This is a genomic window from Arthrobacter sp. GW460-12-1-14-TSB2, from assembly GCF_059423525.1.
Genome location: NZ_JBWKYC010000002.1, coordinates 48049 through 105719, shown reverse-complemented (window position 1 = coordinate 105719; position 57671 = coordinate 48049). Strand labels below are relative to the sequence as shown.

At 65.1% G+C, this 57671-nt stretch carries 54 protein-coding genes (1 of these 54 running past the window's edge); 15 read left to right on the top strand and 39 right to left on the bottom strand.

Annotated features, from left to right (window positions below; genetic code table 11):
* Positions 1–21 carry the start of a VOC family protein gene (locus AC07YR_RS03635; protein WP_494733067.1) on the bottom strand. The gene continues 390 nt to the left of window position 1, outside the view, so only the first 21 of its 411 coding nucleotides appear in the window; its start codon is at positions 19–21; its stop codon lies off the left edge, out of view.
* A 111-nt stretch (positions 22–132) separates the two neighbouring features.
* On the opposite strand from AC07YR_RS03635, the gene AC07YR_RS03630 reads away from it, so the two are divergent.
* Entirely contained in the window at positions 133–564 is a 432-nt protein-coding gene (locus tag AC07YR_RS03630; protein ID WP_055802168.1) for an OsmC family protein, read from the top strand.
* 118 nt (positions 565–682) lie between these two features.
* Here AC07YR_RS03630 and AC07YR_RS03625 read toward each other — a convergent pair whose 3' ends face one another.
* Complete coding sequence (locus AC07YR_RS03625) at positions 683–4156, bottom strand: S41 family peptidase (RefSeq protein WP_494733066.1); 3474 nt, start codon at positions 4154–4156, stop codon at positions 683–685.
* 74 nt (positions 4157–4230) lie between these two features.
* On the opposite strand from AC07YR_RS03625, the gene AC07YR_RS03620 reads away from it, so the two are divergent.
* The gene (locus AC07YR_RS03620; protein ID WP_494733065.1) at positions 4231–5124 is read left to right on the top strand and encodes a TIGR01777 family oxidoreductase; all 894 of its coding nucleotides are present in this window, start codon (positions 4231–4233) and stop codon (positions 5122–5124) included.
* A 10-nt stretch (positions 5125–5134) separates the two neighbouring features.
* Here AC07YR_RS03620 and AC07YR_RS03615 read toward each other — a convergent pair whose 3' ends face one another.
* Positions 5135–6751 carry a serine/threonine-protein kinase gene (locus AC07YR_RS03615; protein WP_494733064.1) on the bottom strand — a complete coding sequence of 539 codons (1617 nt, stop codon included), beginning with the start codon at positions 6749–6751 and terminating at the stop codon, positions 5135–5137.
* A gap of 113 nt (positions 6752–6864) precedes the next feature.
* Between AC07YR_RS03615 and lipB the strand changes: the two genes are divergently transcribed.
* The 4 genes from lipB (at position 6865) to AC07YR_RS03595 (ending at position 9889) form a co-directional block, all read left to right on the top strand.
* Positions 6865–7533 (top strand): lipoyl(octanoyl) transferase LipB, encoded by a 669-nt coding sequence (gene lipB, locus AC07YR_RS03610; protein WP_494733063.1) that lies wholly within the window; start codon positions 6865–6867, stop codon positions 7531–7533.
* Positions 7530–8537 carry a lipoyl synthase gene (lipA, locus tag AC07YR_RS03605; RefSeq protein WP_436057295.1) on the top strand — a complete coding sequence of 336 codons (1008 nt, stop codon included), beginning with the start codon at positions 7530–7532 and terminating at the stop codon, positions 8535–8537. Before lipB ends, lipA begins: the two co-directional genes overlap by 4 nt.
* 89 nt (positions 8538–8626) lie before the next feature.
* Entirely contained in the window at positions 8627–9391 is a 765-nt protein-coding gene (locus AC07YR_RS03600; protein WP_028271761.1) for a DUF4191 domain-containing protein, read from the top strand.
* Positions 9392–9526: 135 nt separating this feature from the next.
* Positions 9527–9889: a DUF3817 domain-containing protein gene (locus AC07YR_RS03595; RefSeq protein WP_494733062.1), complete on the top strand. Its 363-nt coding sequence runs from the start codon at positions 9527–9529 to the stop codon at positions 9887–9889.
* Between the two features lie 10 nt (positions 9890–9899).
* Here the strand turns inward: AC07YR_RS03595 and AC07YR_RS03590 are convergent, their stop codons facing one another.
* Positions 9900–10337, bottom strand: coding sequence for an RDD family protein (locus tag AC07YR_RS03590; protein ID WP_494733061.1), 438 nt, complete (start codon positions 10335–10337; stop codon positions 9900–9902).
* A 273-nt stretch (positions 10338–10610) separates the two neighbouring features.
* On the opposite strand from AC07YR_RS03590, the gene glnA (AC07YR_RS03585) reads away from it, so the two are divergent.
* Positions 10611–12035 carry a type I glutamate--ammonia ligase gene (glnA, locus tag AC07YR_RS03585; RefSeq protein ID WP_011691460.1) on the top strand — a complete coding sequence of 475 codons (1425 nt, stop codon included), beginning with the start codon at positions 10611–10613 and terminating at the stop codon, positions 12033–12035.
* A 128-nt stretch (positions 12036–12163) separates the two neighbouring features.
* Here the strand turns inward: glnA (AC07YR_RS03585) and AC07YR_RS03580 are convergent, their stop codons facing one another.
* From AC07YR_RS03580 to glnA (AC07YR_RS03560), 5 genes are all read right to left on the bottom strand, one after another.
* Positions 12164–12364 (bottom strand): AsnC family protein, encoded by a 201-nt coding sequence (locus tag AC07YR_RS03580; RefSeq protein WP_494733060.1) that lies wholly within the window; start codon positions 12362–12364, stop codon positions 12164–12166.
* Between the two features lie 72 nt (positions 12365–12436).
* On the bottom strand, positions 12437–12952 hold the full coding sequence (locus AC07YR_RS03575) for a GNAT family N-acetyltransferase (RefSeq protein ID WP_494733059.1): 516 nt from the start codon (positions 12950–12952) through the stop codon (positions 12437–12439).
* Positions 12953–13059: 107 nt separating this feature from the next.
* Positions 13060–13479: a VOC family protein gene (locus AC07YR_RS03570; RefSeq protein ID WP_436057289.1), complete on the bottom strand. Its 420-nt coding sequence runs from the start codon at positions 13477–13479 to the stop codon at positions 13060–13062.
* 72 nt (positions 13480–13551) lie between these two features.
* Positions 13552–16563: a bifunctional [glutamine synthetase] adenylyltransferase/[glutamine synthetase]-adenylyl-L-tyrosine phosphorylase gene (locus AC07YR_RS03565; RefSeq protein ID WP_494733058.1), complete on the bottom strand. Its 3012-nt coding sequence runs from the start codon at positions 16561–16563 to the stop codon at positions 13552–13554.
* Positions 16564–16572: 9 nt separating this feature from the next.
* Complete coding sequence (gene glnA, locus AC07YR_RS03560) at positions 16573–17913, bottom strand: type I glutamate--ammonia ligase (RefSeq protein WP_011691452.1); 1341 nt, start codon at positions 17911–17913, stop codon at positions 16573–16575.
* 266 nt (positions 17914–18179) lie between these two features.
* Here glnA (AC07YR_RS03560) and panB point away from each other — a divergent pair, with 266 nt between their 5' ends.
* The gene (gene panB, locus AC07YR_RS03555) at positions 18180–19085 is read left to right on the top strand and encodes a 3-methyl-2-oxobutanoate hydroxymethyltransferase (protein ID WP_436057287.1); all 906 of its coding nucleotides are present in this window, start codon (positions 18180–18182) and stop codon (positions 19083–19085) included.
* A 23-nt stretch (positions 19086–19108) separates the two neighbouring features.
* Here the strand turns inward: panB and AC07YR_RS03550 are convergent, their stop codons facing one another.
* Both AC07YR_RS03550 and AC07YR_RS03545 read right to left on the bottom strand, forming a co-directional pair.
* On the bottom strand, positions 19109–19681 hold the full coding sequence (locus tag AC07YR_RS03550) for a YceI family protein (RefSeq protein ID WP_436057286.1): 573 nt from the start codon (positions 19679–19681) through the stop codon (positions 19109–19111).
* Positions 19682–19750: 69 nt separating this feature from the next.
* Positions 19751–19915 carry an SPOR domain-containing protein gene (locus AC07YR_RS03545; RefSeq protein ID WP_156372338.1) on the bottom strand — a complete coding sequence of 55 codons (165 nt, stop codon included), beginning with the start codon at positions 19913–19915 and terminating at the stop codon, positions 19751–19753.
* A 125-nt stretch (positions 19916–20040) separates the two neighbouring features.
* Between AC07YR_RS03545 and map the strand changes: the two genes are divergently transcribed.
* Together map and ppgK are read left to right on the top strand one after the other, a co-directional pair.
* Positions 20041–20919 carry a type I methionyl aminopeptidase gene (map, locus tag AC07YR_RS03540; protein WP_055800060.1) on the top strand — a complete coding sequence of 293 codons (879 nt, stop codon included), beginning with the start codon at positions 20041–20043 and terminating at the stop codon, positions 20917–20919.
* 73 nt (positions 20920–20992) lie between these two features.
* Positions 20993–21796, top strand: coding sequence for a polyphosphate--glucose phosphotransferase (gene ppgK, locus AC07YR_RS03535; RefSeq protein WP_028271751.1), 804 nt, complete (start codon positions 20993–20995; stop codon positions 21794–21796).
* A gap of 106 nt (positions 21797–21902) precedes the next feature.
* Here the strand turns inward: ppgK and nrdR are convergent, their stop codons facing one another.
* The 3 genes from nrdR to AC07YR_RS03520 form a co-directional block, all read right to left on the bottom strand.
* On the bottom strand, positions 21903–22400 hold the full coding sequence (gene nrdR, locus AC07YR_RS03530; protein ID WP_436057285.1) for a transcriptional regulator NrdR: 498 nt from the start codon (positions 22398–22400) through the stop codon (positions 21903–21905).
* A gap of 107 nt (positions 22401–22507) precedes the next feature.
* Entirely contained in the window at positions 22508–23884 is a 1377-nt protein-coding gene (hisD, locus tag AC07YR_RS03525; protein WP_494733057.1) for a histidinol dehydrogenase, read from the bottom strand.
* Entirely contained in the window at positions 23881–24453 is a 573-nt protein-coding gene (locus tag AC07YR_RS03520; RefSeq protein WP_494733056.1) for a hypothetical protein, read from the bottom strand. The genes hisD and AC07YR_RS03520 overlap by 4 nt, the downstream gene beginning before the upstream one ends.
* 179 nt (positions 24454–24632) lie before the next feature.
* On the opposite strand from AC07YR_RS03520, the gene AC07YR_RS03515 reads away from it, so the two are divergent.
* Positions 24633–25091, top strand: a complete 459-nt coding sequence (locus AC07YR_RS03515; protein ID WP_436059294.1) for a flavin reductase family protein — start codon at positions 24633–24635, stop codon at positions 25089–25091.
* A 4-nt stretch (positions 25092–25095) separates the two neighbouring features.
* Here the strand turns inward: AC07YR_RS03515 and AC07YR_RS03510 are convergent, their stop codons facing one another.
* The 24 genes from AC07YR_RS03510 to dinB all read right to left on the bottom strand — a co-directional run bounded on the left by AC07YR_RS03510 (position 25096) and on the right by dinB (position 52923).
* Positions 25096–25806 (bottom strand): SDR family NAD(P)-dependent oxidoreductase, encoded by a 711-nt coding sequence (locus AC07YR_RS03510; RefSeq protein WP_494733055.1) that lies wholly within the window; start codon positions 25804–25806, stop codon positions 25096–25098.
* 32 nt (positions 25807–25838) lie between these two features.
* Positions 25839–29396 carry a DNA polymerase III subunit alpha gene (gene dnaE, locus AC07YR_RS03505; RefSeq protein ID WP_436057281.1) on the bottom strand — a complete coding sequence of 1186 codons (3558 nt, stop codon included), beginning with the start codon at positions 29394–29396 and terminating at the stop codon, positions 25839–25841.
* A 36-nt stretch (positions 29397–29432) separates the two neighbouring features.
* Positions 29433–30359 (bottom strand): RluA family pseudouridine synthase, encoded by a 927-nt coding sequence (locus AC07YR_RS03500; RefSeq protein ID WP_494733054.1) that lies wholly within the window; start codon positions 30357–30359, stop codon positions 29433–29435.
* Entirely contained in the window at positions 30352–30918 is a 567-nt protein-coding gene (gene lspA, locus AC07YR_RS03495) for a signal peptidase II (RefSeq protein WP_436057280.1), read from the bottom strand. The genes AC07YR_RS03500 and lspA overlap by 8 nt, the downstream gene beginning before the upstream one ends.
* A 133-nt stretch (positions 30919–31051) precedes the next feature.
* Positions 31052–31753, bottom strand: a complete 702-nt coding sequence (locus AC07YR_RS03490) for a DivIVA domain-containing protein (RefSeq protein ID WP_055800084.1) — start codon at positions 31751–31753, stop codon at positions 31052–31054.
* A 174-nt stretch (positions 31754–31927) separates the two neighbouring features.
* Positions 31928–32215, bottom strand: coding sequence for a YggT family protein (locus tag AC07YR_RS03485; RefSeq protein WP_028271742.1), 288 nt, complete (start codon positions 32213–32215; stop codon positions 31928–31930).
* Positions 32216–32332: 117 nt separating this feature from the next.
* Positions 32333–32869 (bottom strand): cell division protein SepF, encoded by a 537-nt coding sequence (locus AC07YR_RS03480; RefSeq protein ID WP_055800087.1) that lies wholly within the window; start codon positions 32867–32869, stop codon positions 32333–32335.
* Positions 32870–32957: 88 nt separating this feature from the next.
* Positions 32958–33704: a YggS family pyridoxal phosphate-dependent enzyme gene (locus AC07YR_RS03475; RefSeq protein WP_436057279.1), complete on the bottom strand. Its 747-nt coding sequence runs from the start codon at positions 33702–33704 to the stop codon at positions 32958–32960.
* Positions 33697–34404 (bottom strand): purine nucleoside phosphorylase YfiH/LACC1 family protein, encoded by a 708-nt coding sequence (locus tag AC07YR_RS03470; protein ID WP_494733053.1) that lies wholly within the window; start codon positions 34402–34404, stop codon positions 33697–33699. Before AC07YR_RS03470 ends, AC07YR_RS03475 begins: the two co-directional genes overlap by 8 nt.
* A gap of 62 nt (positions 34405–34466) precedes the next feature.
* A complete protein-coding gene (gene ftsZ, locus AC07YR_RS03465) occupies positions 34467–35690 on the bottom strand; it encodes a cell division protein FtsZ (RefSeq protein ID WP_055800096.1) in 1224 nt (407 codons plus the stop codon).
* A 274-nt stretch (positions 35691–35964) separates the two neighbouring features.
* Positions 35965–36834 carry a cell division protein FtsQ/DivIB gene (locus AC07YR_RS03460; protein ID WP_494733052.1) on the bottom strand — a complete coding sequence of 290 codons (870 nt, stop codon included), beginning with the start codon at positions 36832–36834 and terminating at the stop codon, positions 35965–35967.
* Positions 36827–38230 (bottom strand): UDP-N-acetylmuramate--L-alanine ligase, encoded by a 1404-nt coding sequence (gene murC / locus AC07YR_RS03455; protein ID WP_494733051.1) that lies wholly within the window; start codon positions 38228–38230, stop codon positions 36827–36829. The genes AC07YR_RS03460 and murC overlap by 8 nt, the downstream gene beginning before the upstream one ends.
* The gene (gene murG / locus AC07YR_RS03450) at positions 38227–39327 is read right to left on the bottom strand and encodes an undecaprenyldiphospho-muramoylpentapeptide beta-N-acetylglucosaminyltransferase (protein ID WP_494733050.1); all 1101 of its coding nucleotides are present in this window, start codon (positions 39325–39327) and stop codon (positions 38227–38229) included. Before murG ends, murC begins: the two co-directional genes overlap by 4 nt.
* A gap of 6 nt (positions 39328–39333) precedes the next feature.
* Positions 39334–40716, bottom strand: a complete 1383-nt coding sequence (gene ftsW / locus AC07YR_RS03445) for a putative lipid II flippase FtsW (protein WP_494733049.1) — start codon at positions 40714–40716, stop codon at positions 39334–39336.
* A 2-nt stretch (positions 40717–40718) separates the two neighbouring features.
* Complete coding sequence (gene murD / locus AC07YR_RS03440) at positions 40719–42320, bottom strand: UDP-N-acetylmuramoyl-L-alanine--D-glutamate ligase (protein ID WP_494733048.1); 1602 nt, start codon at positions 42318–42320, stop codon at positions 40719–40721.
* Complete coding sequence (gene mraY, locus AC07YR_RS03435) at positions 42302–43411, bottom strand: phospho-N-acetylmuramoyl-pentapeptide-transferase (protein WP_055800114.1); 1110 nt, start codon at positions 43409–43411, stop codon at positions 42302–42304. The genes murD and mraY overlap by 19 nt, the downstream gene beginning before the upstream one ends.
* The gene (locus tag AC07YR_RS03430; protein WP_436057273.1) at positions 43408–44883 is read right to left on the bottom strand and encodes a UDP-N-acetylmuramoyl-tripeptide--D-alanyl-D-alanine ligase; all 1476 of its coding nucleotides are present in this window, start codon (positions 44881–44883) and stop codon (positions 43408–43410) included. Before AC07YR_RS03430 ends, mraY begins: the two co-directional genes overlap by 4 nt.
* A 6-nt stretch (positions 44884–44889) precedes the next feature.
* Complete coding sequence (locus tag AC07YR_RS03425) at positions 44890–46542, bottom strand: UDP-N-acetylmuramoyl-L-alanyl-D-glutamate--2,6-diaminopimelate ligase (protein WP_436057272.1); 1653 nt, start codon at positions 46540–46542, stop codon at positions 44890–44892.
* 77 nt (positions 46543–46619) lie between these two features.
* Positions 46620–48422, bottom strand: a complete 1803-nt coding sequence (locus AC07YR_RS03420; protein WP_055800124.1) for a peptidoglycan D,D-transpeptidase FtsI family protein — start codon at positions 48420–48422, stop codon at positions 46620–46622.
* Positions 48423–48461: 39 nt separating this feature from the next.
* Complete coding sequence (ftsL, locus tag AC07YR_RS03415) at positions 48462–49157, bottom strand: cell division protein FtsL (protein WP_494733047.1); 696 nt, start codon at positions 49155–49157, stop codon at positions 48462–48464.
* On the bottom strand, positions 49154–50152 hold the full coding sequence (gene rsmH, locus AC07YR_RS03410; protein ID WP_436057270.1) for a 16S rRNA (cytosine(1402)-N(4))-methyltransferase RsmH: 999 nt from the start codon (positions 50150–50152) through the stop codon (positions 49154–49156). Before rsmH ends, ftsL begins: the two co-directional genes overlap by 4 nt.
* Positions 50153–50340: 188 nt before the next feature.
* Positions 50341–50769: a division/cell wall cluster transcriptional repressor MraZ gene (mraZ, locus tag AC07YR_RS03405; protein ID WP_028271726.1), complete on the bottom strand. Its 429-nt coding sequence runs from the start codon at positions 50767–50769 to the stop codon at positions 50341–50343.
* 359 nt (positions 50770–51128) lie between these two features.
* Positions 51129–51503 (bottom strand): SCO2097 family morphological protein, encoded by a 375-nt coding sequence (locus tag AC07YR_RS03400; protein WP_436057269.1) that lies wholly within the window; start codon positions 51501–51503, stop codon positions 51129–51131.
* Positions 51504–51762: 259 nt separating this feature from the next.
* Positions 51763–52923, bottom strand: a complete 1161-nt coding sequence (gene dinB / locus AC07YR_RS03395) for a DNA polymerase IV (RefSeq protein ID WP_494733380.1) — start codon at positions 52921–52923, stop codon at positions 51763–51765.
* 140 nt (positions 52924–53063) lie between these two features.
* Between dinB and AC07YR_RS03390 the strand changes: the two genes are divergently transcribed.
* On the top strand, positions 53064–53594 hold the full coding sequence (locus tag AC07YR_RS03390) for a hypothetical protein (RefSeq protein WP_436057268.1): 531 nt from the start codon (positions 53064–53066) through the stop codon (positions 53592–53594).
* On the top strand, positions 53591–54685 hold the full coding sequence (locus AC07YR_RS03385) for a polyprenyl synthetase family protein (protein WP_436057267.1): 1095 nt from the start codon (positions 53591–53593) through the stop codon (positions 54683–54685). The genes AC07YR_RS03390 and AC07YR_RS03385 overlap by 4 nt, the downstream gene beginning before the upstream one ends.
* A gap of 68 nt (positions 54686–54753) precedes the next feature.
* Here AC07YR_RS03385 and AC07YR_RS03380 read toward each other — a convergent pair whose 3' ends face one another.
* A complete protein-coding gene (locus AC07YR_RS03380; RefSeq protein ID WP_055800152.1) occupies positions 54754–55107 on the bottom strand; it encodes an Rv2175c family DNA-binding protein in 354 nt (117 codons plus the stop codon).
* 243 nt (positions 55108–55350) lie between these two features.
* Here AC07YR_RS03380 and AC07YR_RS03375 point away from each other — a divergent pair, with 243 nt between their 5' ends.
* Complete coding sequence (locus AC07YR_RS03375; protein ID WP_436057266.1) at positions 55351–56697, top strand: lytic transglycosylase domain-containing protein; 1347 nt, start codon at positions 55351–55353, stop codon at positions 56695–56697.
* Between the two features lie 103 nt (positions 56698–56800).
* Positions 56801–57671: protein kinase domain-containing protein (locus AC07YR_RS03370; protein ID WP_494733046.1), on the top strand; the 871-nt coding region annotated here is incomplete at its 3' end.

The following is a 57671-nucleotide window of genomic DNA, read 5'->3' as shown; positions in this document are numbered from 1 at the left end:
GGCGCCAGTGTAGACGGTCATAATCCTCTGACAGCGGACACCCCGTGCGCCGCAGGTCCTGAATCCATAGGATTGATCCGGAAGGTTTGGGCGGAAGCCCGGACCGGATCGAATCTAAGCTGAGGAGTGGATATGGCAGCAACACGCACCGCGCACACCGTATGGAACGGCGACCTGTTCGAGGGGTCCGGCAACACCACGCTGGACAGCTCCGGGCTGGGCACCTACGCCGTTACGTGGAAGGCCCGAGCGGAACAGTCGGAAGGCAAGACCAGTCCCGAAGAGCTGATCGCCGCAGCGCACTCGGCCTGCTTCTCCATGGCGTTCAGCCTGGCGTTGAGCCAGGCCGGCTTCACCGTTGAAGAAATCAACACCAAGGCAGATGTTACCTTCGTGCCGGGCACCGGGATCACCGGGAGCCACCTGACGGTGAACGCCACCGTCCCGGGCATCTCGGAAGAAGAGTTCCAGAAGATCGCCGGGGAAGCCAAGGTCGGCTGCCCGGTCTCGGGTGCCCTGGCCAGCATCGACATCACCATGGACGCCACGCTCGCAGCCTCCTAGGCTGCAGGCACGCGGCCGCTCCCAAGGATGCCGCACCACCGCACGGCGAAGGCCCCGCTCCTTCCTGGTTGTTGCCAGGAAGGAGCGGGGCCTTCGTTTGTCCGGGCAGCCGGCCGGATCAGTCCTTGGCGGTGCGGGCAGGCAGGGGCGCCGGAAGGAGCCGCCGGTAGCCTTCACGGAGCGGGGGCCGGTCCGTGGGAAGTTCCTGGATCATTTCCTTGAGGGCGCCGATGCCGTACTCAAGCTGGGGGTCCCGGCCCGCAGCATAGGCGTGCGGCGGGAACGTCACCTCAATGTCCGGTGTCACGCCGTAGTTCTCGACGCCCCAGCCCACGCCGCCGCTGAACCAGGTGGCGTACCGCGGCTGCGTCACTCCGGTTCCGTCTGCGAGGGAGAAGCGGTTGTCAATGCCCACCACACCGCCCCAGGTCCGGGTGCCGATGACCGGCCCGATCCCGCGCAGCTTGGACACCTGGGTGATGATGTCACCGTCCGAGCCGGCAAATTCGTCCGTCAGGATGACCACCGGTCCGCGGGGCGCGTGATGGGGGTACGTCCGGGGCCTTTCACCGCGCGGCATGCTCCATCCGGTCACCTTGCGGCCGATGAGTTCCGCAACGAGCTGGGACGTGTGCCCGCCCCGGTTGCGCCGGACATCCACGATCAGCCCGTCCAGTGCGGTCTCAGTGTCGAGGTCGCGGTGGAGCTGCGCCCAGCCGTTCGCGAGCATGTCCGGGATGTGGAGGTAGCCGTACGTTCCGCCGGACGCTTCACGCACTGTCCGTCGATTGCCGGCCACCCATTCCTGGTACCGCAGACGCTCCTCGTCCTTGACCGGCACCACAGCGATACGGCGCTGCTTTCCTGCCGCCTCACCGTGGGCCGCGCCGTTGCGCAAGGTCAGCTCCACGGCTTTTCCGGCGGCGCCCACGAGCTGCATGGCGGGCGTCAGCGTTTCGGACAGTTCCACGCCGTCGATCGCGAGCAGGACGTCCCCGGCCTTGGCGTCTGCACCAGGCCTGGTCAGCGGTGAAGTGGCGAGCGGGTCCGATGACTCCCCCGCCAGGATGCGGGTAATTTCCCAGCCCGTTCCGGTGAAGGCCAGATCCGCGCCCAGGCGGCCCTGCCCGGTGCTGCCGTTTTCGGTGACAGCCGCCGGACGAACGTAGGCGTGCGACGTGCCCAATTCCCCGTGGAGCTCCCACAGCAAGTCCACCAGGTCATCGTGCGAGCCGAGCCGGTCCACGAGGGGACGGTAGCGGCGGTGCACCGATTCCCAGTCCTGTCCTGCCATGTCTTCTGTCCAGAAGAAGTCACGCTGGAGCCGCCAGGCCTCGTCGAATGCCTGGCCCCAAACGCTCAGCGGATGCAGCAGCACGCGGATGCGGCTGATGTCCACCTTCACCAGTTGCCCCGAATCCTCGTCACCCTTGGAATCGGCGGGCGCCACCCGGATCTGCTTATCGTGCAGGAAGACCACTTTCCTGCCGTCGCCGGACACCCGGTAGCTGTCCAGGGCGTCCACAAGGGTGGCCGTCCTGCGCCTGGCCATGTCGAAGCGCACCAGACTGGGGGCGGCGTCCTTGTCGTCGGTGCTGGCCCGGCCGTCGCCGGTGACGCCGGCAAGGGCGTTGTCCAGCCAGAGCAAAGCGCCCGGCGTAGCCTCGAGCGCCGAGTAGTTGCCCTGCGGAACAGGCACTCCGATGACACGGTGCGCCAGGCCCTCTGCGTCTACCCGGACGGCAGGCACAGCGGAACCGGCGCCGTCGTCGTCGGCGCTTTCCGCGGAGGTGCGGTCCGGTCCGTCCGAGAGGTCCACCGAGGGGCCAAACGGCGACGGCGTGTCCGCGGCCAGCGCAACAAGGTAGGGCTTGATGGGGCTGGGGAAGGACAAATCAAAGGAGTGTCCGTCGTACACGGGGTCGAAACTCCGGTTCGAGAGGAACGCGAGGAATTTGCCGTCAGGAGTAAACGACGGCGAGGCGTCCCGGAAGCGTCCGTCCGTGACGTCCACGATCCGGAACTCCGGATCGTCCACTTTGACAATGCGGAGCCTGCTGCGGGAACCAAACGACGTGACCGGTTCGGACCATCCGAGCCACGCGGAGTCAGGGGACCAGCACAGGCCGTCGATGGTGCCCTCGCCGATGCTGGTGATGAGCTTGATGGTCCCGCTTCGCGTGTCGGCCAGATAGACATCGCCAAAGGACGTTCCCACGGCAACGGAGCGGCCGTCCGGGCTGGCCTCCATGGCACTCGCCCGGGTGGACTTGGGGAATTCGATCTTCTGCAAACGCCCGGCACCGGCGCCACCAGCGGGGATGACTGCTTCTTCAGGCGCCCCGCCGGCCACATCGCTGCCGCTGGAACCATCAACGGCGGGTGATGCCATGCCGGGGGTGTTCATCCCGGCGGCCGGGACGGGCTTCGGCAGGGACGTTCCGGTGTCCTGCCCGGCGGGCCGCTGGGGCCGGGCCGCAGCCGCTGCCTGCGCACCGGCCACCTGCGGAGCAATCTCTTTGATGTACAGGGCTTCCGCGCCGTCGTGGTCGGCCACATAGGCAATGCGGCCTTCGCTCAGCGGCCGCGGCAGCCGGGCACGGACACCGGGCGCGGCTTCAACGACCCGCGACGGCCCGTCCTTGTGCCGGAGCCAGTGGATGGTGCCATGCGCTTCGACGGCGCTTGAGGAACCGGTGTGATCCGGAATCACGCCGCCAAGGTGCCTTGCGGTCTTAAGGAGTGCCGGCCTCCGCCCCTGCGAGGCTGATCCCAGCGATATGTTCAGTTTTACTGCGTCGGAATCCAGGTCAGGGACCAGCCAGAGCTCGCCGGCGGATTCAAACACCACGCGCTTGCCGTCCGTGGCCGCGTGGCGCACATAGAAGTCTTCGTGGTCCGTGTGGCGGCGCAGCCCGGTGCCGTTCGGCAGCACTGAATACAGGTTCCCGTAGCCTTCGTGGTCAGAAAGGAAAGCTACCCGCCCGTCAAGCCACATGGGATCCGCGAGGTTGCCGTCCAGTTCCGGAACAAGGCGTTCGAACTCCCCGTTGCCGTCGGCGTCGATCCAGAGCTTGCCGGCGGTACCGCCGCGGTACCGCTTCCACCAGGCCGGCTCGCGTGAGAGGACGCTGGCTACGACCACGGGGCGTTCGTCGCCGATCTCCGGGCCGAAGGCCACTGACTCGACCGGCCCGAAAGCGAGTTCCTCCGACCAGCCGCCCTCCAGCGGAACACTGTAGGCATGCGTGTGACGGCTTTCCGCCTGCCGGAACGCGCTCGTGACCAGTACATCGCCGGCCGCGGTGAAGCCCTTGACCCGGGTGGAAGCATGCCCGAAGTACGTCAGCTGGCGGTACCCTCCGCCGTCGACATCCGCGGTGACAACCTCGGGCGCTGTTCCCTGCACAACCGTCCACACCAGGCGCTTGCCGTCGGGTGTGAAGCGCGGGTTGCGGGCCGGCAGCTGAAGGGAGGAAACCCGCCAGGCGCGGCCTCCGTCCAGCGGCGCAATCCAGACGTCGTCTTCGGCCACGAAGGTGACCAGATCGTCGTGCAGATGCGGGAAACGAAAGTAGCTCGAAGAGGTCATCGTTAGATCATAGTCAAAGTCCAGTGGGCCGGACGGGAGGTTCCGCCGCCGTGCCGGGCATGGTGAGATGGATCATGCGAATCATCATGGCCGGCGCCTCCGGCCTTATCGGAACCGACATGTCCGCCCACCTGCGCTCGGGTGGCCATGAGGTCATCCGTCTGGTGCGCCGGGCGCCGGCGGCTGCAGGCGAACTGCAGTGGGATCCGGCAGCCGGGCAGCTTGATCCCGCCCACCTGGAGGGCGCGGACGCCGTGATCAACCTGGCAGGAGCCGGGATCGGGGACCGGCCGTGGACCCGGGGACGGATCGACGAGCTGTTCCGGTCACGGCTGGACCCCACGCACACGCTGGCGGCCGCAATGGCGAAAACGGAACAACCGCCCAAGGTCTTCATCAGCCAGTCAGGCTCGAACTACTACGGGGACCGCGGGGCGGCAGTTCTTCGCGAGCACGCCCCGAACGGCTCCGGAGTCATGGCGCGGATCTGCCGGGAGTGGGAAGCAGCGGCGCACACGGCTCCGGCGGGCGTTCGTGTGGTCACGCCCAGGACGGGGGTGGTCCTCAGCCGGTCGGGAGGCGCACTGGGACGGCTGCTGCCGTTGCTCCGGCTCGGCCTTGGAGGTCCCCTCGGGAACGGCAGGCAGTGCTGGCCGTGGATCACGCTGCCGGACGTGTCCTCGGCCTTCAGCTTCCTGCTCACCTCCCCGTTGTCAGGTCCGGTCAACCTCTGCGCCCCCGAGACCGCAGACGTCAATGCCTTGGTGGCACGGCTTGCCGCCGCTCTCCACCGGCCGGCCCTCCTCCGGGTGCCGGGGCCGGTGCTGCGCCTGGTCATGGGCAAGCTGGCCGATGAGCTCCTGCTCGGGAGCCAGCGCATGGAGCCGGCCCTGCTGGCCGAGGCCGGGTTCGAGTGGAAGCATCCCTCGCTGTCCGAGGCAGCGGCCTGGGCAACCGCCCGGGACTAAGCGTTCGAAGCTAAACCTCGGGCAGGATCTCCTGGATCCGCCACCGCCCGCCGGAACTGACCAGGACCAGGCGAAGCCGCTGCTCCGGACCGGCAGGTTCCACTGCAACGACGTTTCCGCCGGCATCGGTTTCCCGATATTCCGAGTTGACTGCGGTGATTGCCACCACGGCGCGTGAATCCGAGCCGCCGGGCGCCGCCTCGGCCCGAGTCAGGGTGGTGCTGAAGCCGGCCAGGAAATGGCCGGTATCCCTGAGCTTCCCGCTGACTTTGGCGTCGGCTGCGGCAGCCGGGGAATTCTCCAGGTTGACCTCGTCCAGCAGCCCGAGTTCCCCGGAGCTCAACGCAGCCGACCGTAGTCCCGCCAGCCCACGCACGGCCTCCTCGGGCCGTTGCGAAAGCGCCAGCTGACGGGCCTCCGCCTGAACGGGGCTTCCTGCCGCCCCCGGCCGGACGTCCGGCGATGGCGCCGCCGCTGTCTGCCTGGACTCTGGCTCGGCTGCCTGCTGTAGGGCCTGCTGCGGTCCGGCCAGGAACCACGCGGAAGCGATCACCAAGCCGGCAAGCGCTGCAGCCGCGGCGCCCATCCTGCGGCGTTTAGCCCCGGCATGCCGGCCCGCGACGCGCCTGCGGCGGCTGTAGGGGCCACCGGGGCTCCCCAGGCGGCGTCGCAGGGCACGGAGCTTCGCAGCGCCGCGCGCGTTGCGGGACGGCGGGACGTTGCGGCGGGTCAGCAGCTGGGGAAGCACTGTGGGGTGGACCGCGCCGGACAAATCCACCGCGGCGGCGTCCGCGCTGCGATAGACGGCAGCCGCAAACTCCAAGGCCGTCGGCCGCTCCCGACGGTCCTCCCGCAGGCCGGCTTCCAGCGCGGAAGCGAGGGCCGTCGGCACGCCGGGAACCAGGAGCGACAGGGGCGGGCGCTCCGGGCCGGACTCCGGTGCCTTGCCGGTCAGGCAGTACCAGCCGACGGCTGCGGCCGAATAGACATCCCGCTCGGGCTGCAGCCCTGCCCTTAAGGCGTCCACCGGCGCCGGGTCCAGGAAGCCTGCCGTGCCGGCCGGGGAAGCATCCGCGGCGTCGCCCACCATGCGAGTAACACCAAGGTCCGCCAGCAGGGGCTTGCCGTGGGCGGTGAACAGCACGTTGCCCGGCGACACATCCGAGTGCATGAAACCCTGGCCGTGGAGGTACCCCAGAGCTTGGGCAAGCGGCGTCAGGACAGTCACTGTTTCGCCAACGCTCAACGGGCTGCGGCAGGTGACCAGCTGGGCCAGGGAGCCGCCGGCCGCGTAATCCATGACCAGCCCCAGGCCTCCGGCTGCTGCACCCCGGAGCCTGACCACATCGTGGGCTCGAACGAGGTGACCGTGGTCCAGCGCGGAAAGAATCCTGAGTTCCCGGCGCACGGCGTCTTCCGTCGCCCGGGCCTCCCTGGCGGGAACACCGCCGTCGGGCCCGGACAGCAAACGGCCGTCGGCCGCGTCAAAACACTTCACCGCAAACTCACGGAGAGTCTGCTCCTCCCGGACAAGCCATACGGTGGCGCTTCCGCCGCGCCCGAGTTCGCGCACAACCTCATAGCCGGGAACCTCCGGGGCCGCGCCGTCGTCATCGTATTTCTCCATACCCAAGGAATAGCGGAATCGGCGGAATTCCGCAGAAGTTATCCACAGGCACCGCAGTGAGAGGTTAAGCACAGAATCAGGCACGACGGCGGACGGGGTCTAAGCTGGATGCCATGACTCTTGAGTTTTCCACGCTGGGTCTTGCTCCGGATTTCGTTGATTACATGAAGGGCTGGGACATCCAGCGCGAACTCCATGACAAAGTCGTCGCAGCTGAGGCACCCAGCACAGTCCTGCTCCTTGAGCATGCAGCCGTATACACGGCCGGCAAGCTCACAGAAGACCACGAACGCCCGTTCGACGGAACCCCCGTCGTCCCCGTGGACCGCGGCGGCAAGCTGACCTGGCACGGTCCCGGCCAGCTCATCGCCTATCCGATCCTTAAGCTGAAAAACCGGTCAGGCATCCGTGACTACGTCGAACGGCTCGAAGCCGTGATGATCGCGGTCATGGCCGAGTACGGCATCAATGCGGAGCGGATCAAGGGACGCGCCGGCGTCTGGATCAAGGCTGACAGCAAGGGGCCGGACCGCAAGATTGCCGCAATCGGCATCCGCGTCCTCGACGGGGTCACCATGCACGGCATCGCCATCAACTGCAGCAACGATCTGGCACCGTATGCCCAGATCATTGCCTGCGGCATCACCGACGCCGGTGTCACCACGATGTCCATTGAAGCCGGCAGGACCATCACCCCCGGTGATATTGCGGACCGGGTCGTGGCGGAATTCCGAAAGCACGAAGAAGCACTCGTATCAAGCCCCGAAGGAGCTCTACTGTGACACTGGCACCAGAAGGCCGGAAGATGCTGCGTATCGAGCAGCGCAATGCGGCCACCCCGGTGGAGCGTAAGCCGGAGTGGATCAAGGCCAAGGTCCAGATGGGCCCGGAGTTCGTCCAGCTCAAGAACCTGGTGAAGAAGGAAGGCCTGCACACCGTGTGTGAGGAGGCCGGCTGCCCGAACATCTTCGAGTGCTGGGAAGACAAGGAAGCCACGTTCCTGATCGGCGGTTCAGAGTGCACCCGGCGCTGTGATTTCTGCCAGATCGACACCGGCAAGCCCTCCCCGGTGGACATGTTCGAACCCACCAAGGTGGCCCGCTCGGTCCAGGCCATGGCGCTGCGCTACGCCACTGTGACCGGGGTGGCCAGGGACGACCTCGCCGACGAGGGCGTCTGGCTCTACGCCGAAACGGTCCGCAAGATCCACGAACTGAACCCGGGCACCGGCGTCGAGCTCCTGATCCCGGACTTCTCCGGCAAACCCGAGCACATCGCGGCGATCTGCGACTCCAAACCGGAGGTCTTCGCGCACAACGTCGAGACCGTGCCGCGGATCTTCAAGCGCATCCGCCCCGCGTTCCGCTACGACCGGTCCCTGGATGTCATCACCCAGGGCCGGAACCTGGGCATGGTCACCAAGTCCAACCTGATCCTGGGCATGGGCGAGACCCGCGAGGAAATCTCCGAGGCCCTGCGGGACCTGCACGAGGCCGGCTGTGACCTGATCACCATCACCCAGTACCTGCGCCCGTCCGAACGCCACCTGCCGGTGGACCGCTGGGTCAAGCCGCAGGAATTCGTCGACCTCGCCACCGAGGCCGAGGAGATCGGCTTCCTCGGCGTCATGTCCGGCCCGCTGGTCCGTTCCTCGTACCGTGCCGGCCGGCTCTGGGCCACCGCAATGCGCAAGAAAGGCTGGGAAATCCCGGCCGAACTCGCGCACATCGAGTCCTCCGGCAGCACCCGCCAGGAAGCCAGCTCCCTCATCGCGGCACACCACTAGGACCTTTCGTAACATTTATGCCTGAGGGCCGGCACCGGAGCATTCCGGCGTCCGGCCCTCAGGCATAAATCACGTAGAATTAAGGCACTATGGCGAATTCCCCTGATTCCAGCAAACCGACTCCGGCAGCCTCCGACGCTCCGAAGCGTGGCCTCTTCTCTCGCAAGCCGAAGGAAGCCAAGGTCAAGAAGCCCAGCAGGCTGAAGCAGATCAACGAAGTCTTCCAGATGACGCGCCGCCATGACCCCATGGTGGTCTGGATGATGCTGCTTGCTTTCCTGGGCGTCGTCGCCGTCAGCTTCCTGGTGGGCTTCCTCCTGGAAAACTGGATCACGGGCCTGATTATCGGCATCCCCCTCGGCCTGCTGGCCGCAACCCTCATCCTTTCGCGCCGCGCTGAGCGTGCCGCGTTTGCCCAGATTGAGAACCAGCCCGGCGCCTCGGGCGCGGCACTGGGTACCCTGAAGCGCGGCTGGATCACTGAGGACCAGCCGGTTGCGGTCAACCCGCGGACCCAGGACGCCGTCTTCCGCGCCATCGGCCGTCCCGGCGTCGTACTCGTCAGCGAAGGCCCCACCCACCGGGTCCGGCCGCTCGTCGACGCCGAACGCAAGCGCCTCGCCCGCATCCTGCCCAACGTAACCGTCCACGTGATCGAGACCGGCCGCGGCGAAGGCCAGACCCCCCTCAGCCAGGTCGCCAAGAAGATGAACAAGCTGGACAAAGAACTCACCAAGCTCGAAGTGAGCGCGGTGTCGAAGCGGATTTCCTCGCTCGGAAACCGCCTCCCCATCCCCAAAGGAATCGATCCTTACAAGGCCCGGCCGGACCGCAAAGCAGCCCGCGGCCGCTAGCAGCCTTGGCAACGCCCCGGAACCGGTCATCAGCCGGCACCGGGGCGTTTGTTTTGAGCCGTCAGCCCGGATCACGGCTTCGTCCGCCCGGCAGCACCCCAGCGAAACCGCACTACCCAGAGAAACCGGAGTACCGTGAAACTGCCCTCGAAATCCACCGTGATCCGGCTCTTCCGGGTCCTCGCCGTGGCCGAAGCCTTCAGCTGGGCGGCCCTCCTGACCGGAATGTACTTCAAATGGATTGCCCGGACCTCCGAGCTTGGCGTGGAGATTGCAGGACCAATTCACGGGGCACTGTTCATCGCCTACGGAGTGGCGGCCCTTGCCCTGTGGCGCCTGCAGCGGTGGCCCTTCCTGGTGGCGTTCCTCGCGGGCTTCTCAGCGGTGTTGCCGTTCGCCACAGTCCTGTTCGAACGGTGGGCGGGCAAGCGCGGCTACCTGACGCCGGCGGGCAGCGGGCAGCGTGAGCAGCAGGATCACGTGACCGCCGGGGTCTAGGCGGGACCGGCTACATGCGCACGAGGACGGTGTTCATCGCCTTGTCGTGCAAGCCGCGGTGATCCGGATCAAAGATGACCGCCGGAATCACGAGGCACAGCAAAATGGTGCGGACCAGCGCGGCCAGCGGCCCGGCGGGAGCCCCGCCCAGGCGGACTACGTGGATGCCGAGGAGACGGTGGCCGATGCTGTAGCCGAGTGTGCCGATCAGGAGGATCTGCTCTGCGGCGAACACGGCAAGTGTGCCCCACGGGTCGCCGCCGAACGCGTAGTTGCTGATCAGCAGCGCCAGTCCCCAGTCGATGCAAATGGCAAGGATCCGGCGTCCGGCCCGGGCGATCGAGCCGGGGCCCGCCTCTGGCAGGCCGAGGCGCTCCCCCGGGTACTTGGAGATGCCGGACGTATCCGGTCCGCTGAGCCAGGAACCTATGTCTTTACGATCAACCACGGATCAAGCCTATCCGCTGCACGGCCCCCGCAGTTAAGTTCACAGTATGGATGCGGATGGACCACAGTGTGGACACCGTATAGCGTTTACATATCAGGCGGTTCTGTAACCTGCCGGAAACATAGCGGACACGGACGAGAAATCCCGTGTCCCTAGGGTGGTAACAGTTGCTAGCGAGCTGGGAGCGGGGACACTTTTGTGTTTTCGCGCCGTCGGATTGCGCTGGACCATATGGCTTTCCAGCCAGTTATTACTTATGCGTAAGGAGCATAGATGTTCAAGACTGCGGACGAAGTCCTCAAGTTCATCAAGGACGAAGATATTAAATTCGTCGATATCCGCTTCACCGACCTTCCTGGCGTGCAGCAGCACTTCAACGTGCCGGCCAAGAGCGTTGATGCAGACTTCTTCATCAACGGCCAGCTCTTCGACGGTTCGTCCATCCGCGGTTTCCAGGGCATCGCTGAGTCCGACATGCAGCTCATCCCGGATGTCACCACGGCATTCCTGGACACGTTCCGCATGGAGAAGACGCTGGCACTGAACTTCTCCATCGTTAACCCCCGCACCGGTGACCCTTACCACCGCGACCCCCGCGGCGTGGCCGAGAAGGCTGAGGCCTACCTCGCTTCCACCGGCATCGCCGACACCGCGTTCTTCGCCCCCGAGGCCGAGTTCTTCGTGTTCGACAACGTCCAGTACCAGTCCTCCCCGCAGGGCAGCTTCTACAAGATCGACTCCGAAGAAGCCCACTGGAACACCGGCCGCGAAGAAGAAGGCGGAAACCTGGGCTACAAGACCCCCGTCAAGGGCGGTTACTTCCCGGTCTCCCCCACGGACAAGCAGGCCGACCTGCGCGACGCCATGTGTGTTGCCCTGGACGAAGCCGGCCTTGAGGTCGAGCGCAGCCACCACGAAGTGGGCTCCGCCGGCCAGGCTGAAATCAACTACAAGTTCACCACGCTGACGCACGCGGCTGATGACCTGCAGAAGTTCAAGTACGTCATCAAGAACACCGCTGACGCCTGGGGCAAGTCGGTCACCTTCATGCCGAAGCCGGTCTTCGGTGACAACGGCTCGGGCATGCACTGCCACCAGTCGCTGTGGAACGGCGGCGAGCCGCTGTTCTACGACGAAAAGGGCTACGCAGGCCTCTCCGACATGGCCCGCTGGTACATCGGTGGCCTGCTGAAGCACTCCTCCGCCGTTCTCGCCTTCACCAACCCGACGGTCAACTCGTACCGCCGCCTGGTCAAGGGCTTCGAAGCTCCGGTCAACATGGTCTACTCGCAGGGCAACCGCTCCGCCGGTATCCGTATTCCGATCACGGGCTCCAACCCGAAGGCCAAGCGCATCGAGTTCCGCGCGCCGGACCCCTCCTCCAACCCGTACCTGGCGTTCGCTGCCCAGCTGATGGCCGGCATTGACGGTATCCGCAACCGCATCGAACCCCCGGCTCCCATCGACAAGGACCTCTACGAGCTCCCCGCCGAGGAAGCCAAGGACATCCCCAAGGCTCCGGGCACGCTCGAGGAAGCCCTGGACGCACTGGCTGAGGACAACGAGTTCCTCCAGGCCGGCGGCGTGTTCACCCAGGACCTGATCGACACCTGGATCGAGTACAAGTACGAGAACGAGATCCGCCCGCTGTCCCTGCGCCCGAACCCGTACGAGTTCGAGCTGTACTACGGCGTCTAGTCAGACCCCGGGCCTAACCATGGTTTAGTCCGCAGAAAGTCCGCATGTGCTGCTACGGCAGCACATGCGGACTTTTTTCTGCACGGCACCCGGAAACTGAATCCGTCCCGGCGTCGCCGGCACACTTCCTAGCGCTTACCGTATTTCTTGTGCACGGCCTGCTTGCTCACCCCAAGGCACACCGAGATGGCCTCCCAGGACAGTCCCGCCTGGCGCGCCCGGAGCACAGCCTCGGTCTCCGTCCGCGCCAGCTCCTTATTCAGCTCCGCCACGGCATACAGGGCCTCCGCCGGACCCTTGCCGTCCATTGAACCGATGAGTGTCTTCATAGCCACCTCCCTGCGTCAACCATAGTTGACGGCACATTCCGCGTCAACATAAGTTGACAAACGATGAAGGGTTCAGAAGGCCCGGTACATGGTCCGCTGCGGTCCGGCGTCGCCGCCGAGGTACTGTCCGCGGTCCTCAAATCCCGCTTTGCGGTAGGCGGCCTGCCCGGCCGGATTGCGTTCATTGACTGAAAGAACGACGCCGGCCTCTCCGCCGCCCAGCTTTGCCGTCAGTTTCGCGGCTTCCCTGACCGCTGCGGCTGCCGCAAGGGTGCCGAGTCCCCTGCCTTGCCGGTTCCTGTCGATGAGGAAGCCGCGCAGCAGCCAGACGGCGTGGTCGTCCTCCCAGCCCGCCAGCGACGCCGCACCGCGCTGCAACGTGAACACGCCGACGGCTTCTCCGCCGGAGTCCACCACATAGGGAAACCGTGAGTCCTCCTCCAGCGCAACGAGCATCATGCGTAGCGGATCACCGGCGAAGTCCCGCTGGCCCTCCCCCAGTTCCATTTCCGCGACTTCGCCCAGCTTGATGGCCCTGGCGTCGTCGTCGAGGTTCTTCAGGGCGATAAGCCAGACGGATTCAGACATGGATCGAGCCTACCCAGAACCTGCGACGCCGGCCGCCACCTTTTGGGGTGACGGCCGGCGTCGTGAATGTCGACGGTGCGGCGGCTGTTTGCAGGACAGGGGTGAAGCTATGGCGTCTGAGCGTCAGCAGGCGGCCCGGCAGGATCCATCCAGAAGACCTCCCATAGATGGCCGTCCGGATCCTGGAAGCTGTGGTTGTACATAAACCCGTAGTCCTGGGCTTCCTGTGAAGGCGCGCCTCCAGCGGTCATGGCCTTCCGGATCGTGTCGTCAACGGCTTCACGGCTGTCAACGGAAAATGCCACGATCGCTTCAGCGGTGCCGCCGGTATCCGCGATGCCCTTGGAAATGAACGTCTTGAAGTAGCCTTCCACCAGCAGCATGACGTAGGCGCCGTCATTGATGATCATGCAGGTGGCATTTTCGTCGGTGAAATCCGGGTTGAAGGAAAAGCCGAGCGCGGTGAAGAACTCGACCGACCTGTTCAGGTCCTTGACAGGGAGATTCAGAAAGAGTTGCGTGGCCATTGGCTCAAACTAGCATCCAGCCCGCAACGTGTCAGCCCCCGCGGCGGGTTGCCACACCCCGAACCGGCCCGGCTACTGCCCGTAGAATACCCGTTCGAAAACACCGCGGGCGCGCCTGCTGATCCTCAGGTAGTCCTCTTCCAGCGCGGCAGCGTTGCCTGGCGGGTAGCCGCACCAGCGGGCCACGGCTTCCAGGTCCCTGCGGGAAGACGGCAGGAGGTCGGAGGCGCGGCCGGTCCAGATGACGTTGGCCGACCTGATGCGGCTGGCCAGGCGCCAGGCTTTGAGGAGGAGTTCCGCCTCGTCCGCTTCCAGGAACCCCAGGGAGGCAGCGGCATCCAGTGCCGGCACGGTGGACGTGGTCCGCAGCTCCGGATGCTTGCCCGCGTGCTGCAACTGCAGCAGCTGAACGAGCCATTCAACGTCGCTGAGGCCGCCGCGTCCCAGTTTGAGGTGCCGCGCCGGATCCGCGCCGCGGGGCAGCCGCTCCGCTTCCACCCTTGCTTTGACGCGGCGGATTTCGCGCACGTCCTTGTCCGACAGTTCTTCCGGATAGCGGATGGTGTCGACCAGCTCCACGAAGTCCGCTGCCAGGTCATCATCCCCTGCGATGGGCAGGGCCCGCAGCAGCGCCTGGGCTTCCCAGACGAGAGACCACCGGCGGTAGTACTCGGCGTAGGAATCCAGGGAGCGGACCATGGCTCCGCTCTTGCCTTCGGGCCGCAGGTCGGCGTCCACCATCAGCACGCGTTCCGCCAGGATGGCGGGCTTGAGCGGCTGCGTCAAAAGGTTCGAAATGTGACCCACGATCTGCGCGGCCTGGTTCTGGGCTTCTTCCTCGGGAACGCCCGGCAGACCGCGGTGCACGTACATGACATCCGCGTCGGAGCCGTAACCGATTTCGCGGCCGCCCTGCCTGCCCATGGCCACCACCAGGACACGTGTCTTCAGGGGACCCGAGGAACCCACGATGCTTTCCGCGACCCGGAGGGCGCCCAGCACTGCTGCGCGGTCCGTGTCCGCGAGGGCAGCACCCACCTGGTCCTGGTCCAGCAGCCCGGCGCTGTCCGCAATGGCAACCCGCAGGATCTCCCGGCGACGGATCAGCCGGATGAGCCGCATGGCGCTTTCCGGGTCCTCATGCCGCGACATCTTCGAGGTGATTTCCAGCCACTGGGCTTCGAATCCCAGCGGGGCCAGCTCCTTGTCCGTCCCGAGCCAGGCCACCGATTCCGGGGAAACCTCCAGGAGGTCTGCGATCAGGCGCGAGTTGGAGAGGACATGGCAGAGCCGCTCGGCCGCCGCCGTCGAATCCCGCAACATTCCCAGATACCAGTGCGTTGTTCCCAGCGCCTCGCTGACGCGGCGGAAGCCCAGCAGCCCCGCGTCGGGATGCACGCCGTCGGCCAGCCACCCGAGCAGGATGGGCAGGAGCTGGCGCTGCAGCGCCGCACGCCGGCTCACCCCGGCGGTGAGCGCCTCGATATGCCTCATGGCGCCCCGGGGATCCTGGTAACCAAGGGCGGCAAGGCGGCCTTGTGCGGCCTCCGGCGTCAGCCGCGCTTCTTCGCTGCTCAGCTTGGCGGCGGTGTTCAGCAGAGGCCGGTAGAAAATGCGTTCGTGCAGTTCGCGGACAGCGCGTTTGGTTTTTTGCCAGGCAGCCAGGAGGGCATCCGGGTGCGGGCGTTCCCGTGCAAAGGGGCCGAGCACGCCCTTCGCCAGTGCACGCAGGGCGTCTTCCCTCACCGGCATGAGATGGGTGCGGCGCAGCTGGAAGAGCTGGATCCGGTGTTCCAGGAGCCGGAGGTACCGGTAGGCATGGTCGAATTCGGCGGCGTCCGTCCGCCCGATGTAGCCGCCGGCCGAGAGCGCGGCGATGGCTGAGGTAGTGTCCCGGTGCCGGAGGGATTCGTCGGCTTTGCCGTGCACCAGCTGCAACAACTGGACCGTGAATTCGACGTCCCTCAGGCCGCCGCGGCCCAGCTTGATCTGGCGCTGTTCCTCATCTGCGGGAATGTTGTCCGTGACGCGCCGGCGCATGGCCTGCACGGATTCCACAAATCCTTCGCGGTTCGCCGAACCCCAGATCAGCGGAAGGACCGCCGCCTCGTACCGGCCGCCCAGCTCCGCGTCCCCCGCAATGGTCCGCGCCTTCAGGAGGGCCTGGAATTCCCAGCTTTCTGCCCACCGGGCGTAATAGCTCTGATGCGACGCCAGCGTCCGCACCAGCGGTCCCGATTTACCCTCCGGCCGCAGGTTGGCGTCCACCTCCCAGAGGCCGGGTTCCCGGCCGATGGACATGATGGCCCGCGAGATCCCGGTGGCAAGGGCCGTCCCGATCGTGTTGGCGCGGGCATCATCCAGCTCGCCGGCGTCGATCACGTAAATGACGTCGACGTCGGAAATGTAGTTGAGTTCGCGGGCACCGCACTTGCCCATGCCGATGACGGCGAGTCCTACTTCGGCGACTTCCGATGCCGAGAACTGCTCACCTGCCTCGGCACGGGATACTGCCAGGGCCGCCTCGATGGCAGCACCGGCAAGATCCGCCAGTTCCGCGCCGGCCGCGGGCATGAAGTCCAGCGGATCGGCGGCACACAGGTCCTTCACCGCCAGATCAACCACGCCCCTGCGGTAAGCAGTTCGCAGGGCCACGTAGGCCTCCGGGCCGGAGAGCCCGGCCACCGGCCTCCGCGCCTTCGGGTCGGCGTGGACGGATCGCAGGAGACGCGCCCTCAGTTCCCCGGCATCCGCCGCCGCAGGCTCCGGGCTTGCCACCACGTCAAAGGCGTCAAGGTGCTCCGGGTGGCGGATCAGGAATTCACCCAGCGCCTCGGAGGCACCCAGGACCCGGTACAGCGGCTCGCTGGTGTCGATGTCGGCAGCAGCAAGCTTCCGAAGATCGGGATGCTTTTCGATCAGGCGCACCAGCGACTGCAGGGCGGTGTCGGGGTTGGCGGCCAGATGGAAGCCAGCGAACAGTGCCTCTTGGTCGATCCCTTCCAGTTCCCGGGCAGCAAGGAACCGCTCCCCCTTTTCCAGGTCACTGAAACCAGCGGAGATCAGGCGACGGGCGAGGCTCACCGCAGCCCCCTACAGAATGCCGAGGTTGCGCTGCAGCTCGTAGGGCGTCACCTGGAGACGGTAGTCCTGCCATTCTGCGCGCTTGTTGCGCAGGAAGTACTCGAAGACCTGTTCGCCAAGGATCTGCGGCATAAGCTCGGAATCCTCCATGGCCCGGATCGCATCGTGCAGGCTCGCGGGGAGCGGATCGTGGCCCATGGCGCGGCGTTCGGCCGAGCTCAGCGACCAGATGTCGTCCTCTGCGGCTGCCGGAATCTCGTAGCCCTCTTCAATGCCTTTGAGGCCGGCACCGAGCAGGACGGCGTATGCCAGGTAGGGGTTGGCAGCGGAGTCGATGCCGCGGTACTCGATGCGGGCGGACTGCCCCTTGCCGGGCTTGTACAGCGGAACGCGCACCAGCGCGGAACGGTTGTTGTGGCCCCAGCTCAGGTAACTGGGTGCTTCGCCGCCGCCCCAAAGGCGCTTGTAGGAGTTCACGAACTGGTTGGTCACTGCGGTGAACTCGGGGGCGTGCTTAAGGATGCCCGCGATGAACTGTTTGGCCGTCTTGGACAGCTGGAATTCCGCGCCGGCTTCGTAGAATGCGTTGGTGTCGCCTTCGAAGAGGGAGAAGTGGGTGTGCATGCCCGAGCCCGGGTGCGCCGTGAACGGCTTGGGCATAAAGGTGGCGTAGGTGCCCTGCTGCAGGGCGACTTCCTTGATGACGGTGCGGAAGGTCATGATGTTGTCCGCTGTCTGCAGGGCGTCAGCGTAACGAAGGTCGATCTCGTTCTGGCCGGGACCGGCCTCGTGGTGGCTGAACTCGACCGAGATGCCCACGGACTCCAGCATCGTGACCGCGGTGCGCCGGAAGTCCTGCGCGACGCCGCCGGGAACGTGGTCGAAGTAGCCGCCCTCGTCCACGGGGACGGGTGAACCGTCCGGGCCGGGCTCCTGCGACTTCAGCAGGTAGAACTCGATCTCGGGATGCGTATAGCAGGTGAAGCCCATGTCTGCGGCCTTGGCGAGGGTGCGCTTCAGGACGTTGCGCGGGTCCGCTGCGGAGGGCTCGCCGTCGGGGGTCAGGATGTCGCAATACATGCGCGAGGTCTGTTCAGTCTCACCGCGCCACGGCAGGATCTGGAACGTCGAGGGGTCCGGCTGTGCCAGCATGTCCGACTCGAACACGCGGGCCAGGCCCTCGATCGCGGAGCCGTCGAAGCCGAGGCCCTCCTCGAAGGCACCTTCAACTTCAGCGGGGGCAAGCGCAACAGACTTGAGTGAACCCACGACGTCCGTGAACCACAGACGCACAAACCGTACGTCGCGCTCTTCGATTGTCCGCAGGACAAACTCTTGCTGGCGGTCCATGATGGCCTCTTCTCCGGGTCAACGTATTGATGCCCCGGGTCCGTATTCGCTAGAGCCGGCGGCAGCTCACGATTCACTTTACTAAGCATTCGCGCGGAATGTTGGAGCCGGAGGTCCGCGTAACACAGCGTTAACACGTACACCGGCCCTCTGGGCCCGGCAGAGCCGCCGCGACCGGCCCCGGGCGATGTATTTGTGACGAGATTCACCGGCTCCGGCCGGACGCCCGGTAGCTAGGACGCGCAGTATCGCATTACGCTCTAGCCATGGCCACAAGCAACAGTTCCGATTCCAGCATGTCCGCCGAAGTACCTGCTCCCTACGGCAACGGTCCCGCCGGGCCGGCCGCAACGCCGTCGGACGCCGCCAGGAAGCCCGCGGCCCGAATCCGGACCCACCACCTGCAGCAGGCCAAGGAAAAAGGTGAGCACTTTGCGATGCTCACGGCCTACGAACAGTACACTGCCGAGATTTTCGACGAAGCAGGCATTGAGGTGCTCCTCGTCGGCGATTCCGCGTCCAACAACGTCTTCGGCAACGAAACCAGCCTGCCGGTCACCGTCGATGAGCTCCTTCCGCTGTGCCGTGCCGTGGCCCGGTCCGCGAAGCGGGCCTTGGTGGTCGCTGACCTTCCGTTCGGAAGCTACGAGGTTTCAGCCGAGCAGGCCGTGGCCACTGGCGTCCGCTTCCTGAAGGAGGGCCTTGCCCATGCCGTGAAGATTGAAGGCGGCAAGTACTACGCGGACACCGTCCGCGCCATGGTCCAGGCCGGCATTCCGGTCATGGCGCACATCGGCTTCACTCCCCAGAGCGAGCACTCGCTGGGCGGCTACCGGGTGCAAGGCCGCGGCGATGACGCACAGCGGCTTATCGACGACGCGGTGGCACTCGCCGACGCCGGCGCCTTCAGCGTCCTGATGGAAATGGTTCCCGCCGCCACCGCTGCGGCCGTCGATGCTGCCATTTCTGTTCCTACCGTCGGCATCGGCGCCGGAAACACGACGACCGGCCAGGTGCTGGTCTGGCAGGACATGGCCGGACTTCGAGGCGGGAAGATGGCCAAGTTCGTCAAGCAGTATGCTGACCTGCGCACCTCGCTGAGCAACGCGGCCAAGGCATATGGCGAGGACGTGCGGACGGGCCAGTTCCCCGGCCCCGAGCATTCGTTCTAACGAAGCTCCGGGCCGGGGCTCCCCTATTCGGCTGCGATAGGGCCGTCACCGACTTTGATGGCGGACACTTCAAACTCCAGGGTGATCTTGTCCGACACGAGTACGCCGCCGGAGTCCAGGGCCGTGTTCCATTTGAGCCCGAAATCCTGGCGGTCGATGCGACGGGAACCTTCGAAGCCGGCCCGGAGGTTGCCCATCGGGTCCCGCTCGACGCCGATGAAGTCGATCGGAATCGAAATCTCCTTGGTGACGCCCCGGATGGTCACGTCTCCGCTGACAATGAAGTGGCCCTCGTCAACCTGATCCACCCGGTTGCTCAGGAAAGTGATCTCGGGGAACCGGGGAGCGTCAAAGAAGTCATTCGTCCGCAGGTGCTGGTCACGGTCGGCATTGCGGGTGTCAATGCTCGCTACCTTGAGAGTCAGCCCGACCTTCGAGCGGTCAAGGTTCTGCGAGTCGACTGTGATCGAGCCTTCGAGATCGTTGAAAGCTCCGCGGACCTTGGTGACCATTGCGTGGCGGGTGGAGAAGCCGATTCGCGTATGCGTCGGGTCGAACCGCCACTCTCCTGTGTATTCTGGCTTGATTGCGGCCATGACTCTCCTAAATGCGGTACCGGCCGGTCCGGTACTCGAATGTGTACTAACTCTCGCAGACGATACAGGTCAGTCCTCGTCGCCCTTTTCCCATGATTCGTTTCGCGCCTTGACCTTTTCGAGCGCATGCTCTGCTTCTTCGCGCGTCTTGTAGGGCCCGATCAGCTGCGTCCAATCGGACATGGCGTCTTCCTCCACCTCGTGGGTTTTGACGTTGTACCAGTACTCGGTCATCGCTGCTCCTCGCATCACGCAGGCTCCACGCCCGCTGAAAGTGATCCACGTAACGTAGGGCTGCATCGTGTTCCGATCCGGCTTTCCGTTACATGGGGTTCTACGCCTGCTTATATGATCAATCTATGCCTTCTCTTGCCTCGACTGCACCCACCGGCACACTGGTCCCCGGAACCATCAGCCCGCAGCTGCCCGTCCCGGCGTCAATCCCCCGCCCCGAGTATGTGGGCAAACCGGGTCCGGAGAAGTTCACCGGCTCCGAGGTGAAGTCTGCCGAGACCATCGAGAAGATCAGGATTGCCAGCCGGATCGCGGCCCAGGCAATCGTCGAGGTGGGCAAGCACATCGAACCTGGCGTAACGACCGACCAGCTGGACAGGATCGGCCATGAGTTCCTGGTCGACCACCACGCCTATCCGTCGACACTGGGCTACCGGGGCTTCCCCAAGTCGTTGTGCTCGTCGCTGAACGAAGTGATCTGCCACGGAATACCGGACAGCACGGTGGTCCAGGACGGCGACATCCTGAACATCGACATCACGGCCTTCATCGGAGGGGTCCACGGCGACACCAATTTCACGTTCCTCGTTGGCGACGTGGACGAAGAGTCGCGGCTCCTGGTGGAACGCACCAAGGAATCCCTCAACCGTGCCATCAAGGCCGTGGCCCCCGGACGTGAAATCAACGTCATCGGCCGCGCAATCCAGTCCTACGCCAAGCGCTTTGGCTACGGCGTTGTCCGGGATTTCACCGGTCACGGTGTCGGCGAAGCGTTCCACACCGGCCTGATCATTCCGCACTACGATGCGGCCCCCGCCTACAACACGGTCATGGAGGCGGGCATGGTGTTCACCATTGAACCGATGCTGACGCTCGGTACCGTGGAGTGGGACATGTGGGCCGACGATTGGACCGTCGTGACGCGCGACCACAAGCGCACCGCCCAGTTCGAGCACACCCTGCTCGTCACCGAATCAGGCGCAGAAATCCTCACCCTGCCCTGATTGCCCCGCCCGGCCCCGCCGGCACATTTGCCCAGTTACCTCTTTCCCGCCCACAGCCACGAACGGAATCACATTGGCCAAGAAGGACGACAAGTCAACCAAGAACGCCCCGCTGATCGGTATTGATATCGGTGGCACCGGAATCAAGGGCGGCATTGTCGACCTCAAGAAGGGCAAACTCGTAGGCGACCGCTTCCGTGTACCCACGCCGCAGCCGGCGACGCCCGAGTCGGTCGCCGAAACGGTGGCCGCTGTGGTCGCCGAGCTCGACGCGCGGCCGGATGCGCCCGCCCCCGATTCTCCGATCGGCGTAACCTTCCCCGGCATCATCCAGCACGGCGTGGTCCATTCCGCAGCCAACGTCGACAAGTCCTGGCTCAACACGGATATTGACGCCCTGCTGACCAAACGCCTGGGCCGCCCCGTCGAGGTCATTAACGACGCCGACGCCGCCGGCCTCGCAGAAGCCCGCTACGGCGCCGGCGAGGGCGTCTCCGGTACGGTCCTCGTGATCACGCTGGGAACCGGCATTGGCTCGGCCTTCATCTTCAACGGCAAGCTGGTCCCGAACGCCGAACTCGGGCACCTTGAAATCGACGGCTACGACGCCGAGAGCAAGGCCTCCGCCGTGGCCCGGGAACGCGACGGCCTCAGCTGGACCGAGTACAGCGTGCTACTCCAGCGCTATTTCTCGCACGTTGAGTTCCTCTTCTCCCCGGAGCTGTTCATCGTCGGCGGCGGCATCTCCAAGCGAGCCGACGAGTATTTGCCGCACATGAAACTGCGCACGAAGATCGTCCCGGCCGAACTTAAGAACGACGCCGGCATTGTGGGCGCCGCGATCGAGGTCGCGCTGACACACAAACTGGCCAAGTAGCCGGAGCCGCCGGCGCCGCAATCGTGGCGCCGGCTTGGCCCGGCCCGGGTACAGCACGTGGTGCCGGCGGTGGCTTCGGCTTCCCCTCCGCTGCCACCACCGGAGTCTAGAGGGGGCTCTTCTCGGAGTTCTTGCCCTTAGCGGCCTTTGCATCGACTTCCGCTTCATGGCGAAGGATGGCAATGGCGGTCTCAAAGTCCTCGAGGGACTCGAACGCCTGGTACACGCTCGCGAACCGGAGGTAGGCGACTTCGTCCAGTTTCTGCAGCGGGCTGAGGATGGCGAGGCCCACTTCATGGGCGTCGATTTCCGCAGCGCCTGACGCGCGGATCGTTTCCTCGACTTCCTGCGCCAGCATGGCAAGGTCGTCTTCGGTCACGGGCCTGCCCTGGCATGCTTTCCGCACACCGTTGATCACTTTGCTGCGGCTGAAAGGTTCGCCGACGCCGGAGCGTTTGATCACCGTGAGGCTGGTGGTTTCCACCGTGGTGAAGCGGCGGCCGCACTCAGGACACTGACGGCGGCGGCGGATCGCGGAACCGTCATCGGCCATCCGGCTGTCCACCACGCGGGAATCAGGGTTGCGGCAAAACGGGCAATACACGTTGCTTCCTTCCCTGGCCGGAAAACATTTGGCCGGAATATTCTTCCAAAATCAGTTTACGACTACATGTAGCCGAATCACAAGCCTGTAATTACTACATGTAGTGGTTAGGCATCGCCGGTAAACCGTGCCGTCACGGCCTCGCCGTGGGCGGGCAGGTCCTCGGCCCCGGCGAGGCTGAGGATGTGCCCGCTGACCCTTTCGAGGGCCGGCTTGCTGTAGTTGACCACCTGGATGGCGCGAAGGAACGTGGTGACATTGAGGCCGGAAGAGAAGGCTGCCGTGCCGCTGGTGGGCAGCACGTGGTTGGACCCTGCGCAGTAATCCCCGAGGCTGACGGGGCTGTAGTCCCCCACGAAGATGGCTCCCGCGTTGCGGATGCGTGCAGCGACAGCCGGGGCGTCCGCCGTCATGATCTCCAGGTGCTCCGCGGCGTAAGCATCGCAGGCGGCGATTCCCTGGTCCAGGTCGTCCACCAGCACCACGCCGGACTGCGGGCCGGACAGGGCTTCCCGCACCCGCTCTGAGTGTTTGGTCAGGGCAGCCTGCACGTCAAGCTCGACCCGGACGGCCGCAGCGAGCTCTTCGGAAGCGGTGATGAGGACGGACGCGGCCTTCGGATCGTGTTCTGCCTGGCTGATGAGGTCGGCCGCGACCAGCGACGGGCGGGCGCTGCCGTCGGCAAGGATGGCGATTTCCGTGGTGCCGGCCTCGGAATCGATGCCCACAACGCCCTTGACCAGCCGTTTGGCCGTCGCCACAAAAATGTTGCCCGGCCCGGTCACAACGTCCACCGGATCCAGGGCTGCCGCCGGGTCTTCCGCGGGAACTCCGTAAGCAAAGGCCGCAATGGCCTGGGCCCCGCCAATGGCGTACACCTCGTCGATGCCCAGCAGCGCCGCAGCGGCCAGGATGGTGGGGTGCGGGAGTCCGCCGAAGTCTTTCTGCGGAGGCGAGGCCAGGGCGATGGATGCCACCCCTGCCGCCAGTGCGGGGACGACGTTCATGATGACCGACGACGGATATACGGCCAGTCCGCCGGGGACATAAAGCCCCACGCGGCCAACCGGCACCCAGTTCTGGCTCACGACGGCGCCCTCGCCGAGTTCGACGTCGACGTTTGCCGGCCGCTGGCTGTCAGCGAACTTGCGCGCGCGGCTGATGGATTCTTCCAGGGCCGCCCGCACTGCGGGGTCCAGTGTCTCCAGCGCTTCCTGCAGCGCAGCGGCCGGCACCCTCGGGTGTGCCTGCTCGACGCCGTCGAACGCCTTCGCGTAGTCGCTCAGCGCGGCGAAGCCCCGGGAACGGACCGCCGTGATGATGTCCGTGACCTTCTGCTCGGCGTCCGCCATGGTCTGGTGCCGGGCCCGCGGAACAGCCGCCCGGAGTTCGGCCAGGGAGAGCCGCTGGCCGCGCAGGTCAATGGTGCGGTAGCTGACGGCCGGCGTGGTGATCTGGGCGGGGCTGTCGGGAGAAATAGTCACCCGTCCATTTTACGTGGTTTGCCCAGGAGGCTAAGCAGGTTTGCCACAAAGACGGAAATGGCCACCGCTGCCGGCCAAATGGCCAGGACGGCGAGGGCACGGAGCGAGAAGGCAATGCTGGCGTTCGGAGCGGTATCTTCAGCCGGTCCCCACCACTGCCCCGCCAGCACCCCTGCCTGCCAGGCGACGACGGCGCCAAGCGCACCGCCGATCACGGCGAACAGCACCGTCCGTGGCGCGGGTCCTCCGGTTCGTTTTCCGTCGAGGAGGAACCCGGTGACGCAGCCTGCCAACAGAAACAGGCCGGCCAGCACAAGGTCCCGGGGAAGCCAGCCTTCGGCATTCGTTCCGGTGGCCAACGAGGGGTCGCCGGACAACAGGTTCAGTCCCCCGGGCGCCAGCAGCCACCACGCAAGTCCGACGGGGATCCCGGCGGCGGCTATGGCTGCGGGCACGCGCCACGAACCCCCGTCACCGCGGTAAAGTTCACCATAGGCGGGAGGGAGTCCGGCATCCCCGTGATGGCTCGGATTTTGCGGAGCCTGCCCGGTGCCTGATGGCTGTTTCATGAAACAAACATTAACAAACGTTCACCGCCGTTCAACAAATGACGCGGCAGGTAACCAAGTCACGGACGGCATCGGGGGCCCCATACGCTGGCATGCAGGACAAACCAGGATTAGTTTCAGCAGGGAGTTAGATCACAGTGACCTCAGATAACGCAGCCTTCGAAGGCACGTTCAAGGAGATGTTCCGCCGGCATGCGGCCGGCGTGGCAATTATCACGGTGAACTACAACGGCATCCCGTACGGATTCACGGCCACCTCCGTGGCCTCGCTGTCCGCCCAGCCGCCGCGTTTTACCTTCAACATGGCCCGCAGCTCCAGTTCATGGCCGGCCATCGCCAACACCACGCACATTGGTGTCCACATGCTTGGGCTGGAGAACCAGGAACTTGCGGACCGCTTCGCACGGACCAAGAACCGGTTTGAGGGCGACCATTGGGAACTTGGACCGCACGATGTACCAGTCCTCAAGGACGTCGCCGGATGGCTGATCGGCAAGATCCAGATGCGCCTCTCCTTTGAGAACAACGCGGTGGTCGTGGTGGAAGTCGTGGAAGGACAAGTGGGCGAGGACGGCTCTCCGCTGCTTTACCACTCCGGCGCCTACAGCCAGCCCGTCCCGCTCGACTACGAAATCTAGCGCTCTACCAGGGCAACGGCGCGGACGATCCGAGTTCGAAGAACCGCGGACTGCTGCCACCGGGTTCGGAAAGCTCCCGCAGCAGCTCTTTGGCCGCCGTCGCGGGCTCCTTCGACGCACCGCTTCGTCCCATCCCGGTCGCCAGTGCTCCCGGATGCACGGACCAAACGTCCAGTTCCGCGCCGAATTCCTCATGCAGGCTAAGCGTCAGCATGTTGAGCGCCGCTTTGCCGAGCCGGTAGCCGTAACTCGTCCCGAAGCCGGCGAATTCACCGTTCGCCTGCAGAGCGGCCGAGCCCAGCCGGGACGACACATTGACCACGAGGGGCCGGCGGCCGCCTGCACTCGGGCGAAGCAGCCCGGCCAGCGACGCCTGGGTCACCCTGACTGCGCCCGCGACGTTATTGTCGAAGAGCTGCGCAAGGGAATCGGGGTCAACTGCCGCCAGCGTCTTCTGGCTGCTGCCCACCGCGGCATTATTGACCACGACGTCGATGCTGGTTTCCGCAAGAGCCTGCGACACTTCCTCGGGGCAGGAATGCGCAATGTCCCATTCCAGGAACCGCACCCTGCCGTCAGTCCCGGCGTTTGCCGCGTAGCCCGGCCTGACAATGCCGTAGACCGTCCATTCTTCGGCCGCAAGGACCGCCGTGAGGGCGGCACCGAAGCCCCTCCCCGCGCCGGAAATCACCGCGACGCCCGGGGCCGGGTTCACCGGATGTCCAGGCGCATTGGCTGTCCAGGCAACTAGCTGTCCAGGCAGGTGGGTCCGAGCAGCACCTTCAGGTCGCCGAACAGTGATGGGCTCGGGTTGACCCTCAGGTGCACAGGAAGCGCCATCACTTCCACCCTGGTGTCTCCCTGCAGGTGCAGCCTGACCTCCGAGTTGCCCCGGTGGGTCCTCAGCACGTCCCCCAGCTCGGTCACCACGGCCTCGGTCGCCTTGTGCGTCTGCATGGTGATCACCAGGGGCCCGTTCAGGCCTTCGCTGAGGTCCGGGACGGACAGCTCCATGCAGTTCAGGGCGACGGCGCCGTCGTCACGGCGCTGCAGCCTGCCCTTGACCACCACGATCAGGTCTTCAGCCAGAACGGACGCAATGGGACCGTAGACCTGGCCGAAGAACATGACCTCCATGGAACCGCCCAGGTCCTCGATTTCCGCGCGGGCATAGGCGTTTCCGCTGGCTTTCGCGATCCGCCGGCTCAGCGAGGTGATCATGCCCGCAATGGTGATGATGGCGCCGTCGTGCGGGCCGTCCTCTGCGATGACCGAGGTGATGGACTGGTCGGCGTGCTGGCTCAGCAGCCCTTCGAGGCCCTGCAGCGGGTGGTCCGAGACGTAGAGGCCCAGCATGTCGCGTTCGAAGGAGAGCTTGTCCTTTTTCTCCCACTCGGGAAGGTCCGGGATTTCGATGCTCAGGGACGCTTCGGATTCGGCCTCGTCGAAACCCGCGAAGAGGTCGAACTGCCCGATCGCTTCGTTGCGCTTGAGGGTGATGACGGAGTCGATGGCTTCTTCATGGATCATGGCAAGCGCGCGCCGATGGTGGTTCAGGGAGTCGAACGCGCCAGCCTTGATCAGCGATTCAATGGTGCGTTTGTTGCACACCACCGCAGGGACCTTCATGAGGTAGTCCTTGAAGGACGTGTACGCGCCTTCCTTTTCCCGCGCCGCCACCATGGCTTCGACGGCGTTCACGCCGACGTTGCGGATTGCGCCCATCCCGAAGCGGATGTCGTTGCCCACAGGGGTGAAGTTGAGGGCTGACTCGTTGACATCGGGCGGCAGCACCGTGATGCCCATGCGCCGGCATTCATTCAGGTAGATCGCCGATTTGTCCTTGTCATCGCCCACCGAGGTCAGCAGGGCAGCCATGTACTCCGGCGCATAGTGCGCCTTGAGGTACGCGGTCCAATAGGAGATTACGCCGTACGCGGCCGAGTGCGCCTTGTTGAAGGCGTAGTCGGAGAACGGAAGCAGGATGTCCCAGAGGGTCTTGACGGCGGCCATGGAATATCCGTTGTCCTGCATGCCCTGCGAGAAGCCGGCGAACTGTTTGTCCAGTTCGGACTTCTTCTTCTTGCCCATGGCACGGCGCAGGATGTCGGCCTGGCCCAGCGTGTAGCCGGCGAGCTTCTGCGCCACGGCCATGACCTGCTCCTGGTACACGATCAGCCCGTAGGTGCCGCCCAGGATTTCGGAGAGCGGTTCTTCCAGCTCCGGATGGATCGGAATGACTTCCTGGATCTTGTTCTTGCGCAGCGCGTAGTCGGTGTGGGCGTTGGCACCCATGGGGCCGGGCCGGTACAGGGCCAGCACCGCGGAGATGTCTTCGAAGTTGTCAGGCTTCATGAGCTTGAGCAGCGAACGCATGGGGCCGCCGTCAAGCTGGAACACGCCCAGGGTGTCACCCCGGGCCAGCAGCTCGTAGGAAGCGGTGTCGTCGAGTTCCAGGGTTTCGAGGTCAAGATCGATGCCGCGGTTCATCTTGATGTTTTCCAGGGCGTCCGAAATGATCGTCAGGTTCCGCAGGCCGAGGAAGTCCATCTTGATGAGGCCGAGGCCTTCGGACGTCGGGTAGTCGAACTGCGTGATGACCTGGCCGTCCTGGAAGCGGCGCATGATCGGAATCACGTCGATGATGGGGTCCGAGGACATGATGACACCGGCGGCGTGCACGCCCCACTGCCGTTTCAGGCCTTCGATACCCAGTGCCGTTTCGAAGACTTTGGCGGCTTCCGGGTCGGTGCTGATCAGCTGGCGGAAGTCACCGGCTTCGCCGTAGCGCTTTGCGTCCTTGTTCTGAATGTCGGCCAGCGGAATGTCCTTGGCCATCACCGCCGGCGGCAGCGCCTTGGTCAGCGTCTCACCCATGCTGAAGGGGTAGCCCAGGACGCGCGAGGAGTCCTTCAGGGCCTGCTTGGTCTTGATGGTGCCGTACGTGACGATCATGGCCACGCGTTCGTCGCCGTATTTGCGCGTGACGTAGTCGATGACTTCGGAGCGGCGCCGGTCATCGAAGTCGACGTCGAAGTCAGGCATGGAAACACGGTCCGGGTTGAGGAAGCGTTCGAAGATCAGGCCGTGGTGCAGCGGATCCAGGTCGGTGATGCGCATGGCGTAGGCCACCATGGAACCTGCACCGGAGCCACGCCCGGGGCCCACGCGGATGCCGTTGTTCTTGGCCCAGTTGATGAAGTCGGCCACCACGAGGAAGTAGCCCGGGAATCCCATGGAGGTGATGACTTCGAGCTCATAGTCGGCCTGTTGGCGGACCTTGTCCGGGATGCCCTTCGGGTAGCGGTACTGGAGTCCCTTGTCGACTTCCTTGACCAGCCAGGACGTCTCGTCCTCCCCCTCGGGGCAAGGGAAGCGTGGCATGTAGTTGGCGCCCGTGTTGAACGAGACTTCACAGCGCTCGGCGATCAGCAGCGTGTTGTCGCACGCGTCGGGGTGGTCGCGGAAGAGTTCGCGCATTTCCTGCGGTGACTTCAGGTAGTAGCCGCTGCCGGAGAAGGCAAACCGGGAGCCGCCGTTGTCGTAGGTCGGTTCCAGGAGGGTGGACCCGGACTGGATGGCCAGCAGGGCCTCATGCGCCTTCGCATCGTGCTCGTGCGTGTAGTGCAGGTCATTGGTGGCCACCAGCGGCAGGTTCAGGTCCTTGGCCAGGCGCAGGAGGTCGCCTGTGACGCGCCGCTCGATATCCAGGCCGTGGTCCATGAGTTCGCAGAAGTAGTTCTCCGCGCCGAAGATGTCGCGGAACTCTGCAGCAGCCTCCAGCGCTTCGCGGTACTGGCCGAGCCGCAGCCGGGTCTGCACCTCACCGGACGGGCAGCCGGTGGTGGCGATGAGCCCTTCCGAGTAGGTGTTGAGCAGCTCGCGGTCCAGCCGGGGCCATTTGCCGAACACCGAGTCCAGCGAAGCGATCGACGAGGCACGGAACAGGTTCCGCATGCCCACGTTGTTGTAGCTCAGCAGGGTCATGTGGGTGTACGAGCCACCGCCGGAGACGTCGTCCTTGCGCTGGCTTTCCTCGCCCCAGCGGACGCGGCTCTTGTCACCGCGGGCGGTCCCGGGAGTCACATAGGCTTCGACGCCGATGATCGGCCTGATGCCCTTGTCCGTGGCCCTCTTCCAGAAATCGAACGCGCCGAAGAGGTAGCCATGGTCGGTGGTGGCCAGCGCGGGCATTCCCAGCCGCTCGGTTTCATCGAAGAGCTCACCGAGCCGGGCGGCGCCGTCCAGCATCGAGTACTCGGTGTGGTTGTGGAGATGGACAAACGAGTCGTTGCTGGAAGTCACCGGACCATTCTAGTGCCGGGCAGGGACAATTCCGGCTCAGGCGTCCCCGGAGGCTAGAACTTCGAGTGCATACGCGAGATCCTGCGGGTACTCACTGGTGACTGTCACGCGCTCTCCGGTCCTGGGACTGTCGAACCCGAGCTGCCGGGCGTGAAGCCACTGCCGGGTCAGTCCCAGGGTTGCGGCAAGCCGCGGATCGGCTCCGTAGGTCAGGTCACCGGCGCAGGGGTGGCGCAGGGCCGAAAAGTGGACCCGGATCTGGTGGGTGCGGCCGGTTTCCAGGTGCACTTCCACGAGTGAAGCCTTCCCGAAGGCCTCCAGGACCTCGTAGTGGGTCACGGATTCCCGGCCGTCCTCTATGACGGCAAAGCGCCAGTCATGGCCGGGGTGGCGGCCGATGGGTGCATCGATCGTGCCCGCCAGGGGATCCGGCAGACCCTGGACCACTGCGTGGTAGACCTTGTCCACGGTGCGCTCCTTGAAAGCGCGTTTGAGCGCCGTATAGGCGCGTTCGGACTTGGCCACCACCATGACCCCCGACGTGCCGACGTCGAGGCGGTGCACGATGCCCGCCCGCTCGGGTGCTCCCGACGTCGAAATCCGGTAACCGAGCCCGGCCAGTCCCCCCACCACGGTGGGTCCCACCCAGCCCGGGGACGGGTGGGCGGCCACACCCACCGGCTTGTCGATGACGACGAAGTCCTCATCGTCCAGCAATACCTTCAGGCCTTCCACAACTTCCTCCACGACTTCCAGGGGGTCCCGGCGTTCCGGGACAACGACTTCCAGCACGGTGCCGGAGGCCAGCTTCAGGGACTTGCCCACGGCCTTGCCTGCGGAGCTGACGTTGCCCTCGGCGATCAGGGTGGCCGCCTGGGACCGGGATATGCCCATCAGCCTGGCGAGTCCCGCATCGACGCGGGTGCCGGCCAGCTCTTCGGGAACGGTGAGTTTCTCAGGCATCGGTGCGCCCCGCCGGTTTCTGGATCCGTGAACCGTCAAGTGAAATACCGCGGAGCGTCAGCAGGCAGATGATCACGACGGCGGAGACAACAGCGGAATCGGCGATATTGAAGATCGCAAAATTGGGCAACTGGATGAAGTCCACCACGTGGCCCATGGCGAAGGACGGTTCACGGAACAGCCGGTCCGTGAGGTTGCCCAGGGCACCGCCCAGAAGCAGGCCAAGCGCCAGGGACCACCAGGCGGAACCTAGTTTCCGCAGCTGGAAAAGAATGGCGATGGAGACGCCGGCCATGATGATGGTGAAAACCCAGGTGACATTCTCGCCGATGGAAAACGCGGCCCCGGAGTTCCTGATGTAATACCAGTGCAGCAGCGGGGGCAGCACCGGGATGCGCTCCCCCTCCACCATGGTGGAGGTGACCCACAGCTTGGTGAGCTGGTCGAAGACGTAGGCGAAAACAGCGAAGCCGGCGAAGAGCGTCAGCAGGACCGCCTTTCGCGGCCGGGCTTGCGTCGTTGCTGGCTGCGCTGCGGCAGGTGCTGTTTCGTCAGTCATAAAGCTTTCATTCAGGAGCCAGTCCCGGGACTGGAGGGAAGATGCTGGTGCCCGCTGCCGGCAGCGCCGGTAGCGGTTAATGGCAAAAGCCGGCGGCCGAGGAGTCCTCAGCCACCGGCTTTCAGAATACTTGCTAAACAGCGGGGCTGCCGTCGCCAACCTCGGGCGCAGCCACGGAACCGCGGGCATCCAGGTCGCGGAGCTGACCTTCGATGTAAGCCTTCAGGCGTGAACGGTAGTCGCGCTCGAAGCCGCGCAGCTGTTCCACCTTGCGCTCCAGGACAGACCGCTGCTGTTCCAGGGCGCCAAGGATCTTGCGGGACTTCTCCTGCGCGTCGTTGACCAGGCTGCTGGCTTCGATCTGCGCTTCCGCGATGATCTTGTCCTTCTGCTGCTGGCCATCTGCGACGTGCTTGTCGTGCATCTGCTGCGCCATGGCCAGGAGGCCGGCGGCGGACTCCGCGGTCGGGTTGACCGCGGAAGGGGCAGCCGGAGCTGCTACCGGTGCAAGAGCCGCTGCCGGCTCGGGAGCCTTCTTCTTGGCTTCGGCGGCGGCCTTGGCCTCGGCTTCAGCCTTGGCCCGGGATTCGTCCTTTTCAGCCTTGACCGGCGCGGGGACCTTCTCCACCACCGGCGCCGCTACTGCGGAGCTGGCGGGCGTGCCTGAGCCGCTCTCGGCAAGCTTCTTGCGAAGCTCGTCGTTCTCTTGGTTCAGGCGGCGCAGTTCGACGACGATTTCGTCCAGGAAGTCGTCAACTTCGTCCTGGTCGTAGCCTTCGCGGAACTTGGTCGGCTGAAAGCGCTTGTTGACAACGTCTTCTGGCGTCAAAGCCATCTGGTCACCTCGTTGGTCTAGTTAGTCAGTAGGCCTTCCGGCCGTCAAAACTACGGTACCTAAATATGGTCTGGTTCCTCTAATTCAACACTGAGGTGTCAAACCGGAGTTTCTACACGATGCCGTGGATGGCGGTTTCCCGTCCCGCTACTGCGCCGCAAGCTGTAATGAAAATTACGCGAGATTCCGTACGATTGCCATAGCCACGCTGATGGCTATGAAGAACAGCAAAAATCCGAGATCCAGCGAAATCCCGCCCAGGCGCAAGGGCGGAATGAGGCGCCTCAGCACCTTCAGGGGCGGATCTGTGACGGAGTAGACAGTGTGGGCCGCCACCAGCGCTGCACCCCGGGGCCGCCACTCACGGGCAAACATCTGCACCCAGTCGTAGACCAGCCGGATGATCAATGCCACAAATACGAATAATAAAGCGATATAGATAAGTCCGAAAACAATTCCCATGAGTTAACTCATATCTCCATGTTCATTCCGGATCCCGCAGTCTCCTGTTGCCATTCTTATCTATTTCAGCACGGATGCCAGACAGGTGTCCTGCCTGGCATCCGTTCGGGTCCGGAGCTAGCTCTGGTTGAAGAAGCTGGCCTGGGTCTCGCTGACCTTCTTGTCATCGCCGATGACCTCGATGTACGACGGCGAGAGCAGGAACACTTTGTTCGTGACCCGTTCGATGCTGCCGCGGAGGCCGAACACCAGGCCGGCGGAGAAATCGACCAGGCGCTTGGCGTCGGCTTCACCCATGTCCGTGACGTTCATGATGACAGGGATGCCGTCACGGAAGCTTTCGCCGATCAGCTTGGCGTCATTGTAGGACCGCGGGTGGATCGTGGTGATCTGGCGGAGTCCGGTGGTCTCTTCGCGGCTCGAGGCCGCGCGCTTGATAGGTGTCACAGGGGCGCGATATTCCTCTTCGGCGGCGTGTGGAGTCGGCGTTTCCCGGGTGACCTCGCGGACGGGCGCCGGCGCCCGGCGTTCCTCGCGGTCATGCTCCATTGAATCGTCCTCGTCTTTGTGCGGTGTGTGGTGCTCAGACTCGTAGTGTTCATCGCCATCGGCGAGCCCAAGATAGATCATTGTCTTGCGCAGAGCGCCAGCCATGGTCGACTCCTAATCGTGTCCGTAAGCGGGCCGCTGAGTTGACTTGACAGTATTGGAATCCCCGCCATTCTCTTCCAATACTTTGACGCTACCTCAACGCAGGACGCGAACCCAATATATCCGAGCCTATTCTCAGGTGTGTCGCACCCGCCCTGACGGCCGATTCAAGATCCTGGCTCATGCCTGCGGAGATCCCCGAAGCCGAGGGGTGGTCCCTGAGCAGCTGCGCCGAGATTTCGGCCAGTTTGGCGAACGACGCCTCCGGATCCGAACCCAGCGGAGCCACCGCCATCAGGCCGGCCAGCACAATGCCCGGCGATCCGGCCAACTGGTCAGCCAGGGCCGGAACCTCCAAGCGGCTCGCCCCGCCCCGGTGGCTTCCGGCGTCCTCGTCCAGGCTGACCTGGATGAAGCACTCGAGCGGACCCCGGCCGGTCCGCTCCTGCTCCGCGGCCACGGACCGGGCAAGGGCGGCCGCCAGCTGCGGCCGGTCCACGGAATGGATGGCATGGGCATACCGCACAACGGACTTTGCCTTATTGCTCTGCAGCTGCCCCACAAAATGCCAGCGGAGTCCGAGGTCGCTGAGCGCGGAGGCCTTTTCCGACGCTTCCTGGTCCCTGTTCTCTCCGACGTCGGTGACACCCAAGGCAGCCAGCCTGCGAACATCGTCAGCAGGGTGGAATTTAGTCACCACGATCAGCTCCGGCGGGTTGTCCTGCCGGCCGGCGGCTTCCGTGGCGGCGGCAATCCTCCGCCGGACCGCGGCCAGGCGGTCCTGAATTTGGAGCAGGCGGGGGTCGTCCGCAGCTGTTACGTCACGGGGTTCACTCACTGGTCCACACCAACCCGGCGAACCGGCCCGTGGCCGGGTTCCCGCGGTAGGAGAACAGATTTTCGTTTTCGAGGGTGCAGGGTCCGGAATACTCCACGACGACCCCGCGGGCCTCCAGCTGGCTGCGCGCCCCGGCCGGAAGGTCCAGGCCGGGGGTGCCCCAGGATGTTGTGGTCCATGTGGCAGGGACCACCGCGGCGACATCGGTCCGCATGCCTTCCGGCACTTCGTAGCAGGATCCGCAGATTGACGGGCCGATCCAGGCCCGGATGTCTTCGGCCCCCTCGGCGCGCATGCGATCCACGGTTGCCGGGAGGACCCCGCTGGCCACTCCCGGGCGCCCCGCATGGGCAACAGCCAGGACCGGTTGTCCCCCCGATGTTGTCCCGGCAAGGACTACAGGGACGCAGTCCGCCACCATAACCGCCAGCGGACGCCCGGAGGACACCATTGCATCTGCGGTCGGGGCGGCAGGGCAGGCCGCCTCATCGCCGTCGCCGATAAAGGCTACGGCGTTGCCGTGAACCTGGTTCATGTACTGGAAGCCGCCGGCCGCCAGGCCGGCTTCGGCCTCAAGGAGTTCACGCCGGCGAAGCACTTCGGCCGGATCGTCCCCCACGTGGAGGGCGAGGTTTCCGGCCCCGGCGTCAGTGAATGCCACCCAGACGCCGGGCCGGACTTCGGTTCGCCACCAAAACAATCAAAACACCGCTAACTGACGAGCTGATAAAACGTCCTGCCAATGCCTACTTCGGGAAGTGCTTACTTCAGGAAGTCAGGGACATCCAGGTCGTCGGAGCGGCTGCCGGACAGGTCCGGCTCCACTACCGAGGGAAGGTCGACGTCGAAGCCGGAGTCGGCGGGGACGGCAGAGGGACGCTGCTGACCCCAGTTGCTGAGACCCGACGCTCCGATGCCGGCGTGCACGGGCTGAACGTGCTGCGACGGCGCCTGCGCGGGGGCAGGGGCTGAGGCGGGCGCAGCCGGGCGCTGCGGGGCTGCCTGCGGCTGCGACTGGTCCATGGACGGCGAGGTGGCTTTGACGTCGTCGAAGCCAGCCGCAATGACCGTCACGCGGGCCTCATCGCCGAGGGCGTCGTCGATGACGGCACCGAAGATGATGTTGGCTTCAGGGTGGGCCACTTCCTGCACGAGGCGGGCGGCCTCGTTGATCTCGAAGAGTCCGAGGTCCGAGCCGCCCTGGATGGACAGCAGGACGCCGTGGGCGCCGTCGATCGAAGCTTCCAGGAGGGGCGACGCGATGGCGAGTTCCGCGGCCTTGACCGCACGGTCCTCTCCGCGTGCCGAACCGATGCCCATCAGCGCGGAACCCGCGCCCTGCATTACGGACTTGACGTCTGCGAAGTCGAGGTTGATCAGGCCCGGAGTGGTGATCAGGTCGGTGATGCCCTGGACACCGGACAACAGGACCTGGTCGGCGGAGCGGAAGGCGTCCAGGACCGAGACATTGCGGTCGCTGATGGACAGGAGCCGGTCGTTGGGGATCACGATCAGGGTGTCGACTTCGTCGCGGAGGGCGTCGATGCCCGCCTCGGCGGAACCTGCGCGACGGCGGCCTTCGAAGGTGAACGGACGGGTGACCACGCCGATGGTGAGCGCACCGAGCGAACGGGCAATGCGGGCCACGACAGGAGCGCCGCCAGTGCCGGTGCCGCCACCTTCACCGGCGGTCACGAAGACCATGTCCGCGCCGCGGATGACCTCTTCGATCTCGTCGGCGTGATCCTCGGCCGCCTGCTTGCCGACCTCCGGGTTTGCACCGGCTCCGAGACCACGCGTCAGCTCGCGGCCGACGTCAAGTTTGACGTCGGCATCGCTCATGAGCAGAGCCTGGGCATCGGTGTTGATTGCGATGAATTCGACACCGCGGAGACCGACTTCGATCATGCGGTTGACTGCGTTCACGCCACCGCCGCCGATGCCGACGACCTTGATGACGGCCAAGTAATTCTGCGGAGCTGCCACGTTACGTGTCCCTTGTTCGTGTCCTATTGCGAAAACTGATGGAGTCGTGCTTGAAAGTTCAAACCTTAACCTTCGACTTGAAGGTTATAGTTATGTCAAGTAACTCATGCTGTGACGCTATTTCCTATGCCTGAGACATTCAATGACCTGATCCGCGTGTCGTTGGAATACCCGCTAAATAGAGCGGAAATCGCCGCGGATGACGGTCGCCGGCCTGCCGGCCCCAGAGCGCATGTGAATGCCTGTCCCGCTGCTTGCACCGGGAGATCGTCCACTATCGTGTCACGGGATGCCGCGGCACGCTGACATCGTAGACCTGGACCGGATTCTTGGGGTTGGCCGGCGCCTTGAGCAAGGCTTCGAGCACCTTGGCCTTAAGCTCCTTCTCCCCCGCGTTGCCCCAGACAATGGTTTGTCCGTCCACAAGTTTGAGTTCGACGGCATCAACGGATTTCGCCGACGCATCGGACAGCCGGGCGAGGACGTCGGCAGGCAGCGCGGCCAGCACCGCGGTGATGGCCTTGAAAAGTTCCTTGCCGATCACCCCTGCCCCGCCGTCGATCACCGGCAACAGGATGCTGCCCGGCTCCTGGGTGGTGCCTAGCTGCACGCCGTCAACATCAACGAGCTGGAACACGTCCCCCTGCTTCACCAGGGCGACCGGGGTGCGTTCCTGGATGTGTACCACCAGTACCGACGGCGGCCGCGCTTCGGTGGTCACGTCCTTGACCTGGACGAGGGGTTGCAGCAGCTCCTTCACCTCGTCGTCGTGGACCTGCGGCAACGGCTTGCCGTGCAGCGGCTTGAGCGCGTCCTGGACCTGCTGCGGCGTGAGCATTTTGGTTCCGTCCACGGACACGGTCTGCACGGCGAACACCGGCGAGTAGACGGCGGCTGCCAGCAGGCCGGCCACCAGGGCAGCTACGATGCACACAGCCAGGATGATGTTCCGCCGGATCCGCCGGCCTTTGGGTTCCGGGAAGGACAGCACATTGTCCGTGGCGCGTTGGGGAGCAGATGCGACGTCGGCAGCGGGCGCGGGCCTGGACGCGGAAATCACGTCTGAGCGGCCGCTTGCCGGTTCGGCCTTTCCTCGGCCTGCGGGTGCCCCCGTCTTGTACGTGGGCCGGCGCGTACTAGGCACCCGGCGCCTCCGCCACTAGTGCCTCAACGATCAGCGGGCCGTAGACGGTAACGTCGCCGGCGCCGGCCGTGAGCACAATGTCCCCGGGCGCCGCGTTGGCGACGACGGCGCGGACTGCATCGTCGGCAGCAACCAGCCGGCCGCCCCCGGAGAGGCGGTCACCGATCAGCTGGCTACTGACCCCGGGAATCGGATCCTCGCGGGCCGGGTAGATGTCCAGCACCAGAGCGGTGTCGGCAGCGTTGAGCGCTTCGGCAAACTCGGCAGCAAACTCGCGTGTGCGGGAAAACAGGTGCGGCTGGAAAAGGACATGCACCTTGTGGTTCCCTGCGACGGATCGTGCCGCAGCAAGCGCCGCCCGGACTTCCGTGGGGTGGTGGGCGTAGTCATCGTAGACCCGGACGCCCCGCCCTTCGCCTTTGAATTCGAAGCGCCGTGATGCTCCGGAGAAATGGGCCAGGGCGCCGGAGGCCGGGCCGGGGGCGATACCCAGTTCCAGTGCCACGGCGAATGCCGCGGCAGCATTGAGCGCGTTATGGCGGCCGGGAACCTGAAGCTCCAGCGCAAACTTTCCCGCGGGGGTGGAAACCCACACGTCGCCCGGTCCGCCGTCGTGCAGCCTCAGCTGCGAGTCTTCGGCAGTGCCGTAGGTGACCACCCTGGTGTTGCCCCGTGCCGTTGTCCGCTCCGCCAGCGCGCGGGCGCCGGGATCATCGGCACAGGCCACCAGGACGCCGTCGGCCGGGAGCAGTTCGGTGAAGCGGTCAAACGACTCGTAGACGGCCTCGGCGGTGCCGTAGTAGTCAAGGTGGTCGGGTTCGACGTTGGTGACAACGGCAATGTGCGGACGGTAGTTCAGGAACGATCCGTCGGATTCGTCGGCCTCGGCAACGAAGATGTCCGACGTGCCGCTGGCCGCGTTGACCCCCAGCGCCGGGACGTTGGCACCGATTGCAAACGTGGGGTCCAGGCCGGCGCCCTGCAGCAGCACTGTGATCATCGAAGTCGTGGTTGACTTCCCGTGGGTTCCGGCCACCGTGACCACACGGTCGCCGGCCATGGTCGCCGCCAGCGCCTCGGACCGGTGCAGCACGGGCAGCCCGGCGTCACGCGCGGCCAGGAGTTCCGGATTGTCCGGGCGGATGGCGGAGCCCGCCACCACGGACTGGGCAGCACCGAGGTTGCCCGCGGCATAGCCCACATGGATGCCTGCGCCTGCAGCGGCGAGGTCCGCCATGACGGGCAGGTCCTTGGCGTCGGAGCCGGTCACGGGGACGCCTCGGGCCACCATGATCCGGGCCACGGCGGACATGCCCACGCCGCCCACGCCGATGAAGTGCACGCGGCCCAGGGATTCAAGGCTCTGCGTGCCCGTAGCTGCTGTGGGCGTGGTCATTTGCTTACCGCTTCCAGGACAAGACCAGCCATGCGCTGATCTGCGTTTCGGATACCGAGTGCTTCGGCGCTGGCTGCCATCTTCGCCAGGCGGGCGGGATCTGACAGCAGCGGGATGATTTCACTGCTGACCCACGCGGGCGTGAACGATTCGTCATCAATGACCAGCGCCCCTCCTGCCGCTACCGGCCCGGCGGCGTTGAGGGCCTGCTCGCCGTTGCCGATCGGGAGCGGGATGAACACGGCCGGAACACCCACGGCCGCGGTTTCGCAGACGGTGGCGGCCCCTGCGCGCCCCACCAGCAGGTCGGCGGCCGCGTAGATGTTCTCCATGCCGTCGACATACTCCACTTGCCGGTAGCCGTCAGCGGCGAGGGGCTTTCCTTCGCCGTCAAGGACCACCTTGCCCTTTCCGGTGATGTGGAGGGTCTGGATGCCGGCCTTGGCCAGTGCTTCCACGGACGCTGCGATCGTCCGGTTGATGCTCTGCGCACCGGATGAGCCGCCGGTGACGATGAGCGCGGGTTTGTCCTGGTCCAGCCCCAGCAGTTCACGTGCCGCCTGCCGGGCGCCGGCACGGTCCAGCCCGGATACTTCCTTGCGCATCGGCATGCCGACGTGGCGCGCCCCGCGGAGTTTCGTGCCGGCGAAGGCTACGCCGACATGATGGCTGAACCGGGCGCCCACTTTGTTGGCCAGGCCGGCCCGCGTGTTGGCTTCATGGATGACGACGGGGATCCGGCGGCGCCGGGCAGCGAGGTAGAGCGGCGTGCAGACGTAGCCGCCAACGCCGACCAGAACGTCCGCCTGGGCGTCGTCGAGGATTTTTCCGGCCTGTTTGACCGCGCCCGCCAGCCGTCCGGGGAGCCGCAGCAGGTCGAGCGATGGCCTGCGGGGAAAGGGCACGCGGTCGATGGTGGCCAGCTCAAGGCCGGCTGCCGGGACCAGCCTGGTCTCCATCCCGCTGGGCGTTCCCACGGCCAGGAGTTGCACGTCCGGACGCACGTCACGCAACGCGGCCGCTATGGCCAGCAGCGGACTGATGTGACCCGCTGTTCCGCCGCCGGCAAGGACTACTGACAAAGACTCGGCATTCATTAAGTGCTATTTACGCTTTCGTGAGGTGTGTGGGCGCCCGCCCTTGGTGCGGAACTTGAGGAGCCGCTTGGGCTGGACGCTGGGCGCCATCTGTTCCCGGGCCAACGACAACACTACGCCGACGGCGCAAAGTGACATCAGCAGCGCCGAACCGCCATAGGAAATGAACGGCAGCGGCACTCCGATGACAGGGACGAGCCCGGTGACCACGGACATGTTGACGGTGGCCTGGCCCAGGAGCCACACCATGATGGTCCCGGCCAGCACACGGTGGAAGAGGTCCTCCTGCGCCACCACGACGCGGTAGATCGCGGCACCGAGGATGGCAAAGAGGATGAGTACGACGACGGTGCCCACCAGGCCGAGTTCCTCGCCGATGATCGCGAAGATGAAGTCGTTATGGGCTTCCGGGATCCAGCTGTACTTCTGCCGGCTTTGCCCCAGGCCGACCCCGAGCCACCCCCCGGAGGCCAGTCCGTACAGGCCGTTGGTTGACTGGTAGTTGGCGTCGATGCCTTCGCCACAGGAGTTTCCGGTCCACCACGAGGTAATCCGGCACATCCGGTTTGAGCTTGTCACAGCCATGAACCCGGCACCCGCCACGGCAATCAAAGCTGCTATGCCGAACATGTAGAGCGGGACCCCGGCGAAGAACAGGGCGGCGGCCATGATCATCATGATGATCATGCCGGTGCCGAGGTCATTTCCGGCCAGGACGAGGCCGATGATGCCGGCGGCAATGGGAAGGACCGGGACCACCACATGCTGCCAGCGGTGGAGCAGTTTGGCCTTGACGGCCAGCACCGTGGCCATCCAGAGTGCGAGGGCCAGTTTGGCCGCTTCTGACGGCTGGAAGGTGATGCCGCCGAATTCAATCCAGTTCTGGTTGCCGTTGGTGCTGGTACCGATGAGCAAGACCAGGACGAGGAGCACATAGGCGCCGGCGATCCCCGGCCAGGCGAGGCGCTTAAGCCAGACGACATTAACCCGCGAGAGCACAAACATCAGGAACACCCCGATGGCGGCGAACATGCCCTGTTTGAGTGCTGCCGTGTACGGCGACTCCCCCGCGGCAATGGCCTCGACGCTGGACGCGGACAGAACCATCATGATGCCGATGGCCGTAAGCGCGAGGGTGGAACCCAGGATGAGGTAGTAGGTGGAACCGTTGCGTGACTTTCCGGTTCCTTCCAGCTTCGCCCAGAAGCTTCGGTACCAGCCGCGGAGCCTGGCCAGCGGAGGCACATGGCCTGCCCGTGCAGTCCCGCGGGCCGGAGCCTGGGGTGACGGCGGCCGGGTCCCGGCGGCCTTGCCTGTCCGCGTAGCCGGGGGAAGCCGGGTGGCACCCCGCTGCTTGGCAGCCGGGGCACGGGTGGGCGTGCTGACCATTGTTACTCCTCGCCGGTCTGAGCCTGCCCTTCCACGAGCCCGCGGACAGCTTCAATGAAGGCATCGCCACGGTGAGCGTAGGAAGAGAACTGATCCATGGAAGCAGCCGCCGGGGCCATCAGCACAGTGTCCCCCGGAGAGGCCAGCTGCGCTGCCGCGGCTACGGCCTGGGCCATTACAGTTTCCCCGTAGATCGGCGAGGGCACCGTGCCGGCGTCGTCCGTTTCGGCAGACTGCACATTTTCAGTGTCGCCCTTGCTGCGCCCGATCACGGGGACATCCGGTGCGTGTCGCTTGAGGGCGTCCGAGAGCGGGGCAGTGTCAGCTCCGATCAGGACGACGGCCTTCAGGCGGCCCGCCTGTTCCTTGACCAGCTCGTCGTAGCTCACACCCTTGGAGAGGCCGCCGGCAATCCAGATGACGTTGCTGAACGCGGACAGGGACGCCGCCGCTGCGTGCGGGTTGGTTGCTTTCGAGTCGTTGATCCACAGCACATCGTTGTGGCGGGCAACGAGCTGGATCCGGTGCTCTCCCGGAATGTAGTTCTTCAGTCCCTGCCGCACGGCCTGTGGTTCCACACCGTACGCCCGGACCAGCGCTGCCGCTGCCAGGGCGTTGGCCACCATGTGGCGCGGTGCCACCGGACCGAGGTCCGCCATGGCGGCAAGCTCGGCGGCGCTGTCCTTGCGCTCGGCGATGAAGGCGCGGTCCACCAGGAGGCCCTCGACCACGCCGAGCATGCTGATGGCCGGCGTCAGCGTGGTGAATCCGACGGCGCGGCAGCCTTCCACGACGTCCGCGTCCTCCACCATCCGCTCGGTTTCGATCTGTTCGGCGTTGTAGATGCAGGCCTTTTGGGTCTGCTCGTAGACCTTGGCCTTGTCGGCCAGGTACGAAGCGTAGGACCCGTGCCAGTCCACGTGGTCCTCGGCGACGTTGAGGCAGACACTTGCCACCGGAGAGACGGAGTGGCTCCAGTGCAGCTGGAAACTCGACAGTTCGACCGCAAGGACGTCGTACTCCACCGGATCCCGCAGGGCGTCCAGGATGGGCGTGCCGACGTTCCCGACCGCGATGGCCTTGAGCCCGGCGGCCTGCAGCATGGATTCGGTCAGGCCCACGGTTGTGGTCTTCCCGTTCGTTCCGGTGATGGTCAGCCAGTCCGCGGTCTTGCGGCCCCTCCGCTCACGCACCCGCCAGGCGAGTTCCACATCGCCCCAGACCGGGATGTGGGTCCGGGCAGCCAACGCGAGGAGGGCCTGGTCCGGCCGCCATCCCGGTGAGGTCACGATCAGGTCCGGCTTCTGGCCGTCGATCTTCGGCATGGTGTGCACGGCATCCTCGCCGAGGAGGACATCCACGGCGCCGACGATTTTCAGGGTGTCCGCCTGGGCGCGGGCCTTCGGGCTCGTGGCCGCGTCCACTACCACCACGCGGGCACCGAGTTCGATCAGGGTGTCGGCGGCAGCGAATCCGGATACACCGATGCCCGTCACGACCACCCGGAGGCCGGACCAGTCGGAGTCCCAGCTCACGAGGTTCTCGAGCCGGGGAGACGTTGCCAGCGGCGAAGGTATAGGACTGCTCACAGCAGGACCACCCATTCTGCGTAGAAGATGCCAAGGCCTGCGGCGACGAAGAGGCCGCCGAGGATCCAGAACCGAACCACCACGGTGACTTCCGCCCAGCCCTTGAGTTCAAAGTGGTGCTGGAGCGGGGCCATTTTGAAGAAACGCTTGCCCTTGGTGATCTTGAAGTAGCCCACCTGGATGATCACCGAAAGGGTGATCAGGACGAAGAGTCCGCCGATGAAGGCGAGCAGCAGTTCGGTCCGGGACAGGATGGCGAAACCGGCAACGGCGCCGCCGATGGCCAGCGAGCCGGTGTCGCCCATGAAGATCTTCGCCGGAGACGTGTTCCACCACAGGAAGCCAACCAGGGCAGCGCTGAGGATTGCGGCAAGGAGTGCCAGGTCCAGCGGGTCCCGGACCGAATAGCAGCCGCCGCCGGCCTGCCGCGGCGAGCCGCAGGCCTGGTTGCTCTGCCAGATTCCCATCAGCGTGTACGCGCCGAACACCATGACCGACGCCCCGGCAGCCAGTCCGTCCAGACCGTCCGTGAGGTTCACGCCATTGGTCGCCGCCGTGACGATCAGGTTGGACCACAGAACGAACAGGATGGCGCCCAGGACGGTGCCGCCGAATGCAAGGTTCAGCCAGGGGATGTCCCGCACCAGCGAGATCTGCGTGGATGCCGGAGTGACGCCGTCCGCATTGGGAAAATTCAAGGCCAGGACGGCGAAAATGATGCCGACGGCGCCCTGCAGCACCAGTTTGGCTTTTGCGTCCAGGCCAAGGCTTCGCTGCTTGGAAATCTTGATGAAGTCGTCCAGGAAGCCTACGAGGCCCATTCCCACCATCAGGAACAGCAGCAGGAGCGCAGAGGCCGACGGTCCGGCTGACCGCGGATTCAGCATCCACATAATGAGGTGGGTCAGCGCGTAGCTCAGCAGGACAGCGAAGACCACTACGGTACCGCCCATGGTCGGCGTGCCGCGTTTCGTGTGATGGGAGGTAGGTCCGTCGTCGCGGATGAACTGGCCGTAGCTCTTCCGTACCAGCAGACGGATGAACAGAGGGGTTCCCACCAATGCAAACAGCAGGGCCAGGCCAGCGCCGATCAGCAGTGCAATCACAGCGACTCGCTCCCTTCATTGGCGGTTGCTCGGACTTGTGGGGGTAATGCTATCCGATCCCCCAAATGCCTCAGTCCCACGCTGTTGGAAGACTTGAAGAGGACCAGATCGCCGGGTTCCAGTTCCCGTTGGAGCAGATCGTAGGCTTCGTCGACGGACTCAGCGAATACGCATTCGTCCCCCCATGAGCCTTCGTTCACGGCGGAGACATAGAGCGAACGCGCCTCGCGGCCAACTACCACCAGGCGGGAAATGTTGAGCCGCACCACCTGCGTGCCCACTGCCATGTGCTCCCGAATGGACTCGTCGCCCAGTTCCAGCATGGCGCCCAGGACGGCCCAGGTGCGGCGTCCGCGGCCCAGGTCCGCCAGCGTCCGCAGCGCGGCCCGCATCGATTCAGGGTTGGCGTTGTAGGCATCGTTGATGATGGTTACGCCGTCAGCCCGCTCGGTGCGTTCCATCCGCCAGCGGCTGGCGGCGGTCTGTGCGCTGAGGGATGCCGTGATCCGTTCCGCCGGGATGCCGGCGGCATAGGCCGCGCCGGCTGCCGCCAGGAGGTTGGTCACATGGTGCGCCCCGATCAGCCGGCTGCGGACCTGGTGCCCCGCGGCGTCGCCTGGGAAGAGAAGCTCGAACTCGGGATTGCCTGCCGCATTCGTCTCGACGTGGACGGCGCGCAGTCCGGCGGCCGGGACGTCATCTGCGGCCTGCGCGGAGAACCCCAGGACGTTCGCTTTGGTCCTGCTTGTCATGGCTGCGACGCGGCCGTCATCGAGGTTGAGCACGGCCGTCCCGCTGTCAGGGAGGGCTTCTACGAGTTCGCCCTTGGCAACGGCGATGTTGTCCACGCCGCCGAACTCCCCGGCATGGGCGGTACCGATGCCCAGGACCACCCCGATCTCGGGCTGGACCATGTCTGCGAGGTAGCGGATGTGTCCCACCCCGGTGGCGCCCATTTCGATCACGAGGTAACGGGTTCCGAAGCCGGCTTTGAATACCGTCAGCGGAACTCCCACTTCGCCGTTGTAGGAGCCTTGGGGCGAGACAGTATTGCCTTCCGCGGAAAGGATTCCGGCAAGGAGGTCCTTGGTGGTGGTTTTCCCGGCCGAACCGGTGATGCCGATAACCGTGAACTCCGAACCCTCGGCCTCGCGTCGGGCCCGGATCCGGCGCACGGATTCGGCGGCCAGAGCGCCCATGGCGAGGACCGCGTCTTCCACCACAATGGAGGGGTGGGGACTGCCGGAGTGATCGGCAGCGTCCCGTTCCACCAGGGCAAGGACAGCGCCGCGCCCGAAGGCCGCGCCGATGAAGTCGTGGCCGTCAGCAGTCTCGCCGGGCTTCGCCACGTAGAGGGACCCCTCTGTGGCTTCCCGGGAATCCGTGACCACTGTCGTGGGCGTGATGGTCGGATCGGCGGCAAGGCGGCCGTCTGTAATTTCGGCAATTTCCGCCGCAGTAAATGCAATCATCTCGGTCTAGGACTCTATCCGCTCGTCATTCAGAACGGTGAATCCGCGGGCTGTCAAGGCCTCGCGGAGCTCCACCCTGTCGTCGAGCGCCAGATTGACGCCTTTGACTTCCTGCCACACTTCATGGCCGCGGCCGGCCACCAGGATCGTGTCCTTCGCCTGCGCCATCTCCACAGCCTGCCTGATTGCCGTGTCGCGCGGAAATGACTCCAGGATGGTGCAGCCAAGGCCGGCGGTTTCCTTGGCCTCGTGCGCGCCCGCCAGGACGTCCGCGCGGATGGCCGCGGCGTCCTCGTCATGGGGGTCGTCGTCGCTGATAATCACCACATCCGCCAGCCGGGCGGCGATGGCACCCATGGCCGGCCGTTTGCCTTGGTCGCGCTGCCCTGTGGCTCCGAAGACCACAATCACCTTCGAGCCGGGTTCGGGTGAGCGCACTGCTTCCAGGGCCCGCTGCAGGGCGTCCGGGTTGTGGGCAAAGTCGACGACGGCGGCCGGGGCGGTGCAGACGAGCTGCATGCGCCCGGGGACGGCCACGGTGAACGGATCGGCCGAGTCGAGGGCTGACTGCAGCGTCTCAGGGTCGACTCCGCTAGCCAGTACCATGACGGTTGCGAGGGCGGCGTTGGAAACATTGAAGCTGCCCGGAAGCCCCGTGTGAACGCGGAGTTCCGTGCCGTCACGGTGCCGTAGCCGGAACTGCGTTCCCAGGCCCCGGGGCGCGGTGGCCGTGACAGCCCAGTCAGCACCGGATGCTGCGGGATCGATGCCCTGGGCTGTTGCCAGGGTGGTGACCGGAATACCGGCACCGGCAGCAAGGCGGCGGCCCCAATCGTCGTCCACGGTGACTACCGCCTGCTTGGCGCGGGGGCGCGTAAAGAGCTCCGCTTTGGTCTGGAAATATTCGTCCATGGTGCCGTGCAGGTCCAGATGGTCCTGGGTCAGGTTGGTGAACCCGGCGACGTCGAACTGCACACCGTCCACGCGGTGGAACGACACGGCGTGCGAGGAAACCTCCATGGAGGCGGCGTCCAGGCCACGCTCCCGCATCAGGGCCAGCAGTGCGTGGATGTCGGTGGACTCCGGTGTCGTCAGCAGGCTGGGAATGGGCTCACCGCCGGCCAGGATCTCGATGGTGCCGATCAGCCCGGTCTTGCGGCCCAGGGCCTGCAGCAGGGCGTTGATGAAATAGGTCGTGGTGGTCTTGCCGTTGGTGCCGGTGACGCCGAACAGTGCGGGCACAGCGCCGCCTACAGGCCGGCTCTGGTAGATCAGTGCCGCCAGCCCGCCCACCGCGCTTCGAGGCTTGTCAACCACGAGGACCGGCACGGGAGTGTCAGCGGACAGCGCAAGGAGCCTGGCGCCGTCGTCGTCCGTGACAACCGCAACAGCGCCCGCCGTGACGGCCTGCGACACGAAGTCCGCCCCGTGCCGGGCGGCGCCGGGGAGGGCAACGTAGAGGTCACCCGGCTGCACGGACCTGGAGTTCAGGGAGATCCCGGTGACCGGAATGGCGCTGGATGCCCCGGGAACGACGACGCCGACGGACTCGCCGATGATGCCCAGCGGAACCGCGGCAACGGCGGACGGCCGGAACCCGGAACCGGGAACCGCGCCTCTCGTTGCGTCGGTACTGTCTGGGGCATGGTGCTCTGACAAGTGGATCTCCGTTGGCGCTAGTGGATCACACCGGGCGTAGGGGAAGATCCCCTGATGCGTACGATGTTGTGGACGTGCTACTTGACGTATTGGGGCAGCCTGGCAGGCTCGCCTGTTGAGGGCGGAACGTTGTACGTCCGCAGCACCTGACTCATCACCGAGCGGAACACCGGACCGTTGGTGATTCCGTAGATGCTGCCTTTGGGGCGCTGCAGGACAACTTCAACAATAAACCGCGGATCGTCCATCGGCGCCATCCCCACCATGGAAGCGGTGTAGCCGCAGTATCCCGACTTGCCGTCGTCACACGGCGACTGGGATGTCCCGGTTTTAGCGCCGACGCGGTAGCCGTCGATTGCTGCTTCCTTGATCTGCCCCTCGGTCACGGCGCTCTCCAGGATGTCCCGGACCTGCTGTGCGGTTTCCTTGGACACGATCTGCCGGCTCTCCTTCGCCGGGACCTTTTCCTCAGTTCCGTCCGGGCTGATGTAGCTGTCGATCAGGCGGGGCTGGAGCATTACGCCGTTGTTGGCTATCGACTGGTAGGCCCGCACGGTCTGAAGCGTGGACTGCGAAACGCCCTGCCCGAACAGTACGGTGTACTCCTGCCGGCCGTCCCACTGGTCAGCAGGAGTGAGGATGCCGGTCGCTTCGGCAGGAATCCCGATGTCGGGGGCTTCGCCGATGCCGAACTTCTGCAGCCAGTCGTGGCGCTGTTCCTTGGTAAGCCGCTGGCCCGCCATCACCGTTCCGGTATTCATCGACCAGCCCAGGATCCCGGCCAAGGTCCGTTCCTCGGTCCCGTGATCGAACGAGTCGGTGAAGACCTGACCGTCCACCACATAGGACGACGGGATGGTGAACTTGTCCAGCGGGCTCGACTTGCCCTCCTCGATGACGGCGGCGGCCGTAATCATCTTCTCTACGGAGCCCGGTTCGTAGGCGGCCGTCACCGACCGTACACCGCGGTCCGTGGCGGCCACCTTGCCGGGGTCGTTGGGATCCGGTGCGTTGGTGTCTGCCATGGCGATGATATTGCCGGTCTTGATGTCCTGGACGATGATGACGCCCCACTCGGCGCTCAGCTTGTCCGACTGGTTCTGGATTGCCTGCTGGGCAAAATACTGGAGGTCGGAATTGAGCGTGAGCCGGATGTCCTTGCCGTCGACGGCGGGCGTCAGTTCATCCACGCCGACAGGGATGCGCAGGCCATCGGCGCCGATTTCGAAAAGCCGCTTGCCGGGAGTCCCCTTGAGGACTTCGTCCTGGGTCTGCTCCAGCCCCGCCTGGCCGGTTGTTCCGTCCTGCAGGAATCCGACGATCCCGCCGGCAACAGAGCCGTTCGGGTAAACGCGCTTGCTAGTGCCGACGGTGACTATTCCCGGGATCTGGAGCTGGGAGATCCGGTCCTCCATATCGGGCTTGAGATCCTTCGCCACGATGTAATAGGGCTTCTCCCCCGTCAGGGCCTCTTTGACGTCCGCTGGATCCTGCCCCAGCACGGCGGCCAGCTCCTCGATGCCCTTGTCCCTGGAAACGGTAACGAGCTCTTCCTTGTCGCCGACTGTGTCCAGGCGCTTGAAGGACTCTGTCTTCGTGTTGACGCGCTGGTCCACCACCACGTTGTAGCGGATGACGCTGTTGGCGAGGACGGTTCCGTTCGCGTCCAGGATGCTGCCGCGTTCGGCGGGGAGCTCGATCGGGGTGAGGCGGTTGTTCAAGGCGGCCTCAGCCATTCCGCCGATGTCCAGTCCCTGGACCATAAACAGTTTGCCGCCGACCACCAGCAGCAGCGCAAGCATCATGCCCAAGCCGAGGCGGAGCCTCCTGGTGGCGTTCGGCACTTTTGCGATTGTCTTCTTGCCGGTGCTCTGCGCCACGGTGAGTCCTTGCTGCTTGCTTACTGGTGGTCAGTCCTGTCAGTTACTGCCCGGCGTCTTCTGCTTTGGTGCCGGAACGGATCCTCCGTGGAGATCAGCCGCGGGCTTCGCGGCGGCGGGCGGCTTCGCGGCAGCCTGGGCAGCCGCTGCGGCCTGTGCGGCCTGTGCGGCCTGTGCCGCAGCCGGAGCTGCGGCGTCCGCCGGCTTGCGGACGGCCAGCGGCTCCTTGGTGGTGGCTGGCGGAACCACCGTCAGCTGCCCGGCGACTGCCGGCGCTGCAAGGATGGAACCGGGCTTGTCACCCTTAACAGCTGGTTTAGGGCTGCCGCTGACGGTAAGAGTGGAAAGGTCGATCTGCCCCTTGCCGGCGGAAGCCACCATTCCCAGTTCCGTGGCCTTGGCAGCCAGGTTCTGGGGAGCATCGAAATTCTGGACCTGCTGTGTCAGGTCCTGGTTCTGCTTCGTCAGCGTGGTCTGGTCGCTCCTGAGTTGCACCAGCTGGTACTGCGCTGTGGAAACGGAGATGTTCAGCACCAGGACCGCCATGAGCGCGACAGCCAGCAGTGCGAAGCACAGCACCACAAAAGGGGCCCTGCGCTTGCGCGGTGTCGAGCGGACCACGGAGAGCGGGGTCCGCAGCTTCCGCTCGGATCCGCCGGAGGGCTTAAGTCCCGTGAGGGCTCGGGCCGCCGTGCCGGACACGACTGGGAAGTTCTTGGCAGCGGCGGTGCTCATGCGGCCCTCCTGGCTCTGATTCGTTCAACTGCGCGCAGCCGCGCGGACGCTGCGCGTGGGTTCTCGGCGATTTCATCGGCGGTGGGCACTTCGGTGCCCTTAGTCAGGGTTTTGAGTTCGGGCTTGTGTTCTTCCAGTTCCACCGGGAACCCCAGCGGCGCGGAGGACTTGGATCCGGTCTGGAAGACCTTCTTGACGATTTTGTCCTCCAGCGAGTGGTAGGACATGACCACAACGCGGCCCCCCATCGCGAGGGCGTCCACAGCGGCAGGCACCGCACGTTCCAGGACGTCGAGTTCCTCGTTGACTTCGATCCGCAGTGCCTGGAAGGTCCGTTTGGCCGGGTGGCCGCCGGTCTTCGCTGCCCCTGCCGGAACCACCGCACGGATGGTGTCAACGAGTTCCCCTGTGGTGGCGAACGGCTTGGCTGCACGCGCGGCCACGATGCGGTTGGCGATCCGGCCGGCGAACTTTTCCTCACCCCATTTGCGGATGATCCGGACCAGGTCCTCTTCGCTGTAGTTGTTCACGACGTCCGCGGCCGTCTGGCCCCGGCTCGTGTCCATGCGCATATCCAGGGGCGCATCAAAAGAATAGGCAAAACCGCGATCGCGCTCATCCAGCTGCAGGGAGGATACGCCAAGGTCCATCAGGACGCCGTGGACTTCCTCGACGCCAAGGTCCCGGAGGACGTCCGGGATTTCGTCGTAGACGGCATGGACCAGGTCGGTGCGGTTTTCGAAGGGCTTCAGACGCTCGCCGGCCAGGGCCAGCGCTTCTTCGTCGCGGTCGATTCCGATGAGGTGAAGGTCCGGAAACCGCTGGAGCAGGGCTTCGGAGTGACCGCCCATTCCCAGGGTTGCGTCGATGACCACCGGCGTCTCGCCCCGGTGGCGGGCCGCCTCGATGCCAGGGGCCAACAAATTGATGCACCGGTCCTTGAGGACCGGTACATGGCGTTCGGACGTGGGTTTTGGCTGGTTGGGATCGCTCATACCTTCGTCCTTTCGTGCCGCTGTTTGCCTAGGTGGGCCTGGCTGGTCCTCGGTGCGCTTCTTAAGCCAGATCCCCATCCGCGCCTAACCCAACGTCCGCCTGGCTCCGGGGAAGTGAGCCAGGACAACGTTCGGATGGGCGGCTGGAGATCTCGTTCAAGAAACGCTGCCGTCGTCGCTTCCGGGCCTCAGAAGATTCCCGGGATGGCGTCGTCGGTTTCAGAGAAGGAGGTTTCCTTCTCTGCCAGGTACTCGTTCCAGGCCTGGGCATCCCAGATCTCCGCTCGGGAACCGGCGCCGATAACGGCGAGCTCCCTGCCAAGACCTGCATATGCCCGGAGTGCGGGAGGAATAGTCACGCGCCCCTGCTTGTCAGGTACCTCGTCCGAGGCTCCAGAGAGGAAAACCCGGATGTAGTCACGAGTCTGCTTGGAGGAGATGGGCGCCTCCCGCATTTGCTCGTGAATCCGTTCGAATTCCCGCTCACTGAAGACGTAGATGCAGCGCTCCTGGCCCCTTGTGAGAACCAGTCCGCTGGCAAGTTCCTCACGGAACTTCGCTGGGAGGATGATCCGCCCCTTTTCGTCCAAACGCGGCGAGTGAGTGCCAAGAAACATGGCCACCCGCCTGTCTGTCGTTAGGAGCTGCACGTCCCCTGTGCTGCCACTACCCTCTTACCTGCTCCACTTTACTCCACATCGCTCCACAGTCAACGCGACACGGAAGATTCGTCCCGGGTTTGGACAAATCCAATCCCGCAAATCCGGGGTTTCGGGCGGGTGGTGGAAAGTGGAGGGATAACGGCGTCTAAAGGGCCGCGAGGGACCGTACGACGGCGGACGGTACGGACAGGACGGCTTCGCGCCCACGATTGCCGGCCGTTAAATGCAAAAGACCCGCCGGGGCGGGTCTTTTGCAGGTCTGCCAGGGGCAGGTGGTGCGAAGTGGAGCGTTAGCTTACGCTGTCGCGGTCGAGCTACTGCTGCTCGCCCCGGCGTCGTTCGTCCCAGCGTTCTTCAAGGCCGCTCATGAACGAACTGCGCCCCTTGCCGGCTTTCTTGCCACCGGTCGATTTCGCTTTGCCGGCGGCGGAACTGCGCATCGTTGCGAAATAGACTCCGGCTCCCATCACGATGAATCCGAGGACACCAACAAAAATGCTCTGAAGTGATACGCCCACCAGCAGGAGGAGGACGCCGGCCAGTGTGGCCAGCACGCCGATCACGATGTGGCGCGTGGACCAGTTACGGCCCGGATCCGATCCCATTGAATTGGCAAACTTCGGATCGTCCTCGTGCAGCTGCTTCTCCAACTGCTCGAGCAACTTCTGTTCGTGCTCCGAGAGCGGCATCACGACCTCCTTAAGTCGGCCAACGTCGGGACCTGCTCTGGCCCCCGTGTTGTCAATCCACTAACGTCCGGCGTGCGCAGGAGGTTCCCGGCCACCGTACAACGAAAGGCCGGGTTCCACGCATTCGCACGGCGGACCTATTCAGCAGGCTGTCCAGGGCTTACTTCTTAGGTATGTCCAGACGTTCGAAATCTATGTATATCTAAGGATAGTTTGTTGCGCCCTGTTCTGAAAGACACTCCCGGCGCGGCGGGACGGGTCACCCTCCGGGCGTGTGCGGGTCCATCAGGCGGGCTGGAAGCACCGATTTCGAGCCGAACTTAGCCGCCACCTTGTCCAGGGCCTGTTCCGCAGCCCGCCAGTTGTCGTCGCGGCGGTCAAAGCTCAGCTGCAGCGAAGTCTGGGCAGCATCTTCAAGCTGCTCAGCCCTGACACCGACGAGGCGTACCGTCATGGCCCGCGGACCGAGCGATTCAAGGAGCTGAACGGCCACCGCGTAGATCAGCTGGGCACTGTCGACCGGAGCGTGCACTGTCCGGCTGCGCGTGATGGTGGAGAAATCGGTGTAGCGCAGCTTAAGGGAGATGGTCCTCGCCACCATCCCCGTGCTTCGGAGCCGCTCGGCGGTCCGGTGCGACAGGCGCAGCAGTTCACGGTGCAGGAGGGCGTCGTCGGCTGTATCCACGGCGAACGTTTCCTCGGCGCCGATGCTCTTCTCGAGTCGGACCGGAGTTACGGGACGGGGATCAATCCCCCACGACAGCCGGTAGACGTGCTCCCCTGACACCCCAAGCAGCTTCTTTAGTGCTGACGGCGGCGTTGCAGCGACATCGGCCACGGTCCGGATTCCCATGCGGGCCAGCACCTCGCCCGTCTTCGCCCCGACGCCCCACAGTGCGTTGACCGGAAGGCTGTGCAGGTACGCAACCGTTTCATCCGGCCCGATCAGCAGGAGCCCGTCCGGCTTACAGCGGGTAGAGGCTATCTTGGCCACAAATTTGCTGGCCGCAATGCCGACGGACGCCGTGATGCCGAGTTCCTCATGCACGCGCCGACGGATAATCCCGCCGATCTCGCGCGGACTCCCCAGCCTCCGGATTGCTCCGCCGACGTCAAGGAAGGCCTCGTCGACGCTCAGCGGCTCCACCAGCTCCGTGATCGACCCGAAGATGGCCATGAGCTGGGCGGACACCTCGTAGTAGAGCTTGTGCCGTGGCTCGATAACGACTGCCGAGGGGCACATGCGCGCCGCCATTGCCATGGGCATCGCGGACTTGACCCCGAATTTCCGGGCCTCATAGGACGCTGACAGCACCACCGAACGCTCCGCCGGGTAACCCACTATCACGGGTTTGCCGCGAAGTTCCGGCCGGGTACGGAGCTCAACGGAGACGAAGAAAGCGTCCATGTCCACATGCATGATGCTGCTTCGCCGGAGCTCCCGGAGGGTCGCTTCGAGCTGCTGTTTATCCTGTTCCGACCCCACGTCTTCAATCCTATGCCGTGGTACTGACTAAACTGGAGGCTGCATCCGGCGTCAACACCAGGAGGAATGTCCCTGTGAAGGTAATTGGAAAGCTCAAGCCTGCGGGCTGCGCCGTGATTGTGGCCGGAGCGGTGCTGGCCCTGGCGGCGTGCACCCCGGCCAATCCCGGCGCTACGGCCACCGGGACTGCCAGCGCTTCAGCTTCCGTCACCGGACAGGCATCCACCACGGCCCCCGCGAGCCCCACAGCCTCGCCCGGAACCACCGCCGCCGTCGGCGCGCTGGTGGCCGGCTTCCCCGAGAAACTGCTGCCCGTGATGCCGGGGGCAAAGGTCGTGTCCAGCAGCTTCGACAAGACGACCACTCCGGCAACAGCGGCATTGGTGGGAAACATCACCTCGCCGGCTGCCGCCGTCGTGGCTTTCTACACCAAAGAGCTGGAAGCCCAGGGCTTCAAAGCAGTGCCCGGCGAGAACGTGGGCGCGGTCGCGTCCAAGGATTTCCTCCGCGGTGACAACGAAACCGTGAACATCGCCGTGGTGGAAACCGGCGGGATCTCCACGTTCACCATCGGCGCCAACGTCGCAGCCGAGTCCGCGAAGTGACGGTCGCGGAGCAGCTGCGCCTGGAGCAGACGGCCTACGTAGCCGCTGTCGCCGGCAAGCTCAATGATTTCCTGGCGACCCGCCAGTCCGTGATGTCCGCCATTTCCCAGGACATCGACCCGCTGATGGGATCCATTTCCAACCTGGTCACCGGCGGCAAGCGGCTGCGTGCGCTGATGTGCTACTGGGGGTGGCGCGGCGCAGGCGGGGATGCGGCTGCCACCGAGGTGGTCACTGCCGGATCGGCACTGGAGCTCTTCCAGGCGGCGGCGCTGATTCACGACGACATCATCGACCGCTCGGATACTCGGCGCGGAGGACCCAGCGTCCACCGCCGCTTCAGCCAGCTGCATGAAGACCAGGGCTGGGCCCTGGACAGCGAGCGCTTCGGCCATGCCGCAGCCATCCTGACCGGCGACCTGTGCCTCTCGTTCAGCGAGGAAACGTTCACGGACATCGGCCAGGCGGCAGCATCGGGCAGCCAGGCCCGGCTGATCTTCAACCTGATGAGGGCCGAAGTGATGGCCGGGCAGTACCTGGACATCCTGGAAGAAGTCGCAGGTCCCATGCGCGACCGGGCCGGCGCGGTCAGCCGGGCCCAGTCAATAATCCGGTTCAAGTCGGCGAAGTATTCCACGGAGCACCCGCTCGCGCTCGGCGGCGCCCTGGCCGGCGCTTCCGATGAACTGCTCCGCGGCTACTCAGCGTTCGCGCTGCCGCTGGGCGAAGCCTTCCAGCTCCGGGACGACGTGCTGGGAGTGTTCGGCGATCCCGTGACCACCGGGAAGCCGGCGGGCGATGACCTCAGGGAGGGCAAGAGGACGGTCCTGGTTGCCTTCGCCCTCGACCAGGCGTCGCCGGAGGAATCCCGCTTCCTCGACGCAAAGCTCGGAAGCCCGGACCTGTCCGACGATGATGTGGAGGAGATACGCCGCATCATCGTGGACTGCGGTGCGCTCCAGGCCACCGAAGTCCTGATTGAGGAATTCGGCCGCGCCGCCTTTAATGAACTGGACATGCTCCCACTGGAAGACCTGCCAAAGACGGCCCTGCGGAAACTCGCCGAGGCAACCGTCAGCCGCGCCTCCTGACTTGGGGGCGCGGCCACCGCGCGTGGAATAACCGCGCGGTGCTACCGGGCAGTGCTACCGGGTGAGGACTACCAGGCGAGGGACTGTGCCCTACGGCGGATCTCCGTCTTCCGGCCTTCACGCAATGCGTCAATAGGGCGGCCCCGCAGTGATTCATCCGGCGTGAAAAGCCACGTGATGAGTTCCTCGTCGGAATACCCTGCATCCGACAGGACCACGATGGTCCCCTTAAGGCTCTCGACCGGATGGCCGTCCTGCATAAAGCCGGCGGGCACCGACCTGATGCGACGTTCACCGACCCTCAGCGCCACCAGTGCTTTTTCGTCCAGCAAACCGTGGACCTTAGTAATGGAAACGTTCATCATTTCTGCAACGTCGGGCAGGGGCAGCCATTCGCCTACAAGGCTTTCTACAGTACTCACGGATCAAGATTGCCACGCGGTGCACTGTTGCGCCTAGTCAGCCCAATGAGGCGGGCCGATGGCGTAAATCGACACTCCGAAAAAAGGCATATAAGAGATGCCATACATTTCTTGTGCTAATCGGCAATTCGTGAGAGATTCACATAGATCACATTTGCATCAACGCTAACTTTAGTAACACTAGTACCATTCGTAACAACGGCCTGACCGACAGCATTCGCCGCTGAGAAGAGGATCATTCCCATGACGACGCCCCGATCGCCAAAGCAACACCCCAGGCCGAGCCTGCCTATGATTGCGGCGACCACGGCCGCTCTCCCGGCCGTCGTCCTGTCCTCGCTCGCCATCGCCCAGCCGGCGGCGGCGGAATCTCGTCCGCGGGCTGTTCCTGCCACCCTGGCGGCCGCCATGCAGGCCCAGGAAGCCGCGCTCAAGTCGGGCCTCATTCCGGCGGCATCGGTCTCCACGTCCATTCCCGCTTCCCTTCGGCCCGCCCAGCCTTCCGCTCCGGCCGAGTACACCATTGCGCGTGGTGACACCATCAGCGGCATTGCCGGCCGCTACGGCCTCGATACGAATGCCATCCTGAAGCTGAACAACCTGCAGCCCAACACCATCATTTACCCGGGACAGAAGATCAAACTGACCGGGTCCGCGCCGGCCCCTTCCGCCCCCGCGGCGAAGCCCGAGGCTCCAGCGCCCGCCACTTCCGGCGGCAGTGTCTACACCGTAAAGTCCGGTGACACCCTGGGAGCCATCGCCGCACGCCACGGCGTGAAGCTGTCCGAGGTGTTGAGCTGGAACGGCCTCAACATGAATTCCATCATTTACCCGGGCCAGCAGATCAAGATCGGCGGCGGCCAGTCCTCCGCCCCGGCTCCGGCCCCCGCGGCCACGCCGGCGCCTGCTCCGGCTCCCGCCCCCAGCTCCGGCTCCTACACGGTGAAGTCCGGCGACACGTTGTCCGCCATCGCCGCAAAGCACGGCGTCAAGCTCTCAGACATCCTGTCGGCGAACAAGCTGACCATGTCCAGCGTTATCTACCCGGGCAACAAGCTGGTCATCCCCGGCGCCTCCATCCAGCCGGCTGCGAGCGTCACTCCCCTGGTGCCGAGCTCATTCCTCGGTTTTACCTACCCCGACGCCGTGGTGTCGTCCGCCAACCAGAACAAGGCCCTGCTCAACGCCTCTCCCGTTCCCACCCGGGAACAGATGAAGTCGATCGTCGCTGATACGGCACGTCGGATGGGGGTGGATCCCTCCCTTGCCCTCGCCTTCGCCTACCAGGAGTCCGGCTTCAACCAGCGCGCGGTCTCGCCGGCCAACGCCATCGGCACGATGCAGGTCATCCCGACGTCGGGCGAATGGGCCTCCGACCTTGTGGGCCGCAAGCTGAACCTGCTCGATCCCTATGACAACGCAACGGCAGGCGTAGCCATCATCCGCCAGCTGATCCGCACGAGCAAGGACCTGGACCACGCCATCGCCGGCTACTACCAGGGCCAGTACTCCGTCAGCAAGAACGGCATGTTCGACGACACCAAGGCCTACGTTGCAGCCATCAAGGCGCACCAGAAGAACTTCAGCTAGAACCATAACGGCACCGCAAAGGCAAGTGCCGCGAGGGTAACGATACGGGTCCGGATTGCATGTCGATTCGGGCCCGTTTCCGTGTAGCACTTAGGATCGTAGGGTGCAGGAAAAAGTGTCGGACTCCCTCGTTGGAACCCTGGTGGATAACCGTTACCGGGTTCAGTCCAGGGTGGCGCGCGGCGGAATGTCCACCGTCTACCTGGCCACGGACCAGCGTCTGGAGCGCGACGTCGCACTCAAGGTCCTCCATCCGCACCTCGTCAATGACGGAAACTTCCTGGACAGGCTGGGCCGGGAGGCAAAAGCCGCGGCCAAGCTGTCCCACGCCCATGTGGTGGGCGTCCTGGACCAGGGCAGCGACGGCCACACGGCCTACCTGGTCATGGAGTACATCAAGGGCCACACTCTCCGGGACGTCATCAAGGAGAAGGGTGCATTGTCTCCGCGGCTAGCCCTGGCGTTGATCGACCCCGTAGTGGAAGGCCTGGGAGCGGCGCACGCCGCAGGGCTGATCCACCGGGACATCAAGCCCGAAAACGTCCTGATCGCCGATGACGGCCGAATCAAGTTGGGCGACTTCGGACTGGCCCGGGCCGTCACCACGTCAACGAGCACCGGCGCGCTGATCGGCACTGTGGCCTACCTGTCCCCGGAGCTCGTGCTCGGCAGGCAGGCGGACGCCCGCAGCGACATCTACTCGGTGGGCATCATGCTGTACGAAATGATCACCGGCAAGCAGCCGTTCGACGGCGAAGTCCCCATCCAGGTGGCCTATCAGCACGTGAACTCCTCCGTCCAGGCCCCCTCGGCTGCCGTGCCGGGGCTGGCTGCCGAAGTGGACGAGCTGGTGCAGTGGTGCACGGCACGCGACCCTGAACAGCGTCCGGTGGACGGCAATGCGCTGCTGTCGGAGCTCAGGCACATCCGGACCAACCTGACCGACGCGGAACTGGATCTCCAGCCGCCGGGGG

Bases quoted from the DNA above. Each gene is read 5' to 3' on its own strand.
- AC07YR_RS03630 (WP_055802168.1), top strand. From the start codon at position 133: ATGGCAGCAACACGCACCGCGCACACCGTATGGAACGGCGACCTGTTC.
- AC07YR_RS03625 (WP_494733066.1), bottom strand. From the start codon at position 4,156: ATGACCTCTTCGAGCTACTTTCGTTTCCCGCATCTGCACGACGATCTG.
- AC07YR_RS03620 (WP_494733065.1), top strand. From the start codon at position 4,231: ATGCGAATCATCATGGCCGGCGCCTCCGGCCTTATCGGAACCGACATG.
- AC07YR_RS03615 (WP_494733064.1), bottom strand. From the start codon at position 6,751: ATGGAGAAATACGATGACGACGGCGCGGCCCCGGAGGTTCCCGGCTAT.
- lipB (WP_494733063.1), top strand. From the start codon at position 6,865: ATGACTCTTGAGTTTTCCACGCTGGGTCTTGCTCCGGATTTCGTTGAT.
- AC07YR_RS03600 (WP_028271761.1), top strand. From the start codon at position 8,627: ATGGCGAATTCCCCTGATTCCAGCAAACCGACTCCGGCAGCCTCCGAC.
- glnA (WP_011691460.1), top strand. From the start codon at position 10,611: ATGTTCAAGACTGCGGACGAAGTCCTCAAGTTCATCAAGGACGAAGAT.
- AC07YR_RS03580 (WP_494733060.1), bottom strand. From the start codon at position 12,364: ATGAAGACACTCATCGGTTCAATGGACGGCAAGGGTCCGGCGGAGGCC.
- AC07YR_RS03575 (WP_494733059.1), bottom strand. From the start codon at position 12,952: ATGTCTGAATCCGTCTGGCTTATCGCCCTGAAGAACCTCGACGACGAC.
- AC07YR_RS03570 (WP_436057289.1), bottom strand. From the start codon at position 13,479: ATGGCCACGCAACTCTTTCTGAATCTCCCTGTCAAGGACCTGAACAGG.
- glnA (WP_011691452.1), bottom strand. From the start codon at position 17,913: ATGGACCGCCAGCAAGAGTTTGTCCTGCGGACAATCGAAGAGCGCGAC.
- panB (WP_436057287.1), top strand. From the start codon at position 18,180: ATGGCCACAAGCAACAGTTCCGATTCCAGCATGTCCGCCGAAGTACCT.
- AC07YR_RS03550 (WP_436057286.1), bottom strand. From the start codon at position 19,681: ATGGCCGCAATCAAGCCAGAATACACAGGAGAGTGGCGGTTCGACCCG.
- AC07YR_RS03545 (WP_156372338.1), bottom strand. From the start codon at position 19,915: ATGACCGAGTACTGGTACAACGTCAAAACCCACGAGGTGGAGGAAGAC.
- map (WP_055800060.1), top strand. From the start codon at position 20,041: ATGCCTTCTCTTGCCTCGACTGCACCCACCGGCACACTGGTCCCCGGA.
- AC07YR_RS03520 (WP_494733056.1), bottom strand. From the start codon at position 24,453: ATGAAACAGCCATCAGGCACCGGGCAGGCTCCGCAAAATCCGAGCCAT.
- AC07YR_RS03515 (WP_436059294.1), top strand. From the start codon at position 24,633: ATGTTCCGCCGGCATGCGGCCGGCGTGGCAATTATCACGGTGAACTAC.
- AC07YR_RS03500 (WP_494733054.1), bottom strand. From the start codon at position 30,359: ATGCCTGAGAAACTCACCGTTCCCGAAGAGCTGGCCGGCACCCGCGTC.
- lspA (WP_436057280.1), bottom strand. From the start codon at position 30,918: ATGACTGACGAAACAGCACCTGCCGCAGCGCAGCCAGCAACGACGCAA.
- AC07YR_RS03490 (WP_055800084.1), bottom strand. From the start codon at position 31,753: ATGGCTTTGACGCCAGAAGACGTTGTCAACAAGCGCTTTCAGCCGACC.
- AC07YR_RS03485 (WP_028271742.1), bottom strand. From the start codon at position 32,215: ATGGGAATTGTTTTCGGACTTATCTATATCGCTTTATTATTCGTATTT.
- AC07YR_RS03480 (WP_055800087.1), bottom strand. From the start codon at position 32,869: ATGGCTGGCGCTCTGCGCAAGACAATGATCTATCTTGGGCTCGCCGAT.
- murC (WP_494733051.1), bottom strand. From the start codon at position 38,230: ATGACCACGCCCACAGCAGCTACGGGCACGCAGAGCCTTGAATCCCTG.
- murG (WP_494733050.1), bottom strand. From the start codon at position 39,327: ATGAATGCCGAGTCTTTGTCAGTAGTCCTTGCCGGCGGCGGAACAGCG.
- ftsW (WP_494733049.1), bottom strand. From the start codon at position 40,716: ATGGTCAGCACGCCCACCCGTGCCCCGGCTGCCAAGCAGCGGGGTGCC.
- murD (WP_494733048.1), bottom strand. From the start codon at position 42,320: ATGGGTGGTCCTGCTGTGAGCAGTCCTATACCTTCGCCGCTGGCAACG.
- AC07YR_RS03430 (WP_436057273.1), bottom strand. From the start codon at position 44,883: ATGATTGCATTTACTGCGGCGGAAATTGCCGAAATTACAGACGGCCGC.
- ftsL (WP_494733047.1), bottom strand. From the start codon at position 49,157: ATGAGCACCGCCGCTGCCAAGAACTTCCCAGTCGTGTCCGGCACGGCG.
- rsmH (WP_436057270.1), bottom strand. From the start codon at position 50,152: ATGAGCGATCCCAACCAGCCAAAACCCACGTCCGAACGCCATGTACCG.
- mraZ (WP_028271726.1), bottom strand. From the start codon at position 50,769: ATGTTTCTTGGCACTCACTCGCCGCGTTTGGACGAAAAGGGGCGGATC.
- AC07YR_RS03400 (WP_436057269.1), bottom strand. From the start codon at position 51,503: ATGCCGCTCTCGGAGCACGAACAGAAGTTGCTCGAGCAGTTGGAGAAG.
- dinB (WP_494733380.1), bottom strand. From the start codon at position 52,923: ATGCATGTGGACATGGACGCTTTCTTCGTCTCCGTTGAGCTCCGTACC.
- AC07YR_RS03375 (WP_436057266.1), top strand. From the start codon at position 55,351: ATGACGACGCCCCGATCGCCAAAGCAACACCCCAGGCCGAGCCTGCCT.